Below are 57,671 nucleotides of genomic sequence, written 5' to 3'. Positions count from 1 at the left end.
GGAGGTTTGTTAATTGCAGGAGATATTCCACAGATTATCAGAGAATATATCAATAAAGATAAGTTCTATGAGAAATTTAAGATCAGTGATAAGATGGAAGATATGTTGAAAAATATTCCTATTCTTCTGGTCAATACAGACAGTACAAGTATCAATGGAGCAGCACTTTATACTGCTTATTTTACAGAATAACGCAAAACTCCGAGTAATTCGGAGTTTTTTTATGACTGATTTTATTCATATAAATCATAATGTTTATTGATGTACATCAAGACGAATTGTTAAATAAGATAATTACATTTGCAGCGTAATAAACAATTAAAAATTTACAATGAAAAAAATATTCTTATTAGCAGTTTTAGCGGGCGGATTGGCTTTCGGACAATCAAAAAAAGTTACCAGTTCTGATGTTCACTGGTGGGGTTATAAAGTTGCAAAAACTGAGTCGAGTTCTCACGACGGAACAGTAAAAGTAAAGTCAGGAAATATGATTATGAAAGGGAATGAGCTTGTAGGAGGAGATTTCGTTTTAGACATGACTTCAATCAACGCAACCGATCTTTCTGGTGAATATCAAGGGAAATTGAATGGTCACCTTAAAAACGGAGATTTTTTCGAAGTTGAAAAATTTCCTACAGCCAATTTCAAAATCACATCGGTAAAGAAAAACAGTGACAAAGTTTACAACAAACTTGTAACCGGAAATCTTACCGTAAAAGGAAAAACAAGTGCAATTTCTTTCCCTGCAAAAGTTTCGTATGCTAACGGAATAGTTAATTTAGAATCTAATAAATTCTCTTGGGACAGACAAAAATTTGATGTTGCTTACAAGTCTTCCATGAAAGATGTTTTTGTGAAAGATGAGATTGATATGACCGTAAAGGTAAGTGCTAAATAATTTATTCAAAAAAATATTGTTAAAAGTGTAGAAGTTCTACACTTTTTTTTATTTTTGTTGAATTGTAAATAAAAAATAATGAAAAGATTACTATTGTTTGTTATGATGTGTGCAAGCATATCATTTGTTTTTGCTCAGAAGAAAGGAGATAAGATTTCAAAAGTGATAACATCCGAGATAAAATGGTGGGGACATAAGGTGGTAAAAACAAAGCCTACTTCTCATTACGGAAGCTTAAAGCTAAAAAGCGGTAAATTCACTTTCGACAAAACGGTCTTGGTAGATGGTGAATTTGTTATTGATATGAGAAGCCTTGTCGTGGCAGATCTATCGGGTGATGATCAGGTAAAATTGACAAACGAATTAAAAGGAACAAACTTTTTTGAAGTGAAAAAATTCCCGACAGCGAAATTTCACTTAAAGAAGATTATTCCTTTGGCAAACAGTGAGTACAATTCTACAATTGTTGGAGATGTAACAATTAAAGGAATCAGAAAAACAATTTCTTTCCCGGCGAATGCACATATTACTCAATTTACAGTAGAGATCGAATCTTCGAAATTTTCTTTGAACAGAAAAGATTTCAAGATTTTCTACCAGAATTCTCTGAAAGATTATTTTATCAAAGACGAAATGGATATTCAGTTTAAGCTTTCTACTCAAAAAGTTGATAACGAAAGACCTTTATAAGGTTAAAATTCTTATAAAAACACAAGGGCTGCTTTTAATTAAGCAGTCCTTTTTTTATTTTAGCTTAAAAAAACAGAAGCAAGTGAAAATATATGTAGTAAGTGGTCTTGGAGCTGATTTTAAAGTTTTGGAACGTTTGCAGTTTCCAAAAGAGCATGAAGTGGTTTTTATTGACTGGCTGATTCCTGAAAATGATGAATCCTTCAGTTCGTATGTGACAAGAATGGCTGAAAAAATCGATGATTCTGAATCTTTTTACCTTTTAGGATATTCTTTTGGCGGAATTATGGTTCAGGAAATTAATATGTTGAAGCCTGCAGAAAAAGTTGTGATCCTGGGAAGCATTAAATCAGATAAAGAAAAATCCCGACTGATAAAAATGGGGGAGATTACTAAAATTCCCAAATATATACCTGTGAACTTTTTCAATCTAAAAACGCTTGAGACCTATTCGGTGTTTAGGAAGTTTTTTGATCCCAAGAATCCTAAAGTCAATCAATATTTCAGAGTGACTGACCCATATTATCTAAAGTGGTCTATTCAACGTATTTCGGAGTGGAAATTTGAGCAGAAAAATAACATCATTCAGATTATGGGCGATCGTGATATTGTTTTTCCGCTTAAAAATTCAAAACCTGATTATATCATAAAAGGTGGAACGCATCTTTTTCCGGCAACTAAGCATAAAGAAGTTTCATTGCTTTTGAATAAGATTTTTATTTAATTTTTTTAAAATACTTATAAATTTTAGGGGGTTGATTTTGTAAAATAGTGTTTTTATGAAATTTATTTTTAATTTTGATGGGGTTAAAAATAAAATTTATGAAAGTTGGCTTAAAATGGAAGGTTTCGTTTGTCATTATTTGCATCGTCGCAATTGGGGGATTATTCTTTAGACCTGATGTTGATATTCCCAATACCGGAAACTTCCTGAGTGAAAAAGAAATTGTAGGCTCGGATGTAGCCTGGATTCTTGCAGCAGCGGGTTTAGTCTTGCTGATGACACCAGGTTTGTCATTCTTTTATGGTGGAATGGTTGGCAAGAAAAATGTAATTTCTACAATGCTTCAGAGTTTTATCGCTTTGGGAGTGATTTCAATTTTGTGGATTGTCGTTGGTTTTTCTCTTTCTTTCGGCGAATCTATCGGTTTTGAAATCGATGGAACTCATTATGGAATTATCGGAAATCCTTTCACTTATCCATTTTTTAATCATGTAAGTGTTTATCCGCATAAAGCGATGGCATCTACAATTCCTTTTGTTTTGTTTGCTTTATTTCAGATGAAATTTGCAGTGATTACTCCTGCCTTGATTACCGGTTCTTTTGCGGAAAGAGTTCGTTTTATTTCCTATCTGGTTTTCATGGTTCTTTTCAGTCTGTTCATTTATACACCGCTTTGTCACATGGTTTGGCATCCTGAAGGACTTTTAAATAAGTTTTTTGGCGTTAAAGATTTTGCAGGAGGAACGGTCGTTCATATGAGTGGCGGATTTGCAGCTTTGGCGGGTGCAATTGTTTTAGGACGTAGAAAGAATCCGCATCATGAACCGTCTAATATTCCGTATGTGATTCTGGGAACGGGAATGCTTTGGTTCGGATGGTTTGGTTTTAACGCTGGTTCAGCTTTAAGTGCTAATGCAGCGGCTGCAATTGCTTTTGGGACAACAACGATTGCTTCGGCTTCTGCAATGATGACCTGGATTTTCTTTGACCGGATAAACGGGCGAAAGGTTTCTGCTTTGGGAGCATGTATTGGTGCGGTTGTCGGCTTGGTTGCCATTACACCGGGTTGCGGTTTTGTTTCGATTCAGGAAAGTATTTTTATCGGATTTATTTCGGCGATTGTTTCTAATATCATGGTCAACTGGAATGCCCTAAAAAAGATAGATGATACGTTGGATGTTTTTGCCTGTCATGGAGTAGGAGGTATTATGGGAATGATTCTTACCGCCATCTTTGCTCATGGTGAAAATGCGAGTCTTCTACACGGTGGATTTGGTGTTTTTACACATCACATGACTGCGCTGATTTTGGTTTCTTGCTTTACCTTTTTCGGTTCTATGCTTTTATATAAAATTACAGATAGGATTATCACATTGAGAGTAAAAGAAGACTCTGAAGAAATAGGTCTTGATGTTTCTCAGCATGGGGAAAGTTTGAAATGGTGATTTCTTCTAGCAGATTTAGCAGATTTTTTAATCTTTAATAAAAGAATATTTGTTTTAGATTAGGCAATACCTAATGTTGCGCTCCTACGGAGCGCAATGTTCGTTTGTAATTGTTTTTCTACAAAGCTGCCGCTCCTACGGAGCGGATCAAAAAATCACAATGATTATGATAAATTATTTCCTTTCATTCTAAGATAATTTCCGTGTATATTTGTTTTTCTTGAAAATGGAAAATATAAATGGAGTCAATATCTGTATTTGAGATCATTAAGGTAGGAATAGGACCTTCGAGTTCCCATACAATGGGACCGTGGAATGCGGCATCTGCGTTTATCAGGATTCTGAATCGCGAAAGGTCCGTGGCAGAAGTAAAAGAAGTTTTTCTTGAATTCTTCGGCTCTCTGGCTAAAACGGGGATCGGTCACGGAACCGATATTGCCGGAATGCTGGGTTTAAATGGTGAAGATTTTAAAACGATTGATACCACAAAGATTGACGAGATTGTTGATCGAATTAAAGAAACTCAAATCATTAATCTTGGTGGAGAAAAAGAAATACCTTTTGTTTACGGACATCATTTGGTTCTGAATATGTCTGAAACTTTGGCTTATCATCCGAACGGAATGATTTTTAAAGCTATTTTTGAAGACGGAACGGAGCTTGTTCAGGATTTTTATTCCGTGGGGGGAGGTTTTATCATGAGTCAGGAGAAAAAGTCGATTGATAAGCATTGCGTGCGTACTTTGTACCCGTGTCATCATGGTTCCGATATTTTAAAATATTGTGAAAAATTAAATTTAAATAAAATTTCAGATTTAATTTTAATGAATGAAGAGAGCTGGAGAACGCAGGAGGAAACTAGGAAAGAGGCACTTTACATTTGGGAGCAGATAAAAGAATGTATTTATAAAGGAGTCAATAAAGAAGGGGTTCTTCCGGGTGGACTGAATGTTACCCGCCGTGCTGCAGGAATCAACAGAAAACTTTTGGGTGATAAAATCTATAAAAATAAAGAAGAGTGGTTCAAATTGGTGGTTGATGCTGAAGAAAATTTCACTAATATTAATAAGTGGATTTCATGTTTTGCGTTGGCGGTGAATGAAGAAAATGCAAGCTTCGGAAGGATCATTACTGCTCCTACCAATGGAGCGAGTGGTGTGATTCCTGCTGTCTTGATGTATTCTCAGGCTTTTACAGATGCAACCAGCGAGGATGATATCGCAAGATTTATTTTAGTGGCAGGAGAAATCGGAACTTTATTTAAGAAAAATGCTACTATTTCTGCGGCAATGGGTGGTTGTCAGGCTGAAGTAGGAGTTTCTTCAGCAATGGCTGCAGCTGGTTTAACGGAAATTTTGGGTGGAAGTGTTGGGCAGGTTTTGATGGCTGCTGAAATTGCAATGGAACATCATTTAGGCTTAACGTGTGATCCTATAAAGGGATTAGTGCAGATTCCTTGCATCGAAAGAAATACGATGGGTGCTATAAAAGCAATAACGGCGGCAAATATTGCTTTAGAAAGTGATCCTGCAAAAGCAAAGGTAACTTTGGATGAGGTGATTCAGACCATGTGGGAAACTGCTTTATCGATGAACGACAGATTCAAAGAAACTTCAGAAGGTGGGTTGGCAATTGCGGTGAATGTTCCGGAGTGTTAAGATAAATTTAAGTATATATCATAAAAACGTACGCATCTTTTGATTAAATGGTGCGTACGTTTTGGTTAAAAGATACGGATGTTTCCACTGAAACGTGCGTATCTTTTTTTTGTGCTGATTTATTTCTTATTAAAAATCAGTGTATTTCCGTTTTGAAGAAGGCTCAGTTGTTTCTTTTCCGGTGAAAAAACAATTTCTACACCTGCATTCTCATATTTGAATGTATTACCTTCAGCAAATTCCAGAGGAAATGATGGCTGACCGGTTAATTGAGCGAAAAGATTTCCTTCATTGATGAAGATTTTAAAGTCTAATTTGATGTCTTCAGAATAATAATTTCCTTCATATTTCTTTAGTTCATTTGCTGAAAGGTTTTTCTGCTCAGTAAATTTTGGATATTCGTATTCGTGGTCATATATAATGCTTACAATTCCTAAGAATAATTTGCTGTGAGATAATTTTTCACCATTTACAACCATTGCGACAGAGTATTTTTCGGCGGGACTGTAAGAAACCAGTGAATGCGTCCCTCGGGTATCTCCACCGTGTCCGTACGAAATTTTGTTATAAAAAGGAACTTTCATCATGCCTAGTCCAAAACTTTCGCCATCTTTCGGAAGCATTCTTTCAAGAGTTTCTTTTTTTACAAATTTATAATTGAATAGGGCATTAATAAACAGATTCATATCCTGTGTTGTAGAGGTGATGTCGCCCAGACCGATACAGTTGTGAAAGTCGAAATCGGTTGCTTCAACCCATTTTCCGGCTGTATTTTCGTAAGATTTAAAAATATTTTCCGGATTATCCAGAACTGAAAATGTGTTTTTCATGTTGGCTTTATCGGTAATGTTTTCTTTCAGCAAAATGTTGTATGGTTTTTTCGCTACTTTTTCCAGAATTCTGCTCAAAAGATAAAATCCAGAATTTGAATATCTTACTTTTTCTCCGGGCTGAAATTCAATTCCGTGTTTTTTTATGGTATCCATAATCGCTTTGTCGCCAACGGGTTTTCCAAGCAGCCATCCACCCACATAATCTCCTAGCCCACTTGTGTGGTTCATCAGTTGTTTTATCGTAATCTTATTGGCGTTCGGGATGTCAGAATAGTATTTTGAAAGTTTATCGTTAAGGTTTATTTTTCCTTTTTCTTCCAGCTGCATCAGCATTACAGCGGTTATCAGTTTGCTGATAGAACCGATCTGGTAACCTGTGCCTGAATCCCATTTTATGTCAGATAACTGTTCCTGACCGAAGTTTTTCTGATAAACTTCTTTTCCGTCCTTAAAAATCGCTACACTTCCGATTCCCTGTTTATTTTTAGCAATATAATTTAAAAAGTCATCGATTTTTGCAGTATTAACTGCTGTTTTTCCTAGATCTTTTGTGATTACAACATTTTTTGACTTCGGTTTTTCTTTTTCGTCATTTTTATAAAGGTTTAATGGGAAGGGCTTTGATCTTTGAGTAAAAATACCTTCAAAATGATCGGTTTTAAATTGGCCTTTGTATGAAGCGTCAAGGTTTTTCATCTCAAAAACCAATTCATTATTGACGAATTCAGTTTTATCTACAGGTATGATTTCATTCCCCTGTTTTGGACTTTGTGCTGTTGAAATGTATTTGTTGTTTTCTTTGCTGACGTTCAGAATCAATGGGAGGGTTACTCCGCCTAAATCGAGTTCTCCTTTCCATGAGCCTGTAATTTCTTGAGCGTAAAAAGTCTGTGCTAATAGAACCAGCACGAATAATAGTTTGATTTTCATGAGTTTAAAATTTAGATTAAAATATAATCTGGCTTACAATTGTTGTTAGAAATGATATAAGCGCAAACAATACAATGTGTTGCCATTTTTTAATGTTGGTTGCAGTTTTAAAGCCGTTGTAATAAAGTACAATACTATAGATCAAAATACTTAAAGAAATAAATCCTACGAAAGTTAGTACAGCCATATCCCAAAAAAGAATTTTTTCCGGGGTTCCTATATTTTCAGAATGATTTTCTAATGCTTTTTTATAAAATGGTAGTTCATTGACAAGAATTATGATTATTAGTGGGATCTGGGAAATAAGAACAGTATTCAGAATATCTATAAATCTGGTTTTGCTGTTGAGGATTTTCCCCAGAATAAAAATGACAGCAATGGCCAGAAGGTAGCTTAAGCTGTTTGTTTTTACAACTTCCCAGATGGTCTGATTTTCTTCAAGACCTGAATAGTGAAAAATACTGTCATTAATACTATCAGTATAATAAGAAGCAAAAATGTTGAGTATGAAAAAGAGAATTCCTGCAATTAAAAGTTTTTTCTCGTCAAACTTCAAAAAGGGATTAAATAGAGTTTTCCAGTTCATGCCTTATTATTTTTTTAATTGATCGATTTTCTGAATGAGGTCATCCATTTTATTTCTCATCGTAGGATAAGAAAGTTCTGCCTGTTTCGCCATTTCTTTAATACTTCCGCTGGAAAGAAAGAAATTGAGGATAAAATCCTGCTCATCTCTGTTGAGTTTCAGAAATACGGGAAGTTCGTAATCACCATTTACGTTGGTTCCGCAATCTGGGCATTTCATCTGACTTACGTTGAGCGTATGGTCGCAACTGGGACAAATTATAGGAAGTTTCATTAAGTTTTTTTTTACAAATGTAATATTAATTTTAATAAAATTAAAAAATATTTTAATAAAGTTAAATTATTGTTACTTAAAACTGTATCCTGAAAATATTCACAATTGTTAGATAAATATTTGTTAACCTTAAGAAAATCTATATTTTTGCGCAAAACTTTTATCATGAAGAAAATAATTACATTGTCTTTTGTATTCCTGTCATTGGCTGTTTATTCCCAGATCAATATTCCTTTGAGCTCTTCAAAAGGAACGCTTACCACCCAAACAGATCAGAAAATTGAATACAAAAATCTGAAATATGAAAAAGGAAAAGTGATTTATATCAATGCTCAGACAAATCAGGAGGAATTTCTTTATGATAATTCATTGAAAAGCATTGAGGAAGCTGATGTTACAGCGGTAGTTACTTCTACAAAAAATGATGCGGCTGTTAAAAGTATTAAAGAAGAACCTCAAAATGTAAAACTCACCTCCAAAAAAGATATTAAAACTTATCTTCTTCATGCAAATAATTTAGAATACAAAAGAGGCCGTACTTTAAATAACGTCGGAACAGCTTTTGTTGTAGGGGGTGCTGCCTGTTTCGTGGCAGGTGGACTTTCTAATCTTTCTTCTGCCAACAAAACATATTCTTACGGAGAAGAACCAAAAGGTTCTCCGGTTCCGTTGATTATAGGTTTGGTCGGAGCCGGAGCGGGAGTAGTAATGAAACTGATGGGACATTCTCAAATGAAAAATGCCATTGAAACTTATAAAAATGCCGATTCGAGAAAATTTATCCCTACATATTACGTCTTCAATAATAAGAATGGAGTAGGATTCATGATGAAATTTTAAATTTATTTTAAAATTCCCCGGATTCTGTTGGCATTGGTAATCAGCTCTTCCAGATATTCAAAATTGTCTTTCTCTAAAGCAGACTTAAATTTTCGAAGCTGGGAAATATGCTCGTTTAAAACATCAAGAACATTTTCTTTGTTTTGTTTAAAAATAGGAACCCACATTTCAGGATGGGATTTCGCCAGACGAACCGTGCTCGAGAATCCAGAACTTGCCAACTGAAAAATCGTATCTTCTTCTTTTTCCTTTTCCAAAACAGTATTGGCTAAAGCATACGAAGTGATATGCGAAATATGTGAAATATATGCAGTATGAATGTCATGGTCTTCTGCATTCATATAAATCGGATGCATTTCAAGGTTTTTGACGATATTTTCTACAGTATGAAGAGCGTCTTGAGCAGATTCTTCACGGTTGCAGATAACACCCGCTTTTCCTGAGAAACTTTCGGCAACAGCAGATTTCGGACCGTGATTTTCCGTTCCCCACATCGGATGGAAAGCCACAAATCTTGCTCTTTTAGGATGGTCTTTTACAGAATTTACAATTCCGGATTTGGTAGAGCCAACATCCATTACGATTTGTTTATCAGAAACTAAATCCAAAATTTTGGGTAAAATTTTTCTTGTAGAATCTACAGGTATCGCAATAATAATTAAATCTGAATTTTTAATTCCGTTTTCTAAATCTGTTTTTTCGTTGATGATATTTAAAGCTAAAGCTTCGGTGAGATTTTCAATATTACTGTCGATTCCATAAATGAAATCTGCTACGTTTTTCTGTTTTAATTTTAATGCAATCGATCCGCCGATTAATCCTACACCAATAATACTAATGTTCATATCAATTAAAATTTTAAAAATAAAAAAACCCCGTCCAAGGACGAGGTTTGATTTATATATACAAGAAATCCTTATCCCAGATCTGAGTTAAAAATTCCGTAATAATATGTTTTGTTTGTAATCACAAAGCGAATGTAAGAATTTTTTTTGAAAATATTATAAATTATTGAATGGTAATTTAACCTCAGTTTGGGATAAACTAAACATTCAAAATACAATGAGGTATTTTTTAACGCTATAGTTCGCTAGGCAATATAAAATAAGTTTCTTATTATTTTTGTTCGCAAGGGCGTTTCACTCAGCTATGGCTTTTGCTATCATTTGCTGAATGAAATGCCCTTGCGAACGATAGGTTTGTAGCAAGAAAATTTAAAAACCTTGTGCACATTGCGTTTAATGAATTTAATCTAACTTACTTAATTCAAATTCAGGTTATATTAATTAAAATTCAACAAAGTAAGTCATTCCAAAGCAATTAAATTAATTTTATTGATTCTTAAAAATCTTATTATTTTAATTTTCTTAATGGTTTTAAGAATCTAAATTTAGCATAAAAATCCCGAAAGAAAATATTCCTATTTTCATATATTTGTTCATTATTCAAAATATGGAGGCAACACAAGATAAAAGGCTTTTTCTCATCGATGCTTATGCGATGATTTTCAGAGGATATTATGCATTGATCAGAAGTCCGAGAATTACCAGTACGGGAATAGATACATCGGCAATCTTTGGTTTTACCAACTCTTTGATTGAACTGATCAGAAGAGAAAGACCGACACACTTAGCGGTAGTTTTTGATGTCGGACAGGCAAGTGTGAGAACGACTGACTATACTGAGTACAAAGCCAACCGAAGTGAAACTCCTGAAGCTATTACTACAGCCATTCCATATATTCACAGGATTTTGCAGGCGATGCATATTCCACATTTGGGTGTAGAAGGTTACGAAGCAGATGATGTGATCGGAACGATTGCATGTAAAGCCGAGAAAGAAGGTTACACGACTTTTATGGTAACACCTGATAAAGATTTTGCTCAGCTGGTTACCGATAAAATTAAGATTTATAAACCCGGATTAAAAGGTGGAGATATCGAGATTTTGGGCGTTGAAGAAGTAAAAGCTAAATACGAAATCGAAGATCCGAAACAAGTGATCGATTTCTTAGCTATGATGGGTGATGCAGTTGATAATATTCCCGGGTTGGATGGAGTAGGAGAAAAAACAGCGATGAAATTTCTTAAAGAATTCGGTAGCATTGAAAATCTTTTAGCCAATACAGATCAACTTAAAGGTAAATTAAAGGAAAAAGTAGAAGCATCTGCTGAGCGCGGGATTTTATCTAAAAAATTAGCCACGATTATTTGCGACGCTCCCATCGAATTCCATCAGGAACAATATGACCTTGAAACACCGGATTTTGAAAAAGTAAAAGAAGTTTTCGACGAAATAGAATTCAGAAGACTGTATGAGAATCTTTACCGAGCTTTTGCTCCAACAGAAACAATTTCCGTAAAGACTACGGTAGTCTCTCAGGATGGAGTGACGGTTACCGAAGTTGATGCGCAGATTACAGAAACGCCGCAACAAAGAGTGGCTAAAAATGTTGGCCAGCTTGATTTATTTGCAAGCTATGAAGAACTCGACCAGGCAACCTCCACAAAGTCTACAATTGCTGAAAACGATCATTTATATCAGTTTGTAGACAACCCGAAAGCGCAGAAAATATTGGTTCAGAATTTATTAAAGCAACAAGCGGTTTGTTTTGATACGGAAACGACTTCTTTAAATGAGATGGAAGCCGAATTGGTCGGAATGAGTTTCTCTTACAAAAAAGGTTTAGCCTACTATGTTCCGCTTTCTGAAGATAAGGGAGAAGTTTTGCAGACTTTAGAAATTTTCAGACCGTTTTTCGAGAAGAAAGATTTGATTAAGATCGCTCACAATTTAAAATACGACTATAAAGTTCTTCAGCAATATAATGTTACGGTAAAAGGAGCGATGTTCGATACAATGATTGCGCATTACCTTTTAAATCCTGACGGAAGACACGGTATGGATTATCTCTCGGAAGTTTATTTAGGTTACAAACCCGTTTCCATTGAAACCATTATTGGTAAAAAAGGAAAAAAACAGGGTAATTTCAGGGATGCTGATTTGAGAACACAGACTGATTATGCAGCAGAAGATGCGGACGTTACTTTCCAGTTGTATGAATTATTTGCACCACAATTGAAAAAAGAAAATCTCGAAGATCTTTTCTTTAATATTGAAATGCCATTGATGGAAGTTTTGGCTAAAATGGAGCTTGCCGGAATTTCTTTAGATGAAAAATGGCTGGCTCAGGAAAGTATTGATCTTGAGAATGATTTAAGACAATTAGAATCCAAAATATTTGAAATTTCGGGCGAAGAATTTAATATGAATTCCCCGAGACAGTTGGGAGATATTCTGTTTGAAAAAATGCAGCTCGACCCGAAAGCGAAAAAAACAAAAACCGGACAGTATGCAACTTCCGAAGATGTTTTGCAGAAATTGGCTTCAAAACACGAAATTATTCAGCATATTTTAGAATACAGAACGTATCAGAAATTAAAATCGACTTATGTTGATGCGTTGCCATCACAGATTGATAAGGACGATAACCGTGTTCATACCAATTTCTCTCAGACCACGGCTGCAACAGGTCGTTTGGCAAGTGTAAATCCGAATTTGCAGAATATTCCGATCCGTACGTTGAGAGGACAGCAAATTCGTGGAGCATTTGTTTCGGGAGAAGGAAAGAAAATTATTTCTGCCGATTATTCTCAGATCGAATTACGCCTAATTGCCGAAATTTCCGGGGAAGATAATATGATTAAGGCTTTTCAGGATGGTGAAGATATTCATGCTTCTACCGCGGCGAAATTATTTAAAATTCCGTTGGAAGAGGTTTCAAAAACGCAGAGAAGTCAGGCAAAAACAGTAAACTTCGGAATCATTTACGGGCAGGGTGCTTTTGCTTTGGCTGAACAAACCGGACTCTCAAGAACGGAGGCAAAACAGATGATCGAAGCCTATTTTGAAACATATCCAAAACTGAAAGCCTATATGGCAGAACAGGTTGCCAAAGCCCGCGAATTGGGTTATGTAGAAACTATTTTAGGCAGAAAACGTCATTTAAAAGATATTAATTCAGGCAATTTTGTAGTAAGGGGGCATGCTGAAAGAAACGCCGTGAATGCTCCGGTGCAGGGAAGTGCCGCCGATGTTGTAAAGATGGCAATGATTAAAATTGATAAAGAACTGGAAGCGCAGAATCTTCAGACAAAAATGTTGCTTCAGGTGCATGACGAATTACTGTTTGAAGCTCCGGTGGAAGAGGTCGAAATTGCTACAAATCTTATCAAAAAAGAAATGGAATCTGCGATTGAAACACAGGTTCCGCTACTGGTTGAGGTTGGAGTAGGGAACAACTGGCTGGAAGCGCATTAAGAAATGCCTTAATATGAAAATTAAATCGATATATTTTCTGGTTTTTTTGTTTGTCGCAGCAATACTTTTTGTGGCCTTTTATTTTAATTCAGATAAACAAGCGCAGGAAAAGCAAATTATTGTGACTTCAAAATCACATGATTCTGTAAAATCGAGTACAGATTCTATATCGGTTTTTTCAAAATTTGTAAAAGACTTTAATTCTCAGAAGGTCAGAGCAATAGATCAGTATGTAGACCCGAAATTGGGTATGGTGATGTACTATCATGATGGGCCGTATCCAATTATAAGTTTGAAATCAAGTCTCGAAAATGAAATTGACTGGCTGGAAGATGCCGTTTTTGAAGAGGTGAAATTTTCAGAATCGCCTAAGTACATTGGAGATTTTAAGTTTTCAGATACCGTTTTTTTCGTAGATAAAAACAATGGAAATTTTTCTCTGAAAGATTTTGATAACTCATACAGTTCTCATCCGGATTCATTTTTTAAAGACAACAAAAAGCTTGAAACGTTATGCAATTATCGGGCAACAGGAATTACAAGAGATCAGCGTAAAACCTACGATTTTTATTTTCGATTAGAGAATAATAAACTAACACTATTGGCTTTGGCTATTGATACGGTAAATGATATTCTATTTGCCGATCCTGAGGCCGATTTTATCTCTTTTAAAAACAATGCTGATATTCAGAATTATCTTGAAAACCAGAAAATGTTTGTCGATTCGGAGCAAAATGCCTACATCGATTTTAATAAGAGAGAGATCACCTATTACGATTATCCCAATGATAATCCTTTTATATTCGAATATTACGAAATCGGAAAAATTGAGGAAAACTCTCCGAAGATTAAGTCGGTTGAGGTCATTTTTTATGCTAACAGAGAAGAGAAGGAAAGCAGATTTATAAGCTATTTTTCAAACAAAGGTAGGTTTGTAGTTTATCCAATGGGAGTAAGACCTCCTTATTTTTATGAACCTAAAAGATAATCCTAATATTCAAACTCAATTCCGCCCACATAAGTCAGAGAAAAATCATCCGTTTCTACAGATTTTGGTTTTGGGATTTGTCCCTGGCTTACGAAAATCAGCGAGTTGATATCGAATTTAAGATTCATCTCATTCAGTCTGTTGAATAAAACCGGAAGCCACTGTTCTGCAAAAGAATACTCAGAAAAATGTTGAATGCTTTGTTCAAAACCATATTCCATTAAGTCCTGATCAAACCAAATGGTGTCCTGAGATTCAGCGAATTTAGAAACGAAATTATCATCATCATCTTCTGTCAGATAATAGTTCTCATCCTCTTCTACAAATTGAAAAAAATCTTCTTCTGTTCTGAAATTTCCTACCCAAAAATCTAAAACCTGTCTGTCCATAGTAATTTATTCAAAGCCCAAAGGTATGATAATAGTTTTTGTATTCAAAAAAATGTTAAAAACTGTAACTTTACATTTAACTTTATTTTGAACAGAAATCAATCAGAAAATTTCTAACTTCAAAAGTTGTTTTGTCACCTACTTTATAAAAGATATTGCAGGCATCTTCATTTTTTCCAGTTGCTAAATAAGAAATACCTAATTTTATTCTTGACTCTTTGATAAACCCTTTAAATTTGTTGTCTTTAATTTTCAGATTTTCTATTTGAGAAAAGTTTTCAATGGCTTTTTCAAACTTATTTGAATAGTAATATTCTAGACCTTTCGCCCTTAACTTATAAAGTTTTTTCTCGTCGGAATTCGTTAAATCATTTTTCCATTTAACATGATGTACTTCATTTGTAATTAGTAAATCTTTATCAGAAATATTTCTTAAAAACTTCTCTGATTTTTTTAAAGATGATATATAATCATTATCGTAAACGTTATCTATTGAATTAATGATTTCAATGTCTTTTATTTTATTGTTCTTTGTTAATATAAACTCAACCTTAAAATATAAATTTTCAAAAGATTTTGAAGGTCTATCTTTTTGACTCATATTTTGACTTATATATTCATGAAAGCTTAAATCATTATCAAAATTAAAATCTGACAAATTATTTGCAATATATATTGTATCATTATTTCTAATTGTTTTTTTTAGTGAAAAATCAGGATATTTTTTTACGAATTCTTCAGCTTTTAGAAAGTAATAAACTTTCTTGTCTTTTTCCTCTTGAATAATTAAATAATTATTTTTTAAAATGTAATTTATAGTTCGAAATTGAGTTTTAATTTGATTTGCAGTGAAACTTGCATCAAATTTTTGATCAATAATTTTTAATGAATTTGGCTCTATTTGATATATTATTTTTGTTGAGTATTCTGGATTATTAATTTCTAAATTACTTCCATTTGAGAATTGTATTCTGTCTAAAATCCATTTACCAGTAAGTGTTTTATTTTGAGAATATATAGTAATTGAAAATGATAAAAAGAATATAAAAAAGCAAATTTTTATTTTCATGGTATGTATTAGTATTGTTGATTTTAAATTTAATTAAACCTTCAAAACTCCCCTAAAGGCCCTTGCCGCATAATAAGAATTTGCGCCATTGTGATAGACAAAAACCGTATTATATCTGCGGTCGCAGAAAAGGGCACCACCCAATTCCCGGATTTCTTTCGGGGTTTTTATCCAGCTTGATGTTTTTAAATCAAATTCTCCTAAAGTTTGCAGATAGCGGTACTGTTCTTCAGAAAGAACTTCCACACCCATTTCTTTGGCAACAGTAATGATATCATTCTGTGGCTTGTGTTCTTTTCGGGAATCCAGTGCTTCGCGGTCATAGCAGAAACTTCTTCTTCCTTTCGGAGTTTCCGCAGCGCAGTCGAAGAATAGATATTCATCAGTTTTTTCATCGTAATCTACAACATCGGGTTCGCCGCCGGAGATTTCCATTTCATGAAGGGACCACAGTTTTTCAGCATTTGAGTTCAGCCTGGCTTCAATTTTTGACCAGTCCATCCTGTCATGACGACCCTTGTTTTTTTCAAAACGTTTTCTCAATGTCTTTAAAAGTTCCGTGCTTTCTTCTGCGGAAATCTGTTTTTTTGCTGTCATTTTCTTTGAGTTGAATGAGTTTTAAAATTAATTAAAAATTCCGATTCATCATCACTGACAATTTGTTGTAAGTGAAATATTTTAATGAATTAGAATTTATGACGAGAGTACAGAAAGAATACAGCGACGGATTAGTGGAATTATACGTCAAAATGACAATTGATTAGATTGTATTGAACAATAATGAATATCTGTAAATTGTAATAAGTCTGTAACGGTCTGTTTGTCATTCCGTAGGAATCTCAACAAATAAAATATAGCAGTTTAGATTCCTGCGGAATGACAAAGTGACTGTTGATTAAAAAAAATGAATGTTCATGAAAATCTGCTTCATCAGCAAAATCAGCGGGAGCAAATATTTACAGGACTCGATTCTCCTTTGCACTCTCATTAATCGTTTTTTCAAGACGTGAAAGCTGTGTTTTTTCCTGTTTTGCACTCATGATCCAGTGAATCATTACTTTTTTATAAGATGGGGCCTGTTTTTCAAAATAGTCCCAAGCTTTTGTGTTTGCTTTAAATTGCTTTTCATAATCGGGTTTGAGTTGAGCAGGTTCTTTTTCATGAGAATAAATTCCGGACTTATCTTCTTTTCTGAGTTTAAAAACTTCCAAACCTGCTTTCTGCATCAGTTTGGCTTTGGTAAGTTCTTCAATTTTTTTGATATTCACCACACTCCAGATGCTGTCTTTTTTCCGTGGTGTAAAACGGATGGAATAACTTTCTTCATCAATTGATTTTCTTACACCGTCTATCCAGCCAAAACACAAAGCCTGATCTACAGATTCAGACCAGCTCATCGATGGTCTTTTTGATTTGACTTTATAAAAACCCACCAGTAATTCTCTTTCGGTTTGATGATTTTTTTCAAGCCAGTTTCTGAAATCTTGAGGGGTTGGAAAAAATGTTGGTTCCATTAAATTTTGAACTAAGCTAACTATTCAAATTTAAGAATATTTAAAGAATTATTTCACGGGATAATTAATGGCTTTATTTCTCTCAATAGGATTATTATGTTTGCGGATATATTCCTGCTCATCTTTGATTAACGGAATCAGATCACTTGCTTTGGTGTATTTTACTCCTTCGATTTCAACTACTGTATTTCCTTTTTTGAGGTCTTCACGATCTTGCTGGTAAGGATCCTGATAATATTCCAAAGATTTTTTAATGAACATTTTCTCCGTTATCATTATAGGTTTATTGCCATATCTTACTTCAAGAATATTTTTTGTATCGTAAGTTTTATCTATTTTTTTGCTTTTGATTAAATTAAAACTAAACTGATTTTGACTGTCTTCCAATGAAACAATTAAGCCGGGTAATCCTGTAAATTTATAAGGACCTTCAGAAAACGGAATTTGTTTTACAAACCATGCAGTCCACTTTCTTCCTCCGAAATTGGAAGTTGCTTTTTGAGCATTGAAATCGGAAATTTTTTTGGTTTCCTCAGACAATTTCCATTCTATTACATCTTGGGTCGGATAAGAATACAACTGGTCACCTGCAAATGCAAAATTGATATTTGTATTTGTGTTTTTTTTCCTTGTTACCGGGATTTGCGCTGTCCAGCTTGTGTTTTGCGATTGGTTGATTTTATTTAAAGAATCTTTTTCCAAAAATGAGTAATCATAATATTTTGTTTCATCCGGATTGATGTCTAAAACGGCAAACGATTTTTGGTGAGTGGTTTGAGTAGAATCTTCTTTGTATTTTACTTCATAAAAAAATCGATGAGTCTGAGATTCTGCAATGCCGAATAGTAGTAAAAGTATAATAAATAACGCTTTTTTCATGATGAAATGTTAAAGCTACAAGATAATAAAATTCTCTTTAAATGAATTATTAATATAAAATTCAATTTACTTTTCATCAATTTTCTTTATCGTTATCATAGATTCTTTTCTTATCTTTCATGAATGCGTAAATTTGTAAGATGTTTCGAGGAATCGGAACCGAAAAAAGAGAATATGACTGACAAAAAATACAGTGAAATACACCATACCGACAAAAATAATTACGATTATATTACCATTACCAACGACGAAAATAAAGTAAGAATTTATACTCTGAAAAACGGATTAAAGCTTTTTCTTGCCCAGAACTTTGATGCACCGAGAATTCAGACTTTTATCCCGGTAAGAACGGGAAGCAACAACGATCCTTCTGATAATACAGGTTTAGCGCATTATCTTGAACACATGATGTTTAAAGGGACATCGAAAATAGGAACTCAAAACTGGGAAAAAGAAAAAGTTTTGTTAGAGCAGATTTCCGATTTATACGAAAAGCATAAAGCTGAGCAAAACCCTGAAATAAAGAAAGAAATCTATAAAAAGATAGACGAAATTTCTCAGGAAGCAAGCCAATATGCCATTGCCAATGAATATGATAAAGCGATTTCTTCTTTGGGAGCAACAGGAACTAACGCACATACCTGGTTTGACGAGACTGTTTATAAAAATAACATTCCCAACAACGAGCTTGAAAAATGGCTGAAGATTGAGAAAGAACGTTTCTCAGAAATGGTTTTAAGGCTTTTCCATACCGAGCTGGAATCGGTTTACGAAGAATTTAACCGAGCACAGGATAACGATTCCCGTTTGGTTAATTACGAATTGATGGATGCGCTTTTCCCGACTCATCCGAATGGTCAGCAAACAACGCTGGGAAATCCGGAACATCTGAAAAACCCTTCTATGAAGGCGATTCACAAATATTTTGATGAATATTATGTTCCCAACAATTACGCAATGGTTTTGGTAGGAGACTTAGATTTCGAAGAAACGGTTGTTTTAATTGATAAATACTTCGGAACCATTCCGTATAAGGAGTTGCCAAAAAAAGATGTCATTATAGAAAAACCACAGGTTGAAATTGTTGAAAGAACAGTTAAAAGTCCGACAACACCAAGAATTCAACTGGCTTGGAGAACCGACAGTTACGGAACAAAGGAAGCAATGCTTGCGGATGTTACAGCCAATATTTTAAGCAATAGGGGAGAAGCCGGATTGTTGGATTTAAACATCAATCAGACGCAGAAAATGCTTTGGGCTCAAGCGTATTCTTTAGGTTTAAAACAATACGGATATTTTTCAGTTGTTGCAGTTCCGAAAGAAAATCAGACCTTGCAGGAAGCTAAAGAAATGATTTTGGAACAGCTAGAATTAGTGAAAAAAGGAGATTTTCCGGACTGGATGCTTCCTGCCATCATCAATGATTTTAAATTACAACGTTTAAAAGGTCTGGAAACCGCAGAGGGCTTGGCAACAAATCTTTACGATACGTATATTAAAGGAAAAACCTGGGAAGAAGAGCTGAGTGAAATGGATGAATATGCATCGTTCACAAAACAGGATGTAATCGATTTTGCAAATGATTTTTTTAAAGATAATTATGTGATTATTAATAAAGAAAAAGGGGTTAACGACAAATTATTGCGGGTAGAAAATCCCGGAATCACACCTGTTAAAATCAATCGTGAAGCACAATCTGTGTTTCTACAGGAGATTTTAAATGACAAAACAGAGGATATTCAGCCTGAATTTATTGATTATAAAAAAGAAATTAAGACGGATTTAGCTAAGAGCAAGAAACTGAATTTTGTTAAAAATAAATACAATGAATTAGCACAGGTTCATTTTATTTTTCCTTTAGGAAGCGACCACGATAGAGATTTGGGAATCTCAACGCAGATTTTGCAGTATTTGGGAACAGATCAATTTTCGCCTGAGGATTTGAAAAAAGAATTCTTTAAGATTGGGGTGACCAATGATTTTAAAACGACTCCAGATCAGTTAACCATTTCATTAAGCGGATTGGAATCTAATCTTGAAAAAGGAATTTCTCTTTTACAGCATTGGATGTCTGATGTAAAACCTGATCAGGAAATTTATAATCATTTTGTCGAAACACTGCTTGAAAACCGGGAGGCTGTAAAAAAAGATAAAAACCGCATTATGACGGCTTTAACGACGTATACAAAGCTTGGGAAAAAGTCGAGATTTTTAGATATTATTTCAAAAGAGCGGCTGGAAAATACAAGAGTGGAAGAGTTTACCAACCGGATGAAAAAGCTCTTCGGCTTCCCTTACCAAATTTTCTTTTATGGGAAAGATTTTGAAGGCTTTAAAAATTATATTCCGAACTATATCACTGATGAAGCTTTTCAAATTCCTGAGCCTAAAAAATATCCTGAACAGGAAACAACAGGAACTGTTTATTTTACCGATTACGATATGGTTCAGATGGAAATGAGCAAAATTGGAAAAGGTCAGAATGTAAATCCTGAAAACTTTGGGAAAATTAATGTTTTTAATGAATATTTCGGCCGTGGTTTATCATCAATTGTCTTTCAGGAAATTCGAGAAAGCAAAAGTCTGGCGTATTCTGCTTATGTATCTTACGCTCCGAATTCTGAACTGAATCATCCGGATTATATCACAACTTATATCGGAACTCAGCCCGATAAACTACAGATTGCCGTTGATACGATGACGGAATTAATGAATGAACTTCCTGAAGTTCCTGCTCAGTTTGAAAATGCTAAAAATGCAGCACTCAAGCAGATTGCTTCCACAAGGATTACGAGAACCAATATTTTCTTTAATACATTGCGACTGAAAAAACTGGGAATTGATTACGATTTCAGAAAAGATATTTATCGTCAGATCGAAAACCTGAAATTTAATGACCTGAAAGAATTTTATCAGACCTCGATCAAACCGATTCGTTTTAACACCGCCATTATCGGAAAAAAAGAAAACCTGAATATGAATGCTGTGGATGAAATGGGAAGTTTTGAGGAAGTAAGTCTGGAAGAAATTTTTGGATATTAAAACTAAAAATCTGCTGAAATTCTCAGCAGATTTTTTTCACATTAAATATGATATTCAGCTCTTTATATTTTTTTTATTGTAACATTTTTAATTTTTCCGGTTTTTATATCTTTTAAAACGATAGTAAGCTCTTTTTCCTGAAAATCGGTGTCTGTTTTCACCAACTCACAGAAATCTTTCTTTTGAAAATCGAGGCTTCCAAACTGAAGAATTTCATCCTCAAGATTTATTTCTTTTTCCAGATTTTTATCCCAAATAATTCCGACTACAAATTTTTTGTTTTTCATAGTAGGAGAAATACCCCATGTCTTTTCAGAAACTTTTGTTTTATCAATACTCTTATAAGGTTCAAAATAAAATCTTTTTTTACGGTAATCCAATGTCAACTTACCAAACTGAAAGGTTTTAGATCCAATTCGGGATTCTTTACTTTCTGTAGTTGTAATTCGTACATTTTCAAATTTTTCATTGTTGAGAATAAATTCAGGAGCTTCTAAAATATGCTGAACCTGTAAATCACTCATCCCATGAAATCCCCAAGAATATGTTCCTTTACCTTCTGCAACGGTTGTAATGACATCAGTTTTTTCTTTAAAAAATTTATAAGCGTCCAAAGACATCTCATAAAAGCTTTCTGCACCCGAATCAATAAGAATTTTATCGCTGGCGTCATTTTTTCCTTTTTTCAAAATGACATTAATGAAAGGATTGCTCTGGCTTGCCGACAAAACCAACTCCTGATAAACATCAGTATCCAATGATAAATTTTTAGCATTATCAGTGATGATAATCTGTTTGTTTCTGTCATCAAACTGTATTACAGAATTTCGCAGCATATTACTTCCAATGATTCCATCAACTCCAAAACAGTCAAGGATTTCAGCGCTTGTCTCCTGAAAAACAATTCCCGGACTATCTTTAAAATGTATTTCTCCTACCTGCAAATCAGGAAGACTTGTAATGATCATTTTTTCAGTCTTTCCAGAAGAATCACGCAAATCAACATTATCAACAGTTTTTAAGTTTAATTCTTTAAAAATCTTCTCAGAAACGGCAAAAGGAGCTCCGGTATCTAAAAGGAACTTATAGGGCTTTTCATTAATCTGAACTTTTACCATCAGTTTTCCTTTTATATTTTCATAAGGAACAACCTGATTATATTTTTTTGGTAAAATTGTTCCCTGATTGAGATTGATTTTATTCTGAGCAAAACTTACACTCATAAGAAATGTCAGAAATACGATGCATAAAATTTTTTTCATAGGATAATAGATATTTTTATTGAGATAAAGAAATTTCTTTAGCAATCTCATTAGCAATAATTTCAGCACCTATTGGCGACCAATGGGTGTCTGCATAATAATAGACATTTTTCTTTTGTTCTATTGCTTTTGATAATGCTTTAAACGATTCCAGTAGCGTATATTTTTTCGGAAGACTTTCTAAATTATGAAAAAATAACGGTTTTTGATACTTTTCTTGATGGGAGATATAAGGATAATAAATATCATATTTATCAGGAGCAATCAATAGAATAAGTTTAATATTTTTCTTTTTAAGAATTTCCAGAATGTGATTGATGATATCATTTGCTTTATTAACCGCAGAATAGCTGTTTTTTTGAGAAAGGAAGAGATAGTCATCCTGGTAGAATAAAAGATGGTCTGGATGATTCGAGAATAAAGTATTTTTATCAGTACGAACTTTAAAGGTTTGAGATGTCTGAGGTTTATCTTCAAATTCGTAAAGAATATTTGATAAAGGCGCTTTTAAAGTAGTTTCTGAAAAAAAATCAAGTTCTTCGCTTTTATGTTCTTTAGGAATTGAGAGAATATTTTTTTTTATAGAACTGGTCTGAACGGCGGAATTAATTTTGACAGATTGTGCATAATCTATAAACTTCCGTTCCACAGTTTCCAATACAACATACTCAGTTTTAACCTTGTCAAAAAAATCCCCGTTGGCAAATTGTATTAACCGTTCGATGGAGTTTTCGCCTAAACTTTTATCGATGTCTAAAACAGAGAATCCTCTTTTTGCAAGATAGTTTTGATATCCTAAAGAATCCTGATCAGAGAAAGAATCGCCAAAAGTGATAACGTTAAATTTATTTTCTTTGCTTATATCGATTTGAGATACCTGTTTATACGTTTTTTTAATTTTAAACTGGCTGTTTATACTTTTATTTGAGCATGGATTTGAATAAAGATATCCAACCCGAATTAAATCTCCATCATTCACATCATAAAAAAGCACATTTATAAGGTGAAGCAGCAAAAACGGTAGGGTAAATACAAGGCTTTTTAAGATAAACTTTTTCATTATTTTAAAACTGAAAATATATAAACTGCTGCTGATTACCGCCAAACCAAAACAAGACAAAAAGAATTGCAAAATAGAAAGTATATCTAAAATAGGAAGGTCGTTTAATGCCAATCTTTGCGATAGCATATTCTTGCCCCCTGCCTTTCCATTCGATCAGCATAAATATAGATACTATAAAAATCACTACAAATGCATCTTTCATGTTTTCAAATCGTGGCAGAGTAAACAAGGTTTGCGAAAATATCTTCGAAATGTAGCTGAGAGCATGAGTGATATTATCTGCTCTGAAAAATATCCATGAAAAAGCGATCAGTGAAAATGTCAGTATTACCTGAAAGCCTTCTTTCAAAGTTGGGAAATTTTTCCCCTTAGCAACCACATCGATGTGGTTTCTGTTTGTTTTCAGAATTATTGAAGGCATAATGAAAATAGCGTGGAGTAATCCCCAGACAATAAAGGTCCAGTTTGCACCGTGCCAAAATCCGCTTACTAAAAATATGACAAATGTGTTCCTGGCCCGCATGAGATTTCCGCCTCGACTTCCGCCTAACGGAATATAAAGATAATCTTTAAACCATGATGATAAAGAAATGTGCCAACGTCTCCAAAATTCAGCAATATCACGCGAAAAATATGGAAAAGCAAAATTTCTCAAAAGGCTAATACCGAATAGACGCCCGGTTCCTATGGCAATATCTGAATATCCTGAAAAGTCGCCGTAAATCTGAAATGTAAAAAACACAGCTCCCAAAACAAGTGTACTTCCTGATAAATCGTCAGAATTGCTGAAAATCTGATTGGCAAAAACGGCACAGTTATCGGCAATGACAATTTTTTTGAAGAGTCCCCAAAGGATTTGTCTCATTCCATCCACGGCATTTTCATAATTAAAAGTTCGTTGTTTTTTGATCTGTGGAATAAGATGAGTTGCCCTTTCAATCGGCCCGGCAACCAGTAGTGGAAAAAAGCTTACGAAAACAGCGTAATCTATGAAGTTCTCTTCTGCCTTTATCTTGTTTTTATACACATCAATTACATAAGAAAGACCATGGAAAGTATAAAACGATATTCCTACAGGTAAAACAATATTCAGAATCGATGGGCTTACGTTCCAGCCCAGATAAGACAAGGATTCTGCAAAGGATTCTGCAAAAAAGTTATAGTATTTGAAAACACCCAAAAATCCTAAATTTATACCAATACTTATCCAAAGCCAAAGTTTTTTTCTGTTTTGATTTTCTGAACTTTGCATTTTTAGTCCGGTGAAGTAATCCAGTAAAGTAGTAAATAAAAGTAAGAACATGAAACGCCAATCCCAGCAAGAATAGAAAAAATAACTTGCTGCAAGAAGCAAAATATTTTGAAGTTTAAGATTCTTATTTAGTGCAAACCAATACAGTACAAATACGATAGGCAGAAAAATCACAAAATGAATTGAGTTAAAAAGCATTGTATAAGTATCTTTGGTTAAAATATCATCTGGTAACTGTCAAAAATATGAAAATTTGATTCTGAATTTTCATGTGGTTGTGAAAAAATGACGTAATTTTTTTGAATCTCTGAGGAGTTTAGTGCAAACAATTATTTAATTTCTTTTGCTTTAAGAATTGTTTCTTCAATGTTTTGTGTTCTGACCTGAGGAATGAAATTTTCTCTCGGAGTGCCAGTAATATGATAAAGTCTTTCCGTTGGAAACTGATATCTTATTTGAGTTTCTGATAACTTAAACCCGGATATTGCCCCAAGAAGTCCTGCCATTGGAGTACCAATAATTTTTGCTTTTTTCATGCCGTCAAATCCGATAGCAATACCTTCGCCCATGCTTCCGGTCCAATGTCCGACTAAAATATATACATTTCCTTTAAATATTGTTTTGCGGGGTGTCACAAATTCTGTCCAGTGTCTTTTGGTTTCAAATTGTTTTTCATCAAATTCATGAATCTGATAGGGAAGTTGTTTATCTGTGAACCGGCCCATTATAGCTCTTGCAACTGTAGAATTTCCTCCACTTGGTGTTTCAGTCAGGTCGATGATCACATTTTTGAAGTTGATAAAAGTATCAAGGGTTTTATCAAATTCTGAAATTAAATTGTTGTTGCCCAAAGAATTATTGACTCTGATGTAAACTGTATTTTCGTTTAGGACTTTGCTGGAAAGTAATGTTTCGCTCGGCCCGTAATTATAATCGATGGGTTTGAAAACTTTTTCTTTTTTATTTTCAATGACAGTGATTTCTCTTTTGGTGTCATGAGTTCCGGCAAACAACATATCCAATGCATACTGATACATTTTTGCACTGTGATACTGAGTAAATTTTGGCAGAAATTTTTGTAATTGACTGTCAATATCTTTTCCATTAAATTTTGTGATCTGCATACCAATTTTTAATCCGGATTGGTCTGCACCAAATCCTTTTCTTATATCAGTTACAAAATATTCATTTCCTTTTTTCTCAATATAAACGTCCTGTCCTGACGGAATTAGTCTGTTTGATGAGTTTAGATTGATGCTGAGTGAAGAATGCCCATTATAAAGTTCATTTAAAACATTTTCAAGAAGTCTTATAAAATCTGAATCATTTTTGATTTTTTCAGCCTGAGGTTCATAGATTTCCTTTGCTTTTTTCCAGTCAATTTTCTGTTCATTAAGATATGCGTAATGGTCATTAATATCATTCCAGAATTCATTAAAGTCTTTTTGATATTTTGTTTGGGCAGAAAAGTTTCCGCACAATAAAATGAAAACTACGAAAATAACTGTCAGCAATTTTTTTATAATCATATATTGATAAAAAATAACTCAAATATATGAATTTTTCACATGATGAAGAGTTTTATTAAGCTAAAGTTTATGAAATCAAAAGTCTATAATTGCTTATTGATAGTAATAAATCTTAAAAAATAAATCCTGGATTTTTCCAGGATTTATTTTTTTTACTTTACAATTTTCATCTCATCAATCAGCCACTTCGAATCGGCAAATTTATCGATAATGAAAAGAATATATTTTGTGTCAACCATAATGTTTCTGCTGAAACGAGGGTCGTAATTGATGTCACTCATCGTTCCTTCCCATTGTCTGTCGAAATTCAGACCCACAAGGTTTCCATGGGCATCCAAAGCAGGGCTTCCTGAGTTTCCTCCGGTAGTGTGGTTGGTTGCTGTAAATCCTACAGGAACATCACCGCTTTTATCTTTATAAATTCCGTAATCTTTTTTGTTGTAAAGATCGATTAGTTTTTGCGGGACATCAAACTCATAGTCTCCCGGAACATATTTTTCAATTACTCCCGCCAAATGAGTCTGGTAATCGTATGAAACAGCATCTCTCGGCGTAGAACCTTTTACCTTTCCATAAGTTACACGAAGGGTGGAGTTTGCATCCGGAAAGAATTTTCTGTCTTTATCCGTAGACATTTGTTGTGCCATATACTTTTTCTGCAAGACATCAATTTTCGCCTGTAAATCAGTGAACTGAGGATCAGCTGTTTTCATGTACGTATCTTTAATACTCATAAATAGCTGATAAACAGGGTCTTTTTTTATGGTTTTAATTAGTTTGTCCTGGTTCGAAAATGCTTTTTCAATATCTCCGTTAAGAGCTGCTCCGTTTACCTGGCTTCTTCCTGTGATTACAGAGTTTTTAGACATTTCTTCAAAACTTGTAATATTCTGTATTTCATTTTTATATTTATCAAAACCGGCAGGTAAAAACTGAGGAGCTGTTTTGTTGGCATATAAAGCCAGAAGTTTAGCAGTAACTTTAGCATCCAGTTCTGCACTGTAATCTTTGTAGAAAGATGTAAGTTTCTTTTTGAAGGCAGTTAATCCTTTCTCATCCATTTTTCCGGCTTCCACTGCAGTAATATGATTTGAAAACATATTTGCAAGGGCAAATGTTTCAGCATTTCTTACAACCTCTGTATAGTAAGCATTGTTTAAAGCAAAAGGAGCCTGATCATTGTATAATTTATTCAATTGATCCAAGGTTATTTTTACTTCATGATTTTTTGCTACCAGAGAACCTTCATACATTACTTTTTTCTGTACGGCATTCGACTTTTTCAGGCCTTCCACTTCACCGATCCATTTTTTCCAGTAGTTAGCAACTGAAGCATATTTTGAAGCATACTTGATTCTTGTTGCATCATCGGCACGCATTTTTTCGTCTAATGTTTTCAAAGCGACATCACGTACAGCAATCCTTGCAGGATCAATTTCGGTCATGATTTTTTCAACTGCAATGGCAGGAAGATATTCTGTTGTTCTTCCCGGAAACCCAAATACGAAAGTAAAGTCGTTTTCGTTTTTATCTTTGATGGAAACCGGAAGATAATGCTTCGGAACATAAGGGATATTATCTTTTGAATATTCCGCAGGTTTATTGTTTTTATCAGCATAAATTCTGAACATTGAGAAATCTCCCGTATGTCTTGGCCAAACCCAGTTATCCGTATCTGAACCAAATTTTCCAATGCTTTGAGGTGGTGCACCTACCAAACGTACATCTTTATACGTTTCAATGACATAAGCGTAATATTTATTTCCGTAGTACATCGGTTTTACAGAAATTGACTGGTAGTTTTCAATTTTCTGAGAATTTTTGTAAATCTCAATATTATTGGCAATTTTTTTCGCCAGATCCTGGTCCTGCAGAGCATCTGTCCCTTCAAGAATCTGATTCGTCACTTCTTTGATATCTACGATAAAATCTACAGTAACCCCGGGATTCGGAAGTTCTGTCTCCATATTTTTTGCCCAGAAACCATTAGAAAGAAGGTCGTTCTGGACCGTTGAATGTGCCTGAATCTGCCCGTAACCGCAATGATGATTGGTAAGTAATAATCCTTTCGGAGAGATGATTTCTGCTGTACAACCACCGTTGAACTGTACCACTGCGTCTTTAATGCTCGGTTTTTGAGTGTTGAAAATGTCTTTTGCAGAGATTTTCATTCCGAGATCTTTCATTTCCTTTTCATTAAGCTCCGTAGGAATCCACATTCCACCGTATTGCTGAGCAATTCCCAGAGAGAAACTGAAGAATGCTGAAGCAATAAGAATATTACGTTTTATCATTATTTAAAATTTTGCCTAAAAATACACATTTTAATTTTTTTACTAAAAGAAAAACCCTTCCTAAAATTTAAATTTAGAAAGGGCTTTCCGGGATTATGTTTTTCAGCTGTGATTCTTAAAACAATTTTAAAAATCTTTCGTACTGTAATTTGTACTTTATTTCATCAGTCTTTGAAAAGTAAAATTTTCCATCACTTGTGTTTCCTTTTACTTACCGCAAATTAACGTATTATTTTCAAGCTAAAAAATGAACCTATGTTCATAAAAGTTGTTTCCTGATGCGGCTTAAAGCCTGAGGAGTAATCCCGATATAAGAAGCGATATGCTTGAGCGGAATTTCCTGTATGAATTTCGGGTACGCTTTTACCAGGTTTAAGTATCGTTCTTCGGCACTGTGCATCAATAAAGAAATTTCTCGCTGTGTTTTTCTTACATAAAGATTTTCTGCTGAAATTCTTCCCAGATAATTTCCCACTTTACTTCTTTTGTAAAGTTCCTGAATATCGTCATAATGAATTCTGTATACCACTGTTTCTTGAACAGTCTTCACATTATAGGAAGATGGCGTTCTGGTGATGAAAGAATCATATGCACTGCAGAACGCATTTTCAGCTATAAAAGAAAATGTAACCTCTTTCGGGGGTTCTGTAGGATGAACTTTATTTACAAAAAAACGGATGATTCCCTTGTCTATGAAATAAAGATAATCTTCTACAGTTCCTTCATTTAGGATCATTGTTTTTTTAGGAAAAACCATTCTCTCAAATTTATTGACGTGGTAAAGAGCTTCCTCCTTAGAAAGACCTTCTATTGAGTTGTAAATATTCAGCAATTTTTCCATAAATTCCGTATGTTTATTGAGTTTTTCTGTTGCAAAGGTAGAGCCAAAATATCCTTTTTAAAGGAGATTTTTTAAGCTCTGGCGCCAATTATATTGTGCTTATGAGAAGCTTAAATGTGTTTTTTAAAAAAAATACACCCGAAAACTTTAAAATATAAAGCTAAGTATTTGAATTGGTTGAAAAAATAAACAATTGAGGCAATTAATACGAAAAAGCCATTACCTTATCATCATCCATCATTTTCTTGATAAAATTTTCATGATGCTGGTCTTTACCCGTAAGACGCCATGTGGTCACCAGGTTTTCTCTTGAAAACTGCTGTTTGATAACCGTCGATTTGAGACCGCTTGTTTTAAATAATAATTCACAATGCTTAAGATCTTCCTTGTTGGAAATTGTGATTCTATATTCACGGATCTTATGATTTTTATCGATGAAATTCTGAAAATAGGTGAGCGAGCTTAAAATAAGCAAAACGAGAACCGTTCCCAGTAATGAAAGATAAACATATCCTGAACCAACCGCCATTCCGATGGAAGCCGTAGCCCAAATGGTTGTTGCCGTTGTAATTCCGTCGATTTTATTGTCGCCTTTGAAGATAACTCCGGCTCCAAGAAAGCCAATTCCCGTAATGATATTTGCAGCAAGCCGATCCGGATCATGAATACCTATTTTTATGGAAAGAATGGTAAACAGGCAAGAGCCAAAGCAAACCAATATAAAAGTCCGTAACCCTGCAGACTTATTGCGGTATTCTCTTTCTGCACCGATGCAAAGTCCCAGTAGTACCGAAAAGAAAATCAGTAAAAGCTCATTTTGTATGGAATGGTCTTTTAGAAAATCCATTTTTTAAAATTTAGAGAAATAAAATTACAATAAATTTAGACGTTAGATCCAATTCAATTTTAAAGCCATTGTACATGCTTCCGTTGTATTTGAAACACGCATTTTCTCGAGAATGTTTTGTCGGTGACGATTGACAGTATTTACACTGATAAAAAGCAGTCCGGCTATTTCTTTACTCTTTTTTCCGAGCTGAATCATTCTAAGGATTTCTTTTTCCCGGGAAGAAAGAAAATCGGAATTTTCAACTTCTGTATGTCTTATAATTTCTCCATCGGAATTATTTATAATCATTCCTGTGTAATTTGCTACCGTAAAAAAATCGAAATGGTAAAGACAAAGAGCAAATTCTACATTTTTGTGATAAGGATCTGAAAAGTAAAACATTTTATGGATCAATGATTTTTGCTTACCTGAAATTCTCAGCCGGCTCACCACGCTAAAATCTTTTTGCTTTTCAAACGGAACTGTTTTAATAAACTGAAAAAACTGAAGCTCCAGAATATGCTTTTGTAAAACATCATCTGCTTCCAGAATGTCAAAAAGTTCATCTTCCCAGATGCTTTCAATTTCAATAGATTTTTTATTCTGAAAAACATTCAGCTCATCTGCAATTTTCCCTGAATAAATATAACTTTTATTGTTTTTAAGATCACTCAGAATGGCAATTCCGTTTTCGAGTTCCACAAAATTTTTAGCCATGATCTGACATTTTTCCAGCTGCCATTTTTCAGTTTTCGTTTCAAAAACAAAATTTTGTTGTAATAATTGATTGTTGAGGTCAGACTGAACAGGTTTCATTTAAAAATGGTTATTAATCAGTATTGGTTATGATGTTTTGAGCCTATACATTTGTACAGCGTAATGTAAAAGTACAATGAATAATCTGAACGAAAAAGAAAAAATGCTGGCAGGAGAAATATATGATGCCAATGATGCTGTTTTGGTAGAAGAAAGACAAAAATGCAAGGACCTGTGTTTTGAGTACAATCACCTTTTACCTTCTAAGATCGAAAAAAGAAAAGTGCTCATTAAAAATATATTGGGTAAGACAACAGATCATTTCCATATCGAGCAGCCTTTTTATTGTGATTACGGCTACAATATTGAAATTGGAGAAAACTTTTATACCAATCACAATGTTGTGATTCTAGATTGTGCCAGAGTAACTTTCGGTGACAACGTTTTTATTGCTCCAAATTGCGGTTTTTATACAGCAGGACATCCGTTGGATGCAGAAAGAAGAAATAAAGGTCTGGAAGATGCAAAACCTATTACGGTTGGAAGCAATGTATGGATTGGAGGTGGCTGTACGATTCTTCCGGGAGTTACCATTGGTGATAATACAGTAATAGGAGCGGGAAGTGTTGTTACAAAAGATATTCCTGCCAATGTTTTGGCGTTCGGAAATCCATGTAAGGTTGTACGTGAAATTTAATTTTCAATAAGATCTGCGAATAGCAGCAATATCAATCATCTAGAAATGAAAAAAATAATACTCGTATCAACTATAGCTTTAAACTTATTTCAGGTTTTAAAAGCGCAATCTTTGGAAAAAATGACGTGGTTTAACGAACCTCAGCAATGGGAAATCAAAGACAAAAAACTTATAATGAATGTTACTCCACAAAGTGATTACTGGAGGATTTCGCACTATGGTTTTACCGTTGATGATGCACCGTTTTATTATTCTACATACGGCGGAGAATTTGAAACCAAAGTTAAAATCACCGGTGATTACAAAGCCCGTTTCGACCAGATGGGACTGATGTTAAGAATTGATGAAGAAAATTATATTAAAGCCGGTGTCGAATTTGTTGACGGGAAATTCAACCTAAGTACCGTTGTTACCCATAAAACCAGCGACTGGAGCGTAATTGTTCTGGATAAAACTCCGCCTTTCGTCTGGATAAAAGCGATTCGCAGATTAGATGCGGTTGAAATTTTCTACTCGTTCGACGACAAAGAATATGTAATGATGAGAAACGCCCATTTGCAGGATAATATTCCGGTAAAAGTAGGTTTCATGGCCGCAATTCCCGATGGAAACGGTTTTAAGGCAACCTTTGAAAACTTTTCTGTAAAACATCTTCCTGACCAACGTCGCTTGGAATGGTTGAAGAAAAATTAATAAAAAACAGGCTGTCTTTGTAAGGCAGCCTGTTTTTATTATAAAATTAAATTTAATATTTAATGAATTTCAGTACTTCGTAATGATCTTTTAAAAATAATTTAATCATATAAGATCCTTTGGAAAGCTCAGCAACATTGATTGAGTTTTTTTTCGCCTTTGTAGAAAGTATAATTCTACCTGCAGAATCATATATTTCAGCTTTTATAATTTCATTTTTTGATTTCATGTAAAGAACATCTTTTACCGGATTCGGATAAATGAATACGGAATTCTTGTCTGTTGAATTTCCCATAGTAGAAAGAACATTCTGAACTGTAGTCGTATAATTATTGGTAATAATAGGATGGTTGTAATCAAAATAGATTTTAGCAAGATTACTGAAACTGTCTCCAATATTTAAAGTAGATTTTGTTTTAATTTTAAATGAAATATAACCATCATTATTTGCATCGTCAAATGGAAGCTGGATGTTTTCAAAAATAAATTCTATAACATTAGGATTGGTGATTCTTGTTATAAAACTGTGACTTCCATTAAGCGGAATTAAACTTGAAAGATCCAATTTTGAAGTATCAATTTCATCTTTTACAACGATATTTTGTGCATTTGCTGTTCCTGTATTTTCAAATCGGATTAAATAATGAACATAATCTCCAACTTTCGCTTGAGTGATTGCAGTTCCTTCCAGACACGTTTTGTCATTCGGGTCGAATGAATTTACAACAGTTTGATTGAGCGTAAAGATATTATCAGAAGGAGTTTCATCTGTTAACCCATTGATTTGCGCTGTGTAGTTCAAAATATCACCACCATTCAACGCCGGAGTTTGAACAGGCGTATTTAATTTAAAATTTAACACCATTTCTCTGGTTTCGAAAGGCATTAGATTGTTGAAATTCCAATCTAAAACTCCTGTTGCCTGCGAATTCGGAACAATGGTGGAGTTTAAAAAGTTCATCAGATTATCGTTGAAGTTATAAACGATCGTTCCTGATTGTGCCGATGTTCCTTTGTTTTTGTAAAAGATTTTATATTTTGCATCAAAACCGGGAGCTGCAGCAGTTACCGGGATGATTACAACTTCCAGATCATTATGGTTTCCATTGGCAGCCAAACAGAAATTCTGATTTACCGGACTTGTCTGGGCAGGAAAATTTACAGTTAACGTAGTTGGTGAAACAGTAAAATAATTAGGGTTTTCCAAAATAGGAGTTATAGTATGATTACCAGATTGTACAGGAATAGTATAGTTTCCAGAACCATTGGAAATCATACTACCAGAAACAGTTCCATTGGTAATATTGAATTTTTGGTAAGATTTGTTCAAATCATTTGCATCACAACCATTGTTATTACTATCAAATTTTGCATTTCCCTGAATGGTGTAAAAATCACCACCGGGTGTAAATGAACAATAAGAGTTTATCACAACATTATTAGATGATAAATAGTAGTTTGCGGCATAATAACTTATATCTTCATTGTCACAGCATACATACACAAGAGAAGGGTTACCATTGAAATTTGTATTGATCGGATTTGGACCTCCATTTTTTACACTCACATATTGTAGATTATTATTTTCACAATACATAGACATCATCGCAGGATTATTTTGTAAATTTAATTCTGTCAGATTATTCCCTGTGCAATACAAAAACTTGAGTGCCGGTAATGTACTTACATCTAAAGAAGTTAGATTATTCTGGGAACACTGGAGGTAAGTAACATAGGGTAGGTTACCTAAATTGACATTAGATAAATTGTTATCACCTATAGTTAGTGACTGAAGATTTGGGGTTCCACTCAAATTGAAGATGGATAGATTGTTTCCATTTGCATAGATTGTATTTAAGTTTGGACAGTTTGAGATGCTAAGTGAAGCAAGTGCTGGATTAAATTGACATCTGATTTCATTTAGAATTGATTTGTTAGAAATATCAAGAGTCTGCAAATTTCCACTTCCACCAATACTAAGTAGCGTCAGATTGTTCGAACCGGAAATATTTACACCATTTAATAAATTATTGCTTCTAACATCCAATTTATTAAGAGTGCTAATATTGCTTACATTAATGCTTAAAACATTTGTTGATTCTATATACAATTCTTTTAAAATACTGCAATTAGTTAGATCTAAATTACCATAATTACCTCCGTATGTAAGTTTTAAATACTGTAGAGTATTGGAATTTAAAGTTAGATTTGAGACAGAATCACAGGACGAAATTTCTAAGGTATTTAATAATGTCGATCCACCAAAATTCAAAGAAGTTATTTGCGGAAGATTGGTTAAATATGCAAATTTTAAAAGTGGGAGACTGTTAAGGTTAAAATTTTGCAGATTTGTAAGGCTGGAAATATCAATTTTAAAAACGTTTACAAAATTCTCAATTCCGCCTATATTGGTAATCAGAGTGTTATTTTTTAAATTTAATCGGGTAATTGCACTCGCTTCTGAAAGTTCAATTTGTCCATTACCATTTGTATCAATAATTGTTGCTCCTGTTGCATTAAAAGCTATCTGATTATTTGTTGTATTAGCCGTCAAAAGATATGCCTTAAAATTCGCATCAGCAAAATTTACAATTTGTGCTTGAGATATTGAAAAAATAAGAAATAAAAAAAGCAAATAGAGTTTTTTCATATAAATTATTAGTTTTAAATTCTTTTTAGAGTGAATAACAAAAATATACCATTAAGACTAAATCTCAATGGTATAATATGTTAAATTATTAAAAATTCATCTATTTCTCTATTAAATCCAAAAACTGCTGCTCATCCAAAATTGTAATCGTTCCGATGTCCTGTGCTTTTTTAAGCTTGCTTCCTGCTTTTTCGCCAACGACTAAATAATTCAGGTTTTTAGAAACGGCGGAAATATTTTTACCGTTGTGTTTTTCAACCATTTCTTCAGCCTGTTCTCTCGTGAAAAGAGAGAGCTTTCCGGTAAATAAGAAGGTTTTTCCTTCTAAGACATTCGATAAAATCTCGTTGGTGTTTTCTCCTTTTTCAAGCTGAACTCCATAAGACTTTAATCTTTCGAGCATTAGGATATTTTCCGGATTATTGAAGAAATCAACGATGCTTAAAGCGATTCTCATTCCGATATCTTCTACCTGGCACAATTCTTCTGCAGTTGCATTTTTCAGATCATCAATCGTGTTGAAGTTTTTAACCAACTTCTTGGCAACCGTTTCTCCGACGTGTTTAATGCCGATTCCGTACAGAACCTTTTCAAAAGCAATTTCTTTTGATTTTTCAATTCCGGAGATGATATTCTGTGCGGATTTTTCAGCCATTCTATCGAGCGGAAGAAGCTGTTCTTTGGTTAAAGCATAAAAATCAGCTGGATTTTCAATCAGTCTTTCTTTATAAAGCTGTTCGATAGTTTCACTTCCCAGATTTTCAATGTTTAAAGCTTTTCTCGAAACATAATGAATCATTCTTCCCACAACCTGCGGCGGACAATGAAGCTCGTTCGGGCAAAAATGAATGGCCTGATCTTCCACTTTTACCAGTTCAGTTCCACATTCCGGACAGTTTTTGATGTATTCTAATTCTTTGCTTTCGGGTGTTCTTTTTTCTGTGTTAACACCAACAATTTTAGGAATAATTTCGCCACCTTTTTCTACATAAACGAAATCGTTTTCGTGTAAATCGAGCTTTTTGATGATATCTTCATTGTGTAAGGAAGCTCTTTTTACGATAGTTCCGGCCAGTAAAACAGGCTTCAAATTGGCAACAGGAGTAATGGCTCCGGTTCTTCCGACCTGATAAGAAACACTTTGCAGTTCAGTTTCTACTTTTTCGGCTTTAAATTTATACGCCATCGCCCAACGTGGAGATTTTGCCGTGTAACCAAGCTGTCTTTGTTGTTTTAATGAATTCACTTTTAAAACAATTCCGTCAATTTCAAAAGGAAGGTTATGTCTTTCAACATCCCAGAAATTGATGAATTCTTTTATTTCGTCTAAAGTTTTACACAGTTTTGCCTGATCAGAAATTTTGAATCCCCAGTTTTGAGCCTTATGAAGCAGTTCCCAATGTGTCTCGGCAGGAACTTCCTCTGAAACAAACTGGTAAAGTACCGATGAAAGTCTGCGTTTTCTCACTTCACCGCTATCCTGCATTTTTAAACTTCCGCTTGCGGTGTTTCTCGGGTTCATGAACGGATCAAGTCCTTCTTCTTCACGAAGCTTATTGATTTTCTCGAAATTTTTTCTCGTCAAATAAATTTCTCCACGCATATAAAATTTCTCAGGATAATCTCCTGTTAATTTTAATGGAATATCTGAAATGGTACGGACATTTGCGGTAATTTCATCGCCCTGAAATCCGTCGCCACGTGTTACGGCCTGTGTAAGTTTTCCGTTTTCATAAAGAATGGAAATTGAAGCACCATCATATTTTAATTCGGCAACAAATTCTACGGGCTCATCAATGGCTTTAATAATTCTTTTCTCCCAGTCTTCCAGATCATCAAAATCGTACGAATTATCCAGAGAATACATTCTGAACTGATGCTGAATCGTCGGAAATATTTTGGTAACACCGCCTCCGACACGAATAGTTGGCGAATTATCGTCATGAAATTCGGGATATTCTGCTTCCAGATCCTGAAGTTCCTTTAAAAGAAGATCAAATTCCATATCAGAAATACTCGGTTCATCCAAAAGATAATAGTTTTCGTTATGCTGATGGAGTTCTTTTCTTAGTTGCTCAATTTTTTGCTGAATGTTTTCGGACATGGGTTTTCTATCTTTTCAACAAAAATAATAAGTATTGCGGAGAAATAAGCGATTAAAATTAAGATTAAATTCAACAAATGTTCAAATTCATTTTAAAAGGTAATCGTAAATGTCTTTTACCTTTGCAGCCAATTGTATAATTATCATTATATTGTTTTAAATTTCAGTTTTAAATTGAATTTAATTCAAAATAATAATGCAGAAGAATATTTAAAATTATGAAAAAGTTTATCTTAGGGTTTGCAGTTTTAACAACAGCTTTTATGAATGCACAAACTCAAATTATTGCTCACAGAGGTTATTTTCAGACCAATCCTCCTATAACGGAAAATTCGATCAAAGCATTAGAAAATGCTCAGAAATTAAAAATTTACGGTGCTGAATTCGATGTAAGAATGACGAAAGATGGTATTTTGGTTATTAATCATGATGAGCATCACGGTAAAATGATTATTGAAGAAACCGATTTCAAGGATTTGAAGAAATTAAAGCTTTCGAATGGCGAAAATTTACCGACTTTAAAAGATTACCTTAAGCAAGGAAAAAAAGATCCGTCTTTAAAGCTGATTATCGAAATAAAACCTGTAAAATCACAGGAAAAAGAAAACGAGATTGTAGAAAAAACAATTAAGATGGTGAAAGATATGAAACTTGACTCCCAAAGCGAATTTATTTCCTTTAGCCTCAATGTTTGTAAAGAAATTAAAAAAGTTGAACCAAAATTCAAAGTACAATATCTTAATGGAGAATTGTCTCCTGAACAAATCAAAAACGAAGGATTAGACGGAATGGATTATCATTACAGTGTATTCCAGAAAAATCCGGACTGGATTCAGAAAGCAAAAGTTTTAGGGCTAATCACCAATTCCTGGACGGTAAATGATGCAAAAGTTTATGAAGAATTAAAATCTCAGGGAATCGGATTTATTACAACCAATATTCCGGATCAGCTGAAAGGTAAATAATTTTCCGAAAAATTATATTATAAAAATCTGTTTCTTCTGAAGCAGATTTTTTTATTCAAATAATAATTATAAAATAATAATACCCTGTGGTACGTCTGTGGTATTTTTATTTTCTCTGGAAAAGACAATAAAGGTATATAAATTAAGTCACGAATCAACATTAAAAATCATTCATGTTTTTAAACAACTGTTTACTAAAAGTTTATGCATTTCTGTTAATCATAAATTAATATGTTGTTTAGAAATTCTTTAAAATATGTTAAAATCGTATTAAAGCTATGCTCGTCATAGCGATATAATTTTGCGCAAACAAAAAAAGTATGCGTAAAGAGACTCAAAAACTGCTTCTATTATCCATTCTCGGATTGGTTAGCGTCCAAATGGCGGCTCAACAGCAGGTGAAAAAAGACACGGTGAAAACCATTGATGAAGTTGTGGTAACGGCTTTAGGGATTAAAAGACAGGATAAATCCTTAGGTTATGTTGCTGAAAAAGTAGATTCTGAAATCTTTGAAAATATTCAGAATAATAACTGGGCGCAAGGTCTTGAAGGTCGTGTAGCAGGTTTAAAAATTCAGACAGCAGGAGCGGGTCCTTTAAGTTCTTCGAGAATTACACTGAGAGGCGAAAAATCTTTTAATCTTGATGGAAACTATGCTTTGATCGTTGTAGACGGAGTACCGTTGAGTAATTCAACAACAGGAACAGGAACAGCCGCTTACGGAGCCGGAACAGGAGGTGATTTACCAATCGATTTAGGAAATGGCTTGAACAGCATTAATCCTGATGATATTGAATCGGTGACTGTTTTGAAAGGGGCTTCAGCTGCCGCATTATATGGTTCGAGAGCTGCGAACGGAGCTTTAATGATAACAACAAAATCAGGAAAAAGTAAAAACGGAAGACTAAAAGTTTCATTTAATTCTTCTTTAAGTTTTGATTCTGTCTTAAAATGGCCGGATTATCAATACGAATACGGTCAGGGAACTTTGGCGAAAAATACAGCCGGACAGTTTTTCTATTCTTATGGTGCTTCTGCAGACGGAGTAAGCACGGGCGGAACGAGCAGTGCTTTCGGACCTAAATTTGATGGACAGTACTATTTTCAATATGACCCTACTGTATTGGGACAAAGTAAAGAAAGACAGTTGTGGAGACCTTATAAAGATAATATAAAAGGTTTTTGGGAAACAGGAGTTACTTCTTCGAACAACGTTTCTGTAGAAGGAAGCACAGATAGAACAAGTTTCAGAGCTTCACTTTCCTATCTTGACAATAAATGGATGATGCCAAATACGGGCTTTGATCGTTTCAACATGGCGTTTTCATTAGATCACAAAGTGACAGAAAAGTTCAGAGTTTCTACAAAATTCAATTACGCAAATACAAAAAGTGATAATCTTCCGGCGACAGGATACAATAACCAGTCGATTTCTTATTTCATGATTTTCCAGAATCCGAATGTTGATTTGGCTTGGTATAAACCGATCTGGAAACCGGGACAAGAGCAGGTAGACCAGATTCACCCGTTCAGTAGCTTTATTGATAATCCGTATCTGATCGCTTACCAAATGCTTAATGGTGTAGAAAAGAAGATGATAACGGGAAATATTTCAGGAACTTATGATTTTAATAAAAACTTCAGTTTAATGTTAAGATCAGGAATTGAAATGCTGGATGAAGAAAGAACAACAAAGCGTCCTTACAGTTCAGCAAATTATCTTAAAGGCTTTTACAGAGAACAGTACATCAAAAATAATGAATTTAATAATGATTTATTATTCACCTTTAAGAAAGATTTCAACAAGTTTAATATCACTGCAAATGCCGGAGCAAGTGTTCGTTATAATGAATATGTAATGACAGATTACCGTGCAGAAGGTCTTAAAGTCGTTGGAGATTACAGTCTCAATAATGCGATTTCTTTGATCACAAAAGTTCCGAGACCAAGTGATCAGCAGACCAACTCTGTCTATGGTTTGGTAAGTGCCAATTATGATAACTTAGTGTTTTTAGATGTTACAGGAAGAAATGACTGGAGCAGTACACTTCCGGTAGAATACAGATCATTCTTTTATCCTTCCGTGAGCAGTAGTTTTATTCTTTCTGATATTTTTAAACTGTCAAGCCCTAATTTTAATTATTGGAAATTAAGAGCTTCTTGGGCAAAAGTTGGGGTGGCAGGACTTCCGTATCAGCTTGACAAATATTATACGCCAAGTGATTTTATTGGTTCGGTTTTAACACCGGGAACATATCCTAACCCGCTTTTGAAACCTGAAGATAATACCAATATTGAAGCAGGGATGGATTTTTCTGTGCTGAAAAACAGATTAAGCTACAATGTAACGCTTTATCAAAACGATACAGATAATCAGATCATCACGATACCTACATTATTAGAATCAGGTTATTCAAACAGAATTATCAATGCCGGGAAAGTGAGAAACAGAGGGGTAGAAATGAGCTTAAGTGCAATGCCTTTCAAGAAACAAAATTTTAGCTGGAATATCTCTGCCAACTGGTCTTTAAACAGAAACGAAATCCTCACCTTACCGGATGAATTTGCAGGAGAAAATTCTTACACCATTTCTACGGTTGCAGGAGTTCTGTATTACAATGCTGTGGTCGGAGGATCTTTAGGAGATTTGTATGGCTTTAAATTGTTAAGAAATGAGGCGGGGCAGGTGATCTATGATCCTGCAACGGGACTTCCGGCAAGACCAGACCGTGTAGAAAAAGTAGGCAATGCATTTCCCAAATGGAGAGCCGGTTTTCAAAATGATTTCAAAATAAAAAACTGGCAGATCAGTTTTTCGTTCGATGGTCAGTACGGTGGAATGGCATATTCTCAAACCCATCACAAAATGTCTGAACAAGGTAAATTAGGTCATACTTTGATGGGAAGAGATAATCCGAACGGAACGATTGTAGGAGAGGGTGTAGTTTTAAATGCAGACGGAACGTACAGCCCTAATACAAAAACGGTTGGTTTGGCAGCTTATTACGGAGATTACTACAGAAGAGCTAATATTGAGACCAATACATTCGATACTTCATTTATTAAATTAAGAGATGCAAGAATCGCTTATTCTTTCTCAAAAGATGTGATCGCTCCTTTAAAACTTACTGAACTTACTTTAGCAGTATTCGGAAAAAACCTTTGGATGTGGACGAAGTTCCCGATGTTTGATCCGGAAGTTGCAGCATTAAACGATTCTACAATTACACCAGGTGCTGAAATCGGTCAGCTTCCATCGGCAAGAACTGTCGGTTTTCAAGTTAATTTAAAATTCTAAGATCTACCTCATGAAAAAAATAATTTTATCTACAGCAATTGCTCTTTCATTATTGAGTTTAAATTCTTGCGAGAGAAGCTTTGAAGAAATCAATACAGATACAAGTAAAATTAAAACACCTTCGGTGGGAAGCTTTTTGATTCCGATTCAGTATGAAATGGGATCTTACGGATACAACAGAGCCGATGATTTTACTTTCGACATCATGCAGGTTGCCTTGGCTTTTCCTAATGAAGGAAATACGGTAAGCCGCTATTATCTTACAGAAAGTACCGGAAACGGATATTGGAATACAAGCTACAAATGGCTAAAACAGGTTAAAGAACTTAATGAAGCAGCAAAAAAAGAGAACAATGCCAATTATCTTGCAATATCTAAAGTTCTGAATGCATGGATTATGGCAAATCTTACCGATGCATTCGGCGATGTTCCGATGACAGAAGCTTTGAGACTCGAAGACAATATCATGAGACCAAAGTATGATAAGCAAAAAGATATTTATTTGTTCTTACTGGATGATCTTAAGGCAGCTAATACTTTATTTGATACAACAAAAGCTTTAAGTGAGGGCGATTTATTTTTTCAGGCAAACTCTAATGCTGCAAATATTGTAAAGTGGAAAAAATTCTGCAATTCTCTTTCATTAAGACTTCTGACAAGAATTTTAAAAAGAAACGGTGAAGTAAATGTTCATCAGAGAATCACTGAAATTGTTAATAACCCGACAACATATCCGATCTTCCAAAACAATGCTGACGGAGTAGTGCTAGATATTTCCGGAGTAGCTCCTCTAATGCCTCCCATTGCAAGACCACAGGATTTTACGGCTTACAGAGCTTCGGGAGCATTTTTTACCCAAACTTTAGTTGATAACAACGATCCGAGATTGAGCATGTTTTTTTCTCAGGCAAAAAGTGTTACGCCACCCAATCCCAATATAGGTTACAAAGGAGCTCCGTCAGGTTATGCTTTAGGAACTACTTTTGATTATCAGCCTTCAAATTTAAATCAGAATTTAGCAAAAGCACCACTTAAAATCTTGATCATGCCAAATGCAGAGCTTCAGTTTATCCTTTCAGAATTGGCGTTCAAAGGAATTATTCCGGGAAATGCACAGACTTTCTACGAAAATGGAGTAAAAGCAACTATTGAGCAGTGGGGTGCAACAATGCCTGCGAACTATTTTGCCAATCCTAAGGTAGCGTATAACGGTACTTTAGAAAGAATTATGCTTCAGAAGTATGTAGGATTGTTTTTCGTAGATCATCAGCAATGGTACGAGCAAAGAAGAACAGGTTTCCCTGTTTTACCGAATAATGGTGGACTGATGAACGATGGTAAAATGCCTCAGAGAATGCCTTATCCAACGGTTACAAAGGTTCAGAACTACGAAAATTACGTTACAGCTTCTCAGAACATGGGCGGCGATAATATCAACACAAAAATGTGGTGGAATCAATAATTTTTTAATTTCAAAATTATAATACAATGAAACATAAATTCATCATCCCTTCATTATTTATCTCTGCGATGGCGTTTTCTCAAGCATCTGTTTCGGGATACGTTTTTGAAGACACAAATAAAAATCAGAAGAAAGAAAACAGAGAAAAAGGAATTGAAGGAGTAGCTGTTTCCAATGGTGCACAGGTAGTTTTGACGGATAAAAAAGGAAAATATAGCCTGCCGATTGCAGATGGACAAACGATTTTTGTAATCAAACCATCCGGTTATATGGTTGCATTAAATCAGAATAATTTACCGCAATATTATTATCAGTACAAGCCGAATGGTTCTCCCGCAGATTTTAAATTTAAAGGTTCTGCGCCTACGGGAATGCTCCCAAAGGAATTAAATTTTGCTTTGCACAAACAAAACGAAAGCAAAAATTTTGATATTCTGGTTTTCGGTGATCCACAGCCTTATACAGAAAAGCAGTTGGACTATTTCAAAAGGGCAATCGTAAACGAGGTGAAATCTACCAAGAAAAATGCTGTTTTCGGGATCAGTTTGGGAGATTTGGTGGGTGATGATCTAAGTCTGCAGAAGCCTTATGCTGATGTAATGAAAGAGATTGGTCTTCCCTGGTATAATGTGATGGGAAATCATGACATGAATTACGATGCTAAAGAAGATAGGCTTTCAGACGAAACTTTTGAAGCTAATTTTGGTCCTGCCAACTATTCTTTTAATTACGGAAATGTTCATTTCATTGTATTAGATGATATTCTTTATCCTGATCCTAGAGACGGTAAAGGCTATTGGGGAGGTTTCAGAGAAGATCAGATGCAGTTTATAGAGAATGATTTAAAATATGTAGACAAAAACAAGCTGGTCGTGGTTTCTTTCCATATTCCATTAGATCATACAAATGAAGATAACTTCAGAAATGCAGACCGCCAGAAATTATTTGATGCATTAACACCATTTAAAAATGCTTTACTGCTTTCTGCTCATACCCATATTCAACAGCAGATTTTCTACGGAAAAGCTCAGGGTTGGAACGGTTCAAAAGATCTTCATGAATACAATGTAGGAACAACTTGTGGCGATTGGTGGTCAGGAACTTCAGACGAGATTGGATTACCGACTTCAACCATGAGAGACGGTACTGCAAAAGGATATTCTTTTATCAGTTTTAATGATAATGAATATAAGGTTAAATATAAAACTGCCGGAAAACCTGAAGATCATCAGATTCAGTTGTATGTGCCAAAAGTAATTCCTCATCCGTCTAAAACTTCAGCAAAGATTTTGGCTAATTTCTTTATGGGAAGTAAAAAAGACAAAGTGCAATACAGAATCGACGGCGGAAAATGGGAAGAAATGGAATATATTGAAACCATCGATCCGAATTTTGCAAATTCCGTTTTCAAATGGGATACTACCGACAAGCTTTTCCCGGGAAGAAGGCCTTCAAATCCTGAACAGTCAAAACACATCTGGATCGGAGGGTTTGGAAATAAACTTTCTTTAGGCAGACATAAAGTTGAGGTAAAAGCACAGGATATGTACGGAAATGAGTTTACTGCTTCAGAAAATTTTGACGTACAGGATCAGATTATTATTCCTTAAATTAATTTTCAATTTTTATATATTACTTTCAGAAACCGGCTTATTCGTAGGCTGGTTTTGTTTTAAATAGAATTTGGTAATGATTAATTTTTAGTAAATCAAAATCATAAACACGTGTTTAAAAAAATGGTTTTGTAGATTTGTACCATTAAAATTTAAATAATGAATTTAAACGGAAAAAACGCTATCGTAACCGGTGGAGGAAGAGGTTTAGGAAAAGCTGTGGCTTTAATTCTTGCCAGTGAAGGAGTAAATGTAGGAATTACCGGAAGAAACGAAGAAAATTTGAAAATGACTGTTGACGAAATCCAAAAATTGGGTGTAAATGCAGCGTATGCAGTTTTCAGTATAGATAATGAAATTCACGTAAAAGCAGGAATCGAATCGATTGCAGAGCAATTAGGTGGTATAGATATTTTAATCAATAATGCCGGAATCGGAGATTTTGGTTCTATCGAAGATATGTCTTCCGAAACTTGGGAACAGGTAATCAAAACAAATCTTTTCGGAGTATATTATGCAGCAAAAGCAGTTTATCCATTTTTAAAAGAAAAAGGAGAGGGCGATATTGTAAACGTAGCTTCTACAGCAGGTTTGAAAGGTGGACCAAATATGTCGGCTTACGCAGCATCTAAAGCAGCGGTGGTTTCCTTATCACAATCGATGATGGCAGAATGGAGAAAACAAAACATCCGTGTAATTACACTTACGCCAAGTACTATTGCTTCAGATATGTCTATTCAGGGAGGCCTTACAGATGGAAATCCTGATAAAGTGCTTCAGCCGGAAGATTTCGCAGAATGGGTAAGAGATATTCTGAAAATGAACAGAAGAGCGCTAATCGCAAATGGTTCTATTTTTTCTACCAATCCATAGTATAGACACTAGAAACTAGATATTAGAAATTAGTTTTTTATGACTTTTAAATAACGGCGGACTTCGGTTCGCTTTTTTTATACTTAATTGTCATTGCTAAGAGCGACTTAGCTGAGTGAAACGCCCTTGCGAACAAAAATATGCAGTATAGCATTAAAAAAGTCTTTGCGCGCTTTGCGTTAAAAACACTTCGACAGGCTCAGTGTGACATCTCTAATACTAACTGTAAAGATTCTAATGTTAATTCTTTATTTTTGCAGCAAATTATTCACATGCAAAATTATTTAGAATTCGATTTCAGAATTTCTCCGCTTCAACCGTGGAACGAAATATTAATGGCAGAACTTATTGAGATAGGTTTCGATAGCTTCACGGAGGAAATTCATGGAATTTTAGGATATATTCAGAAGGACTTATTTAATGAAGAAGAATTAAAAGCTTTACCGCTTTTTCAGAATGAAGAGGTAAAAATTGAATACACTTTTCAGGAAATGCCCAATATCAACTGGAATGAAGAGTGGGAAAAGAATTTTGAGCCCATCAATATTGATGATAAAGTATTAATCAGAGCAGAATTCCACGAATCTGTTCCCGGAATGCATGAAATTATCATTCAACCAAAAATGTCTTTCGGAACAGGACATCATCCGACAACGCATTTGATGATCCAGCAAATGATGGATATTGATTTTAATAACAAAAGAGTGTTGGATATGGGTTGTGGAACTTCAGTGTTGGCGATTTATGCAAAACAAATCGGAGCCGGAGATACAAAAGCAGTCGACATCGACGAATGGTCGGTGGAAAATTCAAAAGAAAATGCGGTAAGAAATGGAGTAGAGCTGGATATTGAGCTGGGAACTGCAGAAAATTTAGGCAAAGAAAATTACGATATTATTCTGGCCAACATCAATAGAAATATCCTCATTTCAGATATCCCGACTTATGTTTCTGTATTGAATGAAGGTGGGAAATTGTTACTTTCAGGATTGTGTTTCTTTGATGTTGATGATATTCTTGAAGTTTGTAAAGAGAATAATTTGGAACTGAAAAAGAAACTTCAACGCGAAGAATGGGTAAGTTTATTGCTTGAAAAATAAATATTTTGCAGATTAATATCAACCTTAAACTCAACCTCAATCTTAGTCTCAACCTGAAATTATGAAAACCTTATTCACTGTTTTATTTCTATTCATTATTCATTTTTTCTCTGCGCAGAAAGAAGATTACGAATATGCCAACGGAGTTTTCCATTTTGAAGAAAATAAAACACAAAAAATATTCACCGATTGGACGAGAATCCGGCAATCTCCGAATGTGAATGCTCAGATTTTAGATTCTTTGCCAACCAATCAACAGATTTTGATTCTTAAACAGGATGAAACTATTTTAAAGCTGGGTGAAAGAAGAGCTAATTGGTATAAAATATCATATCAGAAAGGTGATAAAACTTCCGAAGGTTACATTTGGGGCGGAAATCTTGCAGTAGGCTATAGAAACAAGAACGGGTACGATTTTTTGTTTGGCTTAACGAAAACAGTCAACAAAAAAGATAAGCAATATCCTGAAATCAATATTCAACAAAATATCGCAGCCATAAAAGTTATGGAAGGAAATACTTTAATTGATGAGGTTTCTTTCGAGTCCGGATCGGCTGAAAGTCTTAGTTTTGGAACATTCAATATTGAAAGTAATCACAAGCTACAAAATGTAGAATTAACTCTGAAGGCTACTGTTTCCGGCGAAGCATGCGGAATTCCGAGTTATGATCAATATGTTTTGTTTAAAGATAAAAAGCTGATTGCTCTTCCTCAGCTCATGAATGTTGGGGATGCTGATATATACTATCATAGTGAGGAATTTGTTTTCCCGAATGATAAAGGTGGAATCCCGAATGCTTTTATTTTTAAAATGGAAGAAATGGAAAAGGATGACAGAGATCGTGAAAAGAAGAAAAGAGCATCAAAGACTTACCTTTGGGACGGGAATTCTTATAAATTGAAATAGAATTTAATGATAAACTGAAACCACTGTATATTTACGGTGGTTTTTATTTTAATTGTATAGAATTTATACTCTTTAAAAAATTTAAGTAAACTATTTTGTTTATTTAAATGCAGTTTTTATGAATATACAATATTTAAATTTGGATGCTGTATTTGATAAGTAATCCATATAATAGACGATGAAGAAAATAAATAAAAAGATTGTGAAATGACCGATGTATTTAAAAATTATCTATCTTCAACAGGAGAACTATCAACTGAGGAAATCAACTTCTCTGCACAATTTTTCAAATCAGCCCGCTTCAAAAAAGGCGATTTTTTTATTCGTGAAGGGGAAGCCTGTCTCCACATCGGGTTTATTGCAAGTGGAGCTGTAAAAGCATATGCTGTCGACAAAGAAGGAGAGGAAAATATAACTTGTTTCAAGTTTGAAAATGAATTTGTCACTTCATTTCAGGAATTTGTAGCGCAGGAAAAATCGAGGAGGAGTATCAGGACTATAGAAGATAGTATAATCTACGCAATAAGCTATGTGGATTATCAATATTTGCTTGGTCAGGTTACGGCCTGGAACGGAGTTATAAAATCGGTAATAGAGCAGGAGTATAACCAAAAAGAGCGTTATCTGCTGAATTACAATAATAAATCCGCTGTGGATAAATACCGTCATATTCTGGCCAGTGAACCTATGCTCGTTCAACGGGTCGCAACTCAGGATCTGGCATCGTACCTTGGCATCACGCAGCGATCATTGACAAGGGCGAAAGGACAAATACATAGACCCAATGCATTATAGGACAAATGTCCTTATTCGATCCGGGTCATCGAAGTAGATTTGCACAAAAAATATGTTACGTCAAATTGCTCCTGAAGTGTTCCAGATTCCCCTGATGCCACGAAACAGTATCAATTGTTATATTATCGAAGGTGTATTGGTAGATTCCGGAATACGCAGTTCATATACCACAATAAAAAAGGTTCTCCGGGAAGTCCCTGTTTATCAACATGTATTGACACATGCTCATGCAGATCATCAAGGCTGTAGCGATCAGATTTGTGCTGATCTCTCAATTCCCTTACTCTGCCATCCCAACGAAGTTTTTAGAACAGAAACAGGTATGGTGACCAACGATTACCCGACTCCACAACATTGGGTAGCCAGGCTCCAGCAAAAGTATTGGGCTGGTCAGGGACATAAAGTTGACCGGACAATTGTTGAAAACGATGAAATTGGAAACTTCCGGGTAATAGAGACTCCCGGGCATTCGGCAGGTCATATTTCTTTATTCCGTGAGCAGGATGGAGTACTGATCATCGGAGATGCCGCGGTAAATATGAATCTGCTTACGACAGCGATCGGTCTACATCTTCCACCAAATATATTTACCTCGGATCAGCAACAAAATATCAAGTCACTCCAAAAGCTGGCACAATTGAATCCTTCTGTTATCTGTTTCGGTCATGGCCCGGTTATGCGAAATACAGATGGGGAATTTGAGCAATTTTTGACTAGATTCAGTTCGGCTATTTAAAAGTAACGAGCTTAGTATACTGTAATTGGGTTTAATAGCGGAATTTTTGTACGCTAACATTTTCCATATGGTTTGGAAAATTATAATCCGATGATATTTACAAAGTTTTATAACAACAAAAAACCTCACAATTAAGAATTGTGAGGTTTCGTGAGCGCGAAAGGATTCGAACCTTTGACCGTCTGCTTAGAAGGCAGATGCTCTATCCAGCTGAGCTACGCACCCTAAAAATATTTTGATTGTCGGGGCGGCAGGATTCGAACCTGCGACCTCCTGGTCCCAAACCAGGCGCGATGACCGGACTACGCTACGCCCCGATTGAGGTCATCTTTTAACAAGAATTACCTTGTTTTTTGTGGGTGCAAAGATAGGATTTTTTTATATAAATCAAAATAAAATTTAAAATAATTTATCGTGAATATTTGCTGATCACTATTTTGAAAACTTTACCGTGTTAGTAATCATTGAATTATCCGAAACTAAAATGAAAAAATAATTTTATATTCTACGGTAATATTTTTTGAAATTTTCGCTGATCTAAAATTAGCCATCTGAAAATATGAGTAAGAAATTAAAATACCTTAAGACTTTCTTTCTACGAAAATAAATTGAAAACAATTAATGATTTTTAAGTTATAAAGACATAAAAGCTGAAATTGAAAACTATTATAAACAAAAAAAACTCACAACAGGAGTTGTGAGTTTAAGTGAGCGCGAAAGGATTCGAACCTTTGACCGTCTGCTTAGAAGGCAGATGCTCTATCCAGCTGAGCTACGCACCCATTTGTAATTTTGAGAAAATTATCGAAAACTGTCGGGGCGGCAGGATTCGAACCTGCGACCTCCTGGTCCCAAACCAGGCGCGATGACCGGACTACGCTACGCCCCGAAAGAAATAAATGCGGAGGGTAAGGGATTCGAACCCTTGCGACACTTTCGCGTCGACAGTTTAGCAAACTGCTCCGTTAACCACTCCGGCAACCCTCCTTTTTATTTATATTTTAAAGACCTTTGTTCTGTTATTGCGAGTGCAAATATAGAACAGATTTCTTTATTTACCAAATAAAATTCAAGAAAAAATTGCGTATTTTTACGCTTATAAACGATTAAAAAAGTAAACTGATGCGTAAGACATTATATATCATCGGCTTAAGTACGTTGGTTTTTTCGTGTACCTCACAAAAAAATATTAAAAAAAGTACGTACCGACCTAAAACAGTGGCTTCACAGCCAAAAGTTGCAGTCAAAACCGATCCTGTAGAAAAGCCAAAACCAAAAATTACAAATGAGCATGGCGTAGAATTTTTTACTACAAATATTGCGGATGCTACTAAAAATGATAACACCGTAAGTTATGGCTCTATCGTATCAGCAAAACCTGCGGGATATAAAGTGGTAAAAACACATTTTCCAGCAATTGCTCAAAATTTCAGACAGAAATATCTGATTTTACATTACACTGTTTTACCTGATGATAAATCGGTACAGGTTCTTACCCAGCAGTCTGTAAGTGCGCATTATTTAGTTAATAATTTAGGCGATAATGAAATTTATCAACTGGTTGATGAGAATAAACGATCTTATCATGCCGGAGTAAGTGCTTGGCGAGCTGATAAAAATCTTAATGATACTTCTATAGGAATTGAAATTGTTAATATGGGGTACACAGCTGATGCAGCAGGTGTAAAAACTTTCCAGCCGTTCAGTGATGACCAGATTAAAAAAGTGGCAGCTTTAGCCAAAGATATTGTGACAAGATATCAGATTCCGGCTACCAATGTGTTGGCACATTCAGATATTGCGCCGACAAGAAAACAGGATCCCGGACCACTTTTCCCTTGGAAAAAATTGTATGATGAATATCAGATAGGAATGTGGTATGACGAAGCTGCGAAACAGACGTTGCTTGCAACTTCACAAACCGATATTTCTGCACGATACAATGAGCCGTCATTTATATTCATGGTTCAGACGGCATTACAGAAATTCGGTTATGATTTACAGCCAAGCGGAAAATGGGATGATGTTACCAAAAAAACGATTGAAGCATTACAGTATCATTTCCGACCACAAAACTATGATGGAATTATGGATGCCGAAACATGGGCAATTCTTCAGGCTTTAAATCAAAAATATACTTCTAAGTAAGGCTAAGGCAAAGGTTGAATATTTCAATATTAATCAAGCAAATCTATTTTCAACCTTAATCTTAACCTAATACTCAACCTCAATTTATGGAAAATTTCAGAAAAGAAAGTGATCTTCTCGGGGAATTAAATGTTCCGATTGGTGCTTATTACGGAGTTCAAACTCAAAGAGCCATTGATAATTTTAAAATTTCAGGACAACTTTTATCGTCATATCCAGAATTTATTAAAGGTCTGGCTTTTGTGAAAAAAGCAGCAGCAAAAACAAATTATGAACTCGGGCTTTTAGATGAAGATTTATATTTTAAGATTGCAGAAACCTGTGATGAAATATTATTGGGAAAATTGCATGAACAATTTCCTGTTGACATGATTCAGGGAGGTGCAGGAACTTCTATAAACATGAATGCAAATGAAGTGATTGCGAATCGTGTTTTGGAAAAATTAGGAAAAAATAAAGGCGAGTATGAATTTTGTTCTCCAAACGATCATGTTAATCTTTCACAATCTACAAATGATGCCTATCCTACGGCAATTAAAATGGGATTGTTGCAAATGAATGCTACACTGGTTCAAAAGCTTGAAAGTATTGTTTTGGCTTTCCGTGAGAAAGGAAAACAGTTTCAGGATGTGATCAAAATGGGAAGAACTCAGCTTCAGGATGCAGTTCCAATGACAATGGGGCAGGAATTTGAAGCGTTTGCTGCAACTTTGGAAGAAGATATTTCGAAACTGAATAACAATGCCAATCTTTTTGTTGAGGTGAATATGGGTGCAACTGCTATTGGGACAGGTATTAACGCTCCAGTTGGCTATGCAACACTTTGTGCTAAAAATTTGGCTGAAATTACGGGTTATCCTATAGTCTCTGCGCCTGACTTGGTAGAAGCAACTCCGGATACAGGTTCTTATGTGATTTATTCTTCGGCGATGAAACGTCTTGCAGTGAAACTTTCTAAAATCTGTAATGATTTAAGATTACTTTCTTCAGGACCGAGAGCGGGACTATCTGAAATAAATCTTCCACCAATGCAACCGGGTTCTTCAATAATGCCTGGAAAAGTAAATCCTGTGATTCCGGAAGTGGTGAATCAGGTTTGTTTTAAAGTAATCGGAAATGATCTTACCGTCACTTTTGCAGCAGAAGCGGGACAATTACAATTAAATGTAATGGAGCCTGTGCTTTCTCACGCTATCATGGAAAATATTCACTTCCTTTGCAATGCTTTGGATACACTTCGTGATAAATGTGTTGTCGGAATTACTGCCAATAAAGAAGTTTGTTTGAATATGGTGAAACACAGCATAGGAATTGTAACCGCTTTAAATCCTTACATCGGATACAAGCAATCAACAAAAATTGCGAAAGAAGCTTTGGAAACAGGGAAAAGTGTTTACAATCTGGTTCTTGAGCAAGGTCTGCTTTCTCAGGAAAAATTAGACGAAATTTTAGATCCTGTGAATATGCTTAAGCCACACAATAAATAATCATTGATGAGCGATAATTGATGTACTTTTGCAGTCATCAATTATCGTTTTGTATTTTATAAACTGATTCAGCTTGAAATTCCTTATCATCATTCCTGCACACAACGAAGAAAACAATCTTCCGTTTACTTTAGATTCTTTACAGCGACAAAATTTTAAAGATTTTAAAATTGTTGTTGTGAATGATGGTTCTACAGACAGAACTTCGGAAGTTATAAAAAAATATACTGAAAATGATGGCCGTTTTGAAACGATTAATCTTCAAAAGTCAGCTCATCAGCCTGGATCAAAAGTTGTGGCTGCTTTCAAAAAGGGATTAAGTACTCAAAATCTGGATGAATTTGATGTCATCTGTAAATTTGATTCGGATATTATTTTGGAAGAAAATTATCTTCAGACTGTTGCAAGTGCTTTTGTTGAAAATCCGGATTATGGTTTGGTTGGTGGACTTTTGTATGTTGAAAAAAACGGGGAATGGGTGTATGAAGGAAATTCCAATAAACATCATGTTCGTGGCCCAATGAAAGCTTACAAGAAAGAGTGTTTTTTGCAAATGGGCGGTTTGCGTGAAACTTTAGGCTGGGATAATATTGATGCGATTTTACTGCAGAATTCAGGCTGGAAAGAAGTGGTTTTGCCGGAGCTCCATGTGAAATTAATTAAAGTAAAAGGTGCAGATTACACGATAAAACCGGCCGATTATTATGGAAGATATTTTTATTTTTTAGGTCTAAACCGTTTTCTGACCTATGTTGCAGCAGCAAAAGAAGCGATGAAAATAAAATCGCCTTCATTTCTGTTTCAGATTATCAGTTCGTACGAAAAATGCAAGTCTCAGAATCTTGAGTTGAAAATTACAAAAGATGAAAAAAAAGTAATCAATCAGCAACGCTGGAATCAGTTTAAAAAGAAATGGTTTAACGTGTGATTCAATAGGAACGGGCTTTAGCCCGTCACTCAAATAAAACAGATGCAATCGGCTTCAGCCAAAACATAAAATCAAAATTTCAAATTGAAAAAAATAGCCTACATAGAAATCGATACTCACGCAGAAGTTGCGGCTGATTTTATGGATCTAATGAAAGATTCAAAAGGGTTTTCTGTGGATTATTATTTTTCTGAAAAGATTAAAAAACAAATTCCTGGAAGTCATGAAAATGTTTTTTTGTCGGATAATTCGATGATTTTAGATCAACTGAAAACAAAGAAATACGATTTAATCATTATCGGAACTGTTCACCGTTATTTCAATACTTTTCTGAATATTACGCAGAAGTATAAAACAGCAATCGTTGTTCACAATCTTAATTTTTCTAAAGCTTCCAGATTAGATTTAATTAAAAATATTTTTAAGGAAGATGTTATTTATCGTCTGAAATTATGGTGGAAAGAAGGATTGTTTAATGTTTCAAAAGTTTATAGAAGTGCAAATCAGCTTTTGGTTTTAGATAAACAGTTTTCTTGTTCAGAATATCAATTTTTGCCGCTTTTTTATACAAAAGAATTTCAACAAGATAAAAATGAAAATTTAACGGTTGTAATTCCGGGTGGAGTTTCACAAAAAAGACGTGATTATAACCATGTTTTAGATATAATTAAAAAATCTGATAACGCTGAAAATGTCGAATTTGTTTTTCTTGGAAAAGCAAAAGGCGAAGAGCTTGAAAAGATTGAAAAAGTTGCTGAAAAATTTAATCTTACATACTTCACAGAAAGAGTTTCACAAACTGATTTCGAAAACTGGATGAAGAAAGCCGATGTTCTTTGGTGTCCGATTCAGCAGAAAACAAAATTTTTCAGTCAGGAAGAGATTTATGGCAAAACCAAAATGACAGGAAATATTGGGGATGCCATTAAGTTTGGTAAGATTGCTGTTTTTCCTGAAAATTATTCCTCAAATCTTGATTTTATCGTTTCTGAGAAAGAAAATGTCATTCAGCAGTTTGATGAACTCAAAGATTTTAAATATGATTTTCAGAAAGATTATAACAAAGAAATCGTTCTCAAGAACTTGGAGAAACTTCTCAATAATCTTATTTAAATTTCAGAATGCTTTTGATGAAATTCCTGTTGATGTACTGCTCAATCGGGAATATTTTTGTAAAATGATTTCCAATAAAAATCAGCAATAAAACGACTGCTGGTTTATAAATCAAATTGATCAAATTATTCTCGAAAACAGGCAAAACAATCGCAACTGTAATCGCCAAAGTACAGATAATCGAAACAAAAATCATTTCAATGGTAAAAGGAGAAACTTTAAACATGAAATAATTAAAAATAACTTTTATTAGATTGTAAGTCGTTACAGAAATTGCCGTCGATAAAGCAATTCCAATCAGGGAAAGATCAGTATAATTAATGAAATACCAGTTTAAACCGATTGTTAATCCGGCCAATAAAAGCATAACGATAATATTGAATCGGTAATATTTTGAAAGGGAGATGATATTTCCGTTAAATCCTGTTGCTAAGTCCATTAAAACGGCAGAACCCCAAATCCAAATAACGGGTTCGTACATTCTCAGCATATCTCCTTTGTTAGGCATAAAATGTGTTAAATAGGGGAATCCAACCATTATACAACCAAACAAGACAGCTCCAAGAAAATAAATAGTCAGTGATGTTTTTTTGTGAAATCTGTCGAGTTCCAACATATCACCATCGGCTAAATTTTTTCTGATAATCGGTGCGGAAATATTAAACAAACCCAATTGCGGAATAGAAATCAAAGAAATAAGAGCCAGCAAAATACTGTAAATTGCAATTTCTTCTTCACCAATAAATTCGCCAATCATATAATTATTAATCGCCATGTGATTTCCGAAAGTTCCCAGAAATCCAAAAAAGCTGTAGGCTGCAAATTCTTTATAAAAATGATCTTTTTTGAAGTAATCTCTGCTAAAGTCGAAGCTTATCTTTTCAAGTTTATTGGTGTAATAAATGTAGCCTGAAAGCATTAAAGCAAACATTCCGAAGAAAAAAGCCAAAGCAACCTGTTCTGAAAACTGAAAGTAAAAGAAAAGACAGAATGATCCTAGATTAGCGAGTTTTGGTAAAAGATTATCAAAAATATTAGAAACAACAATCCTTTTATAATTTGAAATATATTTATTAAAAATGGCACACAAAGAAAGCGTTAAAACAAGTGGCAGAATATATTTTTTGCTTTCCCATATTTTCATTTTTGTAAATTCAGGAAAAAAAGTAGGAATCAGAAAAAAAATGAGCAGGAAAATAAGAAAATTAAAAAAAACCAATGCTAACGAAACTGAAAGCATATTTTGATGTTTATCATCATCGTGTGCTCTTCCGAAAAACTTGACGTTTGAGTACGAAATTCCTACGACTACGAAAGGAACCAGCATTTCGGCAGCAGACATTATATATCGCAATGTTCCGTAAAAAAACAGATCATTCGTAAAAATAAAAATGGAAAACATCCCGATCAGGGTTGCCGTATATCCAATAACCGAATACTTAAAACCCTGCCTTGCAACTACGCTCATACTTGTATTTTAAAGGTTTTTAGGAATAAAAATAATATTGTTGATGTAGTCGGTTTTGTTTTTTTCGTCGCTTATATTTTTAAGTAGAATTTCTTCAGTCAGTTTTTCGAGTGTAAAAGTTTTTCGGTTTAAATAATGAGCTTCAAAACCCCAGCTTTCCACTTCAGAAATCTCATCCCAGATGGGTGTTTTGTGATGTCTTTGTTCCATCTCAACCATTAAAGTCGGCTTGAATTGCTGAATCGTGTTTTTTCCTCCGAAAAGTGTTTTCATTTCGTTCCCCTCCACATCTATTTTGATGAAATCAATTTTGCTGATGTTTTTAGATCGGGTCCAGTCATCCAGTTTTACCACTTCTACAGTTTCGGTGTAACTTCTTTCTTCTCCTTTTTCTTTATATTCCGTATTTAATGTCCCTCTTGAAGCGACCATTTTTCCTTTGATGATGGGAACTTTAAACTGTGCCGTTGTATTTTCATCAGAAAGGGCCACAGAAGAAATATTCATTGACGGAAACAGTCTTTTGAGTCTGATGTTTAATTTTTTATTAGGTTCGAAAGCGTAAATGTTCTTGTGATTCAGCTTGTTTTCAAACTGATAAAGGAAAGTTCCTACATTGGCTCCAATGTCAAAAATTACTGCGTCGTTTTGTAAATATTCTTTAATCCAAACCAGTTCCGGTTCTACATTTCGTCCTGAAAAATTTTCTCTGGTAAGATTTTTTAAGCTTTTAAAATACCTTTGTTTATAAAAACTCGGACTAATGTACTGTAGTTTTTCGGCTAATTGCTGGTATAAAGACATTGTGTGGATATTTGAAGGCCAACAAAGGTAGTAAAAAATGCTAAATTGCTGCTAAAAAATCCTAATTGTAACAGTTTGGTTTTCAGGTGGTATTTGTCTAATGTCTAATTTTGAGTATTAAAAATTGGGGTATCCAGAAAATCGTTCAGGGGTTTTGCCGCTTCAAATATTTTTGAAATATTTTTAACTGCATTTTTATCCATCAGATCTTTATTCGTCATATGATGAACACCAATGAAACTTTTTAGTTTTAAATACTCTGCCATAGGATCATCTTTTTCGAAACCCTGAGGAACATTTTTTAATGTATGCTCATCATCCAGCTCTCCGTAATATTTTTTAAACTCTTTTTTTTCAATTGTTTTCAGAAAATCATCTTTAAACAAAGAAATTTCTTTTCTTATTTCCTTTAAAATGGGTGCGTCGGGCAAATAAATTCCGCTTCCTAAGAAAGATTTTCCGGGTTCTACATGCAGGTAAAATCCTGATTTTGAATTCATTTTTCCCATTCCCAAGGAGGCTCCAAAATAGGTTTTGTAAGGTGTTTTATCTTTTGAAAATCGTGTATCACGATAGATTCTCAGCAGAGATTTTTTAGCATCAAGTTTTAAGATGTCTTTATCAAATTTTCCCATTTCGGAAATCAATTCTTCCACAAAATACTGAAATTCTGACTGAGCTTCCAAGAAAACATTTTTGTTTTCATTAAACCATTCACGGTTGTTGTTTTTGTCGATAAGCTTTAAGAAATCAAATATTTTAGCAGAAAGATGTGATGCCATGATTTATATTTTTATCAAAAGCCTGTTTAAACTTTTTTAGAAAAAGAGTTTCCAGAAAATTAGCAATTTAGAGTTGCAAAAAAAAAGAACTAAAATCTGGAACTCATAAGCAAAGATAAACTGGAAAAATGGATTTTACCTCA

The 57,671-nt window shown here is 34.5% G+C and carries 47 protein-coding genes and 5 tRNA genes (1 of these 52 running past the window's edge); 25 read left to right on the top strand and 27 right to left on the bottom strand.

What is annotated here, in order from left to right; genetic code table 11:
- The 6 genes from ACR1PN_RS13640 to ACR1PN_RS13615 all read left to right on the top strand — a co-directional run.
- Nucleotides 1-192, top strand: the 3' portion of a protein-coding gene (locus ACR1PN_RS13640; protein ID WP_433980485.1) for a glucokinase. Its footprint begins 858 nt before the window's first position; the window shows 192 of its 1,050 coding nt (coding positions 859-1,050); its start codon lies beyond the left edge, outside the window; its stop codon occupies nucleotides 190-192.
- A gap of 139 nt (nucleotides 193-331) precedes the next feature.
- Nucleotides 332-898 (top strand): YceI family protein, encoded by a 567-nt coding sequence (locus ACR1PN_RS13635; RefSeq protein ID WP_433980484.1) that lies wholly within the window; start codon nucleotides 332-334, stop codon nucleotides 896-898.
- Between the two features lie 78 nt (nucleotides 899-976).
- The gene (locus tag ACR1PN_RS13630; protein WP_378174205.1) at nucleotides 977-1,588 is read left to right on the top strand and encodes a YceI family protein; all 612 of its coding nucleotides are present in this window, start codon (nucleotides 977-979) and stop codon (nucleotides 1,586-1,588) included.
- Between the two features lie 82 nt (nucleotides 1,589-1,670).
- The gene (locus ACR1PN_RS13625; protein WP_433980483.1) at nucleotides 1,671-2,312 is read left to right on the top strand and encodes an alpha/beta hydrolase; all 642 of its coding nucleotides are present in this window, start codon (nucleotides 1,671-1,673) and stop codon (nucleotides 2,310-2,312) included.
- A gap of 98 nt (nucleotides 2,313-2,410) precedes the next feature.
- Entirely contained in the window at nucleotides 2,411-3,757 is a 1,347-nt protein-coding gene (locus ACR1PN_RS13620; protein ID WP_433980482.1) for an ammonium transporter, read from the top strand.
- Nucleotides 3,758-3,996: 239 nt separating this feature from the next.
- Complete coding sequence (locus tag ACR1PN_RS13615; RefSeq protein ID WP_433980481.1) at nucleotides 3,997-5,415, top strand: L-serine ammonia-lyase; 1,419 nt, start codon at nucleotides 3,997-3,999, stop codon at nucleotides 5,413-5,415.
- Between the two features lie 119 nt (nucleotides 5,416-5,534).
- On the opposite strand, the gene ACR1PN_RS13610 is transcribed toward ACR1PN_RS13615, so the two are convergent.
- Genes ACR1PN_RS13610 through ACR1PN_RS13600 form a run of 3 tightly spaced genes read right to left on the bottom strand, consistent with a single transcriptional unit; the run spans nucleotide 5,535 to nucleotide 8,037 of the window.
- A complete protein-coding gene (locus tag ACR1PN_RS13610) occupies nucleotides 5,535-7,178 on the bottom strand; it encodes a serine hydrolase domain-containing protein (protein ID WP_433980480.1) in 1,644 nt (547 codons plus the stop codon).
- A gap of 16 nt (nucleotides 7,179-7,194) precedes the next feature.
- Complete coding sequence (locus ACR1PN_RS13605) at nucleotides 7,195-7,764, bottom strand: YIP1 family protein (protein ID WP_433980479.1); 570 nt, start codon at nucleotides 7,762-7,764, stop codon at nucleotides 7,195-7,197.
- Between the two features lie 6 nt (nucleotides 7,765-7,770).
- Nucleotides 7,771-8,037: a DUF2089 family protein gene (locus ACR1PN_RS13600; protein WP_065720434.1), complete on the bottom strand. Its 267-nt coding sequence runs from the start codon at nucleotides 8,035-8,037 to the stop codon at nucleotides 7,771-7,773.
- A 165-nt stretch (nucleotides 8,038-8,202) separates the two neighbouring features.
- On the opposite strand from ACR1PN_RS13600, the gene ACR1PN_RS13595 reads away from it, so the two are divergent.
- Nucleotides 8,203-8,877, top strand: a complete 675-nt coding sequence (locus ACR1PN_RS13595; protein ID WP_433980478.1) for a hypothetical protein — start codon at nucleotides 8,203-8,205, stop codon at nucleotides 8,875-8,877.
- A 2-nt stretch (nucleotides 8,878-8,879) separates the two neighbouring features.
- Here ACR1PN_RS13595 and ACR1PN_RS13590 read toward each other — a convergent pair whose 3' ends face one another.
- Nucleotides 8,880-9,722, bottom strand: a complete 843-nt coding sequence (locus ACR1PN_RS13590) for a prephenate dehydrogenase (RefSeq protein WP_433980477.1) — start codon at nucleotides 9,720-9,722, stop codon at nucleotides 8,880-8,882.
- Between the two features lie 607 nt (nucleotides 9,723-10,329).
- Between ACR1PN_RS13590 and polA the strand changes: the two genes are divergently transcribed.
- Complete coding sequence (polA, locus tag ACR1PN_RS13585) at nucleotides 10,330-13,197, top strand: DNA polymerase I (protein WP_433980476.1); 2,868 nt, start codon at nucleotides 10,330-10,332, stop codon at nucleotides 13,195-13,197.
- Nucleotides 13,198-13,210: 13 nt separating this feature from the next.
- Nucleotides 13,211-14,185 carry a hypothetical protein gene (locus tag ACR1PN_RS13580; RefSeq protein WP_433980475.1) on the top strand — a complete coding sequence of 325 codons (975 nt, stop codon included), beginning with the start codon at nucleotides 13,211-13,213 and terminating at the stop codon, nucleotides 14,183-14,185.
- A 2-nt stretch (nucleotides 14,186-14,187) separates the two neighbouring features.
- Here the strand turns inward: ACR1PN_RS13580 and ACR1PN_RS13575 are convergent, their stop codons facing one another.
- The 5 genes from ACR1PN_RS13575 to ACR1PN_RS13555 all read right to left on the bottom strand — a co-directional run bounded on the left by ACR1PN_RS13575 (nucleotide 14,188) and on the right by ACR1PN_RS13555 (nucleotide 18,036).
- A complete protein-coding gene (locus ACR1PN_RS13575) occupies nucleotides 14,188-14,574 on the bottom strand; it encodes an immunity 22 family protein (RefSeq protein ID WP_433980474.1) in 387 nt (128 codons plus the stop codon).
- Nucleotides 14,575-14,656: 82 nt separating this feature from the next.
- The gene (locus ACR1PN_RS13570; protein ID WP_433980473.1) at nucleotides 14,657-15,643 is read right to left on the bottom strand and encodes a tetratricopeptide repeat protein; all 987 of its coding nucleotides are present in this window, start codon (nucleotides 15,641-15,643) and stop codon (nucleotides 14,657-14,659) included.
- A 33-nt stretch (nucleotides 15,644-15,676) separates the two neighbouring features.
- Complete coding sequence (locus ACR1PN_RS13565; protein ID WP_433980472.1) at nucleotides 15,677-16,240, bottom strand: DUF4256 domain-containing protein; 564 nt, start codon at nucleotides 16,238-16,240, stop codon at nucleotides 15,677-15,679.
- A gap of 359 nt (nucleotides 16,241-16,599) precedes the next feature.
- On the bottom strand, nucleotides 16,600-17,157 hold the full coding sequence (locus ACR1PN_RS13560) for a YdeI/OmpD-associated family protein (protein WP_433980471.1): 558 nt from the start codon (nucleotides 17,155-17,157) through the stop codon (nucleotides 16,600-16,602).
- Nucleotides 17,158-17,205: 48 nt separating this feature from the next.
- A complete protein-coding gene (locus tag ACR1PN_RS13555; protein ID WP_433980470.1) occupies nucleotides 17,206-18,036 on the bottom strand; it encodes a GLPGLI family protein in 831 nt (276 codons plus the stop codon).
- 174 nt (nucleotides 18,037-18,210) lie between these two features.
- On the opposite strand from ACR1PN_RS13555, the gene ACR1PN_RS13550 reads away from it, so the two are divergent.
- Entirely contained in the window at nucleotides 18,211-21,078 is a 2,868-nt protein-coding gene (locus tag ACR1PN_RS13550; protein WP_433980469.1) for a M16 family metallopeptidase, read from the top strand.
- 62 nt (nucleotides 21,079-21,140) lie between these two features.
- Here ACR1PN_RS13550 and ACR1PN_RS13545 read toward each other — a convergent pair whose 3' ends face one another.
- The 8 genes from ACR1PN_RS13545 to ACR1PN_RS13510 all read right to left on the bottom strand — a co-directional run bounded on the left by ACR1PN_RS13545 (nucleotide 21,141) and on the right by ACR1PN_RS13510 (nucleotide 30,964).
- Complete coding sequence (locus ACR1PN_RS13545) at nucleotides 21,141-22,340, bottom strand: retropepsin-like aspartic protease (RefSeq protein WP_433980468.1); 1,200 nt, start codon at nucleotides 22,338-22,340, stop codon at nucleotides 21,141-21,143.
- A 16-nt stretch (nucleotides 22,341-22,356) separates the two neighbouring features.
- Nucleotides 22,357-23,400 (bottom strand): alginate O-acetyltransferase AlgX-related protein, encoded by a 1,044-nt coding sequence (locus tag ACR1PN_RS13540; protein WP_433980467.1) that lies wholly within the window; start codon nucleotides 23,398-23,400, stop codon nucleotides 22,357-22,359.
- A 4-nt stretch (nucleotides 23,401-23,404) separates the two neighbouring features.
- A complete protein-coding gene (locus ACR1PN_RS13535) occupies nucleotides 23,405-24,853 on the bottom strand; it encodes an MBOAT family O-acyltransferase (RefSeq protein ID WP_433980466.1) in 1,449 nt (482 codons plus the stop codon).
- 131 nt (nucleotides 24,854-24,984) lie between these two features.
- Nucleotides 24,985-26,184, bottom strand: coding sequence for a S41 family peptidase (locus tag ACR1PN_RS13530; RefSeq protein ID WP_433980465.1), 1,200 nt, complete (start codon nucleotides 26,182-26,184; stop codon nucleotides 24,985-24,987).
- A 152-nt stretch (nucleotides 26,185-26,336) separates the two neighbouring features.
- Complete coding sequence (locus ACR1PN_RS13525; protein ID WP_433980464.1) at nucleotides 26,337-28,478, bottom strand: S46 family peptidase; 2,142 nt, start codon at nucleotides 28,476-28,478, stop codon at nucleotides 26,337-26,339.
- Between the two features lie 259 nt (nucleotides 28,479-28,737).
- Nucleotides 28,738-29,319: a Crp/Fnr family transcriptional regulator gene (locus ACR1PN_RS13520; RefSeq protein ID WP_433980463.1), complete on the bottom strand. Its 582-nt coding sequence runs from the start codon at nucleotides 29,317-29,319 to the stop codon at nucleotides 28,738-28,740.
- A 202-nt stretch (nucleotides 29,320-29,521) separates the two neighbouring features.
- The gene (locus tag ACR1PN_RS13515) at nucleotides 29,522-30,166 is read right to left on the bottom strand and encodes an MgtC/SapB family protein (RefSeq protein WP_433980462.1); all 645 of its coding nucleotides are present in this window, start codon (nucleotides 30,164-30,166) and stop codon (nucleotides 29,522-29,524) included.
- A gap of 42 nt (nucleotides 30,167-30,208) precedes the next feature.
- Entirely contained in the window at nucleotides 30,209-30,964 is a 756-nt protein-coding gene (locus ACR1PN_RS13510; RefSeq protein WP_433980461.1) for a response regulator transcription factor, read from the bottom strand.
- A 76-nt stretch (nucleotides 30,965-31,040) separates the two neighbouring features.
- Here ACR1PN_RS13510 and ACR1PN_RS13505 point away from each other — a divergent pair, with 76 nt between their 5' ends.
- On the top strand, nucleotides 31,041-31,601 hold the full coding sequence (locus ACR1PN_RS13505) for a sugar O-acetyltransferase (protein ID WP_433980460.1): 561 nt from the start codon (nucleotides 31,041-31,043) through the stop codon (nucleotides 31,599-31,601).
- 45 nt (nucleotides 31,602-31,646) lie between these two features.
- Complete coding sequence (locus tag ACR1PN_RS13500; protein WP_433980459.1) at nucleotides 31,647-32,294, top strand: DUF1349 domain-containing protein; 648 nt, start codon at nucleotides 31,647-31,649, stop codon at nucleotides 32,292-32,294.
- 52 nt (nucleotides 32,295-32,346) lie between these two features.
- On the opposite strand, the gene ACR1PN_RS13495 is transcribed toward ACR1PN_RS13500, so the two are convergent.
- Together ACR1PN_RS13495 and ligA are read right to left on the bottom strand one after the other, a co-directional pair.
- Nucleotides 32,347-34,944 (bottom strand): DUF7619 domain-containing protein, encoded by a 2,598-nt coding sequence (locus ACR1PN_RS13495; RefSeq protein WP_433980458.1) that lies wholly within the window; start codon nucleotides 34,942-34,944, stop codon nucleotides 32,347-32,349.
- A gap of 100 nt (nucleotides 34,945-35,044) precedes the next feature.
- A complete protein-coding gene (ligA, locus tag ACR1PN_RS13490) occupies nucleotides 35,045-37,048 on the bottom strand; it encodes an NAD-dependent DNA ligase LigA (protein WP_433980457.1) in 2,004 nt (667 codons plus the stop codon).
- Nucleotides 37,049-37,266: 218 nt separating this feature from the next.
- Between ligA and ACR1PN_RS13485 the strand changes: the two genes are divergently transcribed.
- The 9 genes from ACR1PN_RS13485 (at nucleotide 37,267) to ACR1PN_RS13445 (ending at nucleotide 48,798) form a co-directional block, all read left to right on the top strand.
- A complete protein-coding gene (locus ACR1PN_RS13485; protein WP_433980456.1) occupies nucleotides 37,267-38,013 on the top strand; it encodes a glycerophosphodiester phosphodiesterase family protein in 747 nt (248 codons plus the stop codon).
- A gap of 320 nt (nucleotides 38,014-38,333) precedes the next feature.
- On the top strand, nucleotides 38,334-41,312 hold the full coding sequence (locus tag ACR1PN_RS13480) for a SusC/RagA family TonB-linked outer membrane protein (RefSeq protein ID WP_433980455.1): 2,979 nt from the start codon (nucleotides 38,334-38,336) through the stop codon (nucleotides 41,310-41,312).
- Nucleotides 41,313-41,322: 10 nt separating this feature from the next.
- A complete protein-coding gene (locus ACR1PN_RS13475) occupies nucleotides 41,323-42,774 on the top strand; it encodes a SusD/RagB family nutrient-binding outer membrane lipoprotein (protein ID WP_433980454.1) in 1,452 nt (483 codons plus the stop codon).
- 26 nt (nucleotides 42,775-42,800) lie between these two features.
- Entirely contained in the window at nucleotides 42,801-44,384 is a 1,584-nt protein-coding gene (locus ACR1PN_RS13470; protein ID WP_433980453.1) for a calcineurin-like phosphoesterase C-terminal domain-containing protein, read from the top strand.
- A 162-nt stretch (nucleotides 44,385-44,546) separates the two neighbouring features.
- Nucleotides 44,547-45,260 (top strand): 3-ketoacyl-ACP reductase, encoded by a 714-nt coding sequence (locus ACR1PN_RS13465; RefSeq protein WP_433980452.1) that lies wholly within the window; start codon nucleotides 44,547-44,549, stop codon nucleotides 45,258-45,260.
- Nucleotides 45,261-45,532: 272 nt separating this feature from the next.
- Nucleotides 45,533-46,360 carry a 50S ribosomal protein L11 methyltransferase gene (gene prmA / locus ACR1PN_RS13460; RefSeq protein ID WP_433980451.1) on the top strand — a complete coding sequence of 276 codons (828 nt, stop codon included), beginning with the start codon at nucleotides 45,533-45,535 and terminating at the stop codon, nucleotides 46,358-46,360.
- Between the two features lie 61 nt (nucleotides 46,361-46,421).
- Nucleotides 46,422-47,267: an SH3 domain-containing protein gene (locus ACR1PN_RS13455; protein WP_433980450.1), complete on the top strand. Its 846-nt coding sequence runs from the start codon at nucleotides 46,422-46,424 to the stop codon at nucleotides 47,265-47,267.
- 207 nt (nucleotides 47,268-47,474) lie between these two features.
- Nucleotides 47,475-48,062 carry a Crp/Fnr family transcriptional regulator gene (locus tag ACR1PN_RS13450; protein ID WP_433980449.1) on the top strand — a complete coding sequence of 196 codons (588 nt, stop codon included), beginning with the start codon at nucleotides 47,475-47,477 and terminating at the stop codon, nucleotides 48,060-48,062.
- Nucleotides 48,063-48,114: 52 nt separating this feature from the next.
- On the top strand, nucleotides 48,115-48,798 hold the full coding sequence (locus tag ACR1PN_RS13445; RefSeq protein ID WP_433980448.1) for an MBL fold metallo-hydrolase: 684 nt from the start codon (nucleotides 48,115-48,117) through the stop codon (nucleotides 48,796-48,798).
- Between the two features lie 151 nt (nucleotides 48,799-48,949).
- Here the strand turns inward: ACR1PN_RS13445 and ACR1PN_RS13440 are convergent.
- The 5 genes from ACR1PN_RS13440 to ACR1PN_RS13420 all read right to left on the bottom strand — a co-directional run bounded on the left by ACR1PN_RS13440 (nucleotide 48,950) and on the right by ACR1PN_RS13420 (nucleotide 49,785).
- Nucleotides 48,950-49,023 (bottom strand) — tRNA-Arg (locus ACR1PN_RS13440).
- A 17-nt stretch (nucleotides 49,024-49,040) separates the two neighbouring features.
- Nucleotides 49,041-49,115, bottom strand: a tRNA-Pro gene (locus ACR1PN_RS13435).
- 391 nt (nucleotides 49,116-49,506) lie between these two features.
- Nucleotides 49,507-49,580, bottom strand: a tRNA-Arg gene (locus tag ACR1PN_RS13430).
- A gap of 32 nt (nucleotides 49,581-49,612) precedes the next feature.
- Nucleotides 49,613-49,687 (bottom strand) — tRNA-Pro (locus tag ACR1PN_RS13425).
- Between the two features lie 13 nt (nucleotides 49,688-49,700).
- Nucleotides 49,701-49,785, bottom strand: a tRNA-Ser gene (locus ACR1PN_RS13420).
- A 135-nt stretch (nucleotides 49,786-49,920) separates the two neighbouring features.
- Between ACR1PN_RS13420 and ACR1PN_RS13415 the strand changes: the two genes are divergently transcribed.
- The 4 genes from ACR1PN_RS13415 to ACR1PN_RS13400 all read left to right on the top strand — a co-directional run bounded on the left by ACR1PN_RS13415 (nucleotide 49,921) and on the right by ACR1PN_RS13400 (nucleotide 54,474).
- The gene (locus tag ACR1PN_RS13415; RefSeq protein WP_433980447.1) at nucleotides 49,921-50,946 is read left to right on the top strand and encodes an N-acetylmuramoyl-L-alanine amidase; all 1,026 of its coding nucleotides are present in this window, start codon (nucleotides 49,921-49,923) and stop codon (nucleotides 50,944-50,946) included.
- 86 nt (nucleotides 50,947-51,032) lie between these two features.
- Complete coding sequence (aspA, locus tag ACR1PN_RS13410; protein WP_433980446.1) at nucleotides 51,033-52,433, top strand: aspartate ammonia-lyase; 1,401 nt, start codon at nucleotides 51,033-51,035, stop codon at nucleotides 52,431-52,433.
- Between the two features lie 73 nt (nucleotides 52,434-52,506).
- Nucleotides 52,507-53,361, top strand: coding sequence for a glycosyltransferase (locus tag ACR1PN_RS13405; protein WP_433980445.1), 855 nt, complete (start codon nucleotides 52,507-52,509; stop codon nucleotides 53,359-53,361).
- 84 nt (nucleotides 53,362-53,445) lie between these two features.
- Nucleotides 53,446-54,474 carry a hypothetical protein gene (locus ACR1PN_RS13400; protein ID WP_433980444.1) on the top strand — a complete coding sequence of 343 codons (1,029 nt, stop codon included), beginning with the start codon at nucleotides 53,446-53,448 and terminating at the stop codon, nucleotides 54,472-54,474.
- On the opposite strand, the gene ACR1PN_RS13395 is transcribed toward ACR1PN_RS13400, so the two are convergent.
- From ACR1PN_RS13395 to ACR1PN_RS13385, 3 genes are all read right to left on the bottom strand, one after another.
- On the bottom strand, nucleotides 54,467-55,942 hold the full coding sequence (locus tag ACR1PN_RS13395; RefSeq protein ID WP_433980443.1) for a lipopolysaccharide biosynthesis protein: 1,476 nt from the start codon (nucleotides 55,940-55,942) through the stop codon (nucleotides 54,467-54,469). The two genes, ACR1PN_RS13400 and ACR1PN_RS13395, sit on opposite strands and share 8 nt — an antisense overlap.
- A gap of 9 nt (nucleotides 55,943-55,951) precedes the next feature.
- Nucleotides 55,952-56,746, bottom strand: a complete 795-nt coding sequence (locus ACR1PN_RS13390) for an FkbM family methyltransferase (RefSeq protein WP_433980442.1) — start codon at nucleotides 56,744-56,746, stop codon at nucleotides 55,952-55,954.
- A 104-nt stretch (nucleotides 56,747-56,850) separates the two neighbouring features.
- On the bottom strand, nucleotides 56,851-57,528 hold the full coding sequence (locus ACR1PN_RS13385; protein WP_433980441.1) for a DUF2461 domain-containing protein: 678 nt from the start codon (nucleotides 57,526-57,528) through the stop codon (nucleotides 56,851-56,853).
- Between the last annotated feature and the right edge of the window lie 143 nt (nucleotides 57,529-57,671).

Origin of the sequence: Chryseobacterium sp. RLHN22, assembly GCF_051011795.1 — a bacterium.
GTDB classification, from domain to species: Bacteria; Bacteroidota; Bacteroidia; order Flavobacteriales; family Weeksellaceae; genus Chryseobacterium; species Chryseobacterium zhengzhouense.
Note: the sequence above shows the minus strand (reverse complement) of the source record. Positions and strands in the feature narration are given on the sequence as shown.

Coding starts and splice junctions, on each gene's coding strand:
- ACR1PN_RS13535 (WP_433980466.1), bottom strand. CDS start 24,853: ATGCTTTTTAACTCAATTCATTTTGTGATTTTTCTGCCTATCGTATTT.
- ACR1PN_RS13630 (WP_378174205.1), top strand. CDS start 977: ATGAAAAGATTACTATTGTTTGTTATGATGTGTGCAAGCATATCATTT.
- ACR1PN_RS13525 (WP_433980464.1), bottom strand. CDS start 28,478: ATGATAAAACGTAATATTCTTATTGCTTCAGCATTCTTCAGTTTCTCT.
- ACR1PN_RS13610 (WP_433980480.1), bottom strand. CDS start 7,178: ATGAAAATCAAACTATTATTCGTGCTGGTTCTATTAGCACAGACTTTT.
- ACR1PN_RS13445 (WP_433980448.1), top strand. CDS start 48,115: ATGTTACGTCAAATTGCTCCTGAAGTGTTCCAGATTCCCCTGATGCCA.
- ACR1PN_RS13465 (WP_433980452.1), top strand. CDS start 44,547: ATGAATTTAAACGGAAAAAACGCTATCGTAACCGGTGGAGGAAGAGGT.
- ACR1PN_RS13390 (WP_433980442.1), bottom strand. CDS start 56,746: ATGTCTTTATACCAGCAATTAGCCGAAAAACTACAGTACATTAGTCCG.
- ACR1PN_RS13450 (WP_433980449.1), top strand. CDS start 47,475: ATGACCGATGTATTTAAAAATTATCTATCTTCAACAGGAGAACTATCA.
- ACR1PN_RS13395 (WP_433980443.1), bottom strand. CDS start 55,942: ATGAGCGTAGTTGCAAGGCAGGGTTTTAAGTATTCGGTTATTGGATAT.
- ACR1PN_RS13545 (WP_433980468.1), bottom strand. CDS start 22,340: ATGAAAAAAATTTTATGCATCGTATTTCTGACATTTCTTATGAGTGTA.
- ACR1PN_RS13555 (WP_433980470.1), bottom strand. CDS start 18,036: ATGAAAAAAGCGTTATTTATTATACTTTTACTACTATTCGGCATTGCA.
- ACR1PN_RS13415 (WP_433980447.1), top strand. CDS start 49,921: ATGCGTAAGACATTATATATCATCGGCTTAAGTACGTTGGTTTTTTCG.
- ACR1PN_RS13530 (WP_433980465.1), bottom strand. CDS start 26,184: ATGATTATAAAAAAATTGCTGACAGTTATTTTCGTAGTTTTCATTTTA.
- ACR1PN_RS13565 (WP_433980472.1), bottom strand. CDS start 16,240: ATGACAGCAAAAAAACAGATTTCCGCAGAAGAAAGCACGGAACTTTTA.
- ACR1PN_RS13550 (WP_433980469.1), top strand. CDS start 18,211: ATGACTGACAAAAAATACAGTGAAATACACCATACCGACAAAAATAAT.
- ACR1PN_RS13455 (WP_433980450.1), top strand. CDS start 46,422: ATGAAAACCTTATTCACTGTTTTATTTCTATTCATTATTCATTTTTTC.
- ACR1PN_RS13495 (WP_433980458.1), bottom strand. CDS start 34,944: ATGAAAAAACTCTATTTGCTTTTTTTATTTCTTATTTTTTCAATATCT.
- ACR1PN_RS13475 (WP_433980454.1), top strand. CDS start 41,323: ATGAAAAAAATAATTTTATCTACAGCAATTGCTCTTTCATTATTGAGT.
- ACR1PN_RS13540 (WP_433980467.1), bottom strand. CDS start 23,400: ATGAAAAAGTTTATCTTAAAAAGCCTTGTATTTACCCTACCGTTTTTG.
- ACR1PN_RS13385 (WP_433980441.1), bottom strand. CDS start 57,528: ATGGCATCACATCTTTCTGCTAAAATATTTGATTTCTTAAAGCTTATC.
- aspA (WP_433980446.1), top strand. CDS start 51,033: ATGGAAAATTTCAGAAAAGAAAGTGATCTTCTCGGGGAATTAAATGTT.
- ACR1PN_RS13570 (WP_433980473.1), bottom strand. CDS start 15,643: ATGAAAATAAAAATTTGCTTTTTTATATTCTTTTTATCATTTTCAATT.
- ACR1PN_RS13505 (WP_433980460.1), top strand. CDS start 31,041: ATGAATAATCTGAACGAAAAAGAAAAAATGCTGGCAGGAGAAATATAT.
- ACR1PN_RS13520 (WP_433980463.1), bottom strand. CDS start 29,319: ATGGAAAAATTGCTGAATATTTACAACTCAATAGAAGGTCTTTCTAAG.
- ligA (WP_433980457.1), bottom strand. CDS start 37,048: ATGTCCGAAAACATTCAGCAAAAAATTGAGCAACTAAGAAAAGAACTC.
- ACR1PN_RS13580 (WP_433980475.1), top strand. CDS start 13,211: ATGAAAATTAAATCGATATATTTTCTGGTTTTTTTGTTTGTCGCAGCA.
- ACR1PN_RS13620 (WP_433980482.1), top strand. CDS start 2,411: ATGAAAGTTGGCTTAAAATGGAAGGTTTCGTTTGTCATTATTTGCATC.
- ACR1PN_RS13595 (WP_433980478.1), top strand. CDS start 8,203: ATGAAGAAAATAATTACATTGTCTTTTGTATTCCTGTCATTGGCTGTT.
- prmA (WP_433980451.1), top strand. CDS start 45,533: ATGCAAAATTATTTAGAATTCGATTTCAGAATTTCTCCGCTTCAACCG.
- polA (WP_433980476.1), top strand. CDS start 10,330: ATGGAGGCAACACAAGATAAAAGGCTTTTTCTCATCGATGCTTATGCG.
- ACR1PN_RS13575 (WP_433980474.1), bottom strand. CDS start 14,574: ATGGACAGACAGGTTTTAGATTTTTGGGTAGGAAATTTCAGAACAGAA.
- ACR1PN_RS13615 (WP_433980481.1), top strand. CDS start 3,997: ATGGAGTCAATATCTGTATTTGAGATCATTAAGGTAGGAATAGGACCT.
- ACR1PN_RS13605 (WP_433980479.1), bottom strand. CDS start 7,764: ATGAACTGGAAAACTCTATTTAATCCCTTTTTGAAGTTTGACGAGAAA.
- ACR1PN_RS13515 (WP_433980462.1), bottom strand. CDS start 30,166: ATGGATTTTCTAAAAGACCATTCCATACAAAATGAGCTTTTACTGATT.
- ACR1PN_RS13500 (WP_433980459.1), top strand. CDS start 31,647: ATGAAAAAAATAATACTCGTATCAACTATAGCTTTAAACTTATTTCAG.
- ACR1PN_RS13590 (WP_433980477.1), bottom strand. CDS start 9,722: ATGAACATTAGTATTATTGGTGTAGGATTAATCGGCGGATCGATTGCA.
- ACR1PN_RS13635 (WP_433980484.1), top strand. CDS start 332: ATGAAAAAAATATTCTTATTAGCAGTTTTAGCGGGCGGATTGGCTTTC.
- ACR1PN_RS13600 (WP_065720434.1), bottom strand. CDS start 8,037: ATGAAACTTCCTATAATTTGTCCCAGTTGCGACCATACGCTCAACGTA.
- ACR1PN_RS13510 (WP_433980461.1), bottom strand. CDS start 30,964: ATGAAACCTGTTCAGTCTGACCTCAACAATCAATTATTACAACAAAAT.
- ACR1PN_RS13480 (WP_433980455.1), top strand. CDS start 38,334: ATGCGTAAAGAGACTCAAAAACTGCTTCTATTATCCATTCTCGGATTG.
- ACR1PN_RS13485 (WP_433980456.1), top strand. CDS start 37,267: ATGAAAAAGTTTATCTTAGGGTTTGCAGTTTTAACAACAGCTTTTATG.
- ACR1PN_RS13470 (WP_433980453.1), top strand. CDS start 42,801: ATGAAACATAAATTCATCATCCCTTCATTATTTATCTCTGCGATGGCG.
- ACR1PN_RS13560 (WP_433980471.1), bottom strand. CDS start 17,157: ATGGAACCAACATTTTTTCCAACCCCTCAAGATTTCAGAAACTGGCTT.